Consider the following 57,671-nt stretch of genomic DNA (forward strand, 5'->3'; position numbering starts at 1 on the left):
AAGGACATTTTATCAAATGCAGGGACACCATTATATGGGCCAGAAAAAGGCGCAAGCAGAGCATTGTTATCACTAGGAGCTGCAACCGACTGGGTTACTTGTTTGCTTGAATTACTTGTTGAAGAGTCGGTACAAGCAGTGAGCGCTAGGCATACCGCTGCACTGAGTAAAGAGGTCATCATTTTATTCATAATTTGGTCACTTCCGCTTATTATTCGTGATCGATGGGATAGAACGACACAGTCGAGTTTCATCATAAGAAGTACGCGCTAAACTACAATAAAATTGCGCCAGACGGTGGTTTTTAACCGATAACTCTCCGTAACAAGAAGCAAATAGTCTGTCTTGTTATTTACCTGATCTTTTTCTTTATACATAGAGTGCTTTGCAAGTCACTCCTTTCGCTCAGTCTCTGAGGTTTAAACCCAGTCATGCTTACTTGGTCTACACTAAAACCTGACAACCAAAAGGAATACCATGCTGCAAATCATTGCCAACATTCGCTCTCAGTATCGCATTGCACTTTTACTCATCGCGATTCTTTCTAGTTGTTCAGCGTTTTTAATTCAATCAATGTTATCGGTGCAACAAGAAGACGCTAAAATAGTCAATATCGCTGGGATGCAGCGCATGCTGTCGCAAAGAATGGCATGGCATAGCGCACACTTAATCTGGTTCAATACGACCTCTCACAAAAAAGCTGCTGTGAATATTGAAACGGTAAAATCAGCATTACAACAAGACTTAACTCAATTTAGTAATAATCATCGGCAACTCATTTCACGCCAGTCAAACGGGGATTATCTTTATCTAACACCCACACTGCAAACCTTGTACTTTGAACACCCTGTCCAGTTAAATAAACAAGTCGACGACTTTATCTCTTTAACCAATGAGTTACTCATCCATAACACGCTCAGCCAAAAACAAGTCGATGCTCTGCAAATTGAATCCATGACAGCCTTTCTCAATAATCTCAATCTGGCTGTCAGTCAATTTGAATATAATGCCGTCACTAAGGTTGAAAGGTTATCTAATCTTGAGTTATTTCTTTGGCTATTAACTTTGCTCATTTTAGTGTTTGAACTTAAGTTTATTTTCATTCCACTTGAGAAAAAAGTACTCGATGCGGTCTCCCGTTACCAACAACAAAAAGACAAAGCCGAATTTGCCGTTACCGTACGAGAGCGATTCATTGCACGGACAAATCATGAACTCAGAACGCCATTACAAGGCCTGTTATTTATTCTTGAAGAACTCGCTAACCAACATCACCAAGACGATAACATCAAAAAAGCCCACAATTACGCTCATCGGCTGCGCTTATTGTTAGATGAATTTAATGACTTTGAACAATTTGAATCTGGGCTATGGCAACTTAATAACACCTCACAATCTCTTAAAACCACCTTAGATACGATTATTATGCCATTTGAGCAATTGAGCCTGAATCAGGGGCTAAACTGGCAGTACGCCTGTCTTAGTGATATGACCTTAAACGTTCATACTGATCATGAACGCTTGGCAAAGGTCATTAAAGAGCTACTTGATAATGCCATTAAATTTACTGAGCAAGGCCATGTCAGCATCTCTTGTGAACTGCATCGTCGCAGCGAACAATATATAGATCTTAGCATTACCATCGAAGACAGCGGCTGCGGCTTTAATACTCATTTATTTGATCACACTTTGAATCAAGAAGACCAAAGTAATCATTTTCAAGGCTTACACCTTGGGCTTATTCGCGTAAAGCATATTCTCAACGCAATGAACGCCACGATGCAACTCGCAGGCTGCCAACCACATGGAACCAAAATATCTTTACTTGTGCCTATCACTCAGTCCACAGTGAAAAACATGCGCATCCCAGAAAACCTGCATTGTCTTATTGTTGAAGATAACGCTCTTAACGCAATCATTTTAGGGAAAACACTCGATCAAATAGGCTATAGCCATGAACTGGCTATTAATGGCCAAAAAGCGATTGAGTTTGAGAACCTTGGTCAATTCGATGTCATTTTCATGGATTTAAATATGCCTGTCATGGATGGTTTTCAAGCCTTAGAGATACTTCGTAAAGACAAAGAGCTCACCCTTCCCATCATTGTGATTACAGCCAATACTTCACAGCATGATATTAAACGCGCCTACGCTGCTGGAGCAAACGCACATATTCATAAACCGTTTAATCTTGATGATCTGAAATCTGTTCTGGCGCAGCATTTTAATCAAGACAATGACTCCATAAAGTAACCCCACATGTTCATTTCGGAATAAATTATTCTTAATTGTTCTGAATTTTAAGTACCTAAAAAGTGTAATTTATCTGTCATACCAGTATGTTACTAATATGTTAACTACATAGTTTGGACGACAGCGTTATCAAAGCATTACATTATAAATTTGCAATTACGCATATTTTGGCCATGTTGGCACTGTTTATTAGCCTTTTTACAGGTTTGCGTATTAGCCTAGTCAGCCACCAAGATTTTGCATGGCTATCGGCTGTATTGCCCCAAGGTCAAGTTCATAGCTGGCATTTTTATGCGGGCATAATGTTAACTTGCGTAGCTATTTATTTTGCCAGCTATTACAAACAGCTGAAAAGACCGACTCACAATCTTAAATTAAAAACCCGCTATCATCGGCTCGTTAATCAATTTGGTTACCTTGTGTTAATCCTCGCGTTAGTGACTGGCTGGCTGCGTTGGTTATCCAATGACGCAGTGGCGATAAATGCAAATTGGCATTACTACAGTGTATTTGGCATTGTGTTATACCTGTTTTTACACAGTTATATTTATTGGCTAGAACAAGGGGCAAAGCTAATCCCTCGTCTAATGCCTAGCAAACTTTGGCAAACAAAACACACATGGTTTTCGGTGATCATCTGCTTAACCAGCAGTGTATTTTTATATACAACTGTGATTGATTCTGCGAGTCGCGACCAACTGACTGTTTCGCACCTATCTTTGGATACATTTATCGACATTGATGGCCAAGCGCTTGAGCCGAACTGGCAACAAGCCCAAAGCATCACCGTTCATACTTATGGCGGCGCTAACTTTGTTGATGGCCAAACTCAGGTTGAGATTAAAGCCATGGCAAATGAAGATGAGGTCTACTTTTTATTCCGCTGGGCAGATCCCACCGCAAGCTTACAACATTTACCACTGGAAAAAACGGCACAGGGTTGGCAGGTAAAAGAGCAAGGGTTTTACCAGTTTAACGAAACCCACTATTACGAAGACAAATTTGCCGTAATGCTCTCACAAACCTGTGGTCACGGTGGCGATGGGACAGCTCATCTTGGGTCACAGCCACTCAAAAACAAACCTCGCAATGCACACGGTAAAGGCTACCATGCCAGTTTAGATGGCCAGACCCGTGACTTATGGCATTGGAAAGCGGTACGCACTAACGACATGTTTTTAGCCGATGATAATTTTATTGGCGCACCATTAAAACCACAAACAGGCTCCAGGCGCTATACCGCAGGATACGTGGCCGATAGTCACGAATCAGGTGTGTATGTCATGAATTGGCAATGGTACTCACCAATTGGGGTTACTCCCAAGCGCCTTCCCATTCATCCTGCGACCAATAAACCAGCTTCCCCTGAGGTTGTTGGCGCATGGTTTGATTATCAACCGTACCAAACCAAGCATGATACGTACCCTATTGGTACTCAATTACCCTCTGTGCTCTATCGCTCAAACCGCATAGAAGGCGATCGTGCAGATGTGCGAGCCCGTGGTCATTGGCAAGCAGGATTTTGGACTTTAGAAATGGTGCGTAAACGCGATACGGGTTCAGCTAAAGATATTAGGTTACAGAACAATATCTGTTTGTGGGTCAGTGCATTTGATGCCTCGCAAATTGCCCATACTCGACATGAAAGACCCCTACAACTGGCGTTTTTAACACCATGAAAACACGTTTCTTAATCAGTTTATTTTTTATTAGTGGCCTGCTTTATATTGGCGCAATGGTAACCCTTCCCACACCACCAGCTGATCCTCATTGGCAAAAAATATCAGCGCAAGGTCAGCCATTAACGCCGTGGCAAGGCCCATGGGCCTGTGTATTTGATCGCCGACAACAACTGTTTTGGGAAACAAAAACCGACGACGAATCAATTCATGATGGCAACTGGACATATTCTTGGTTCCAAGACGCTTTTGGTACAGAAAATCACGGCGATTGTTATTTTGAAGACAAACGCTGTGATACTGACGATCTAATTCGGCGCACCAACCAACAACAACTATGTGGCCAAACACAGTGGCGTCTGCCAACCCAAGCGGAATTACTTGCACTAAAACAAACCCAAGATAGACCCGGACAAATCGCTCTCGCGACGGATTATTTCATCCATATAAAACATGGCGATTATTGGACAAGTTCTCATCAACAGCCGTTGAGTGGTATTTTCCGCCATTTAAAACACGGCGCTGTAGCGGTCAATATGACCCATGTCACCCCGCTCACCTTGCCCTATCGTAATGCGGCGTTTGTTATTTTAGTGAGTGAGGCCAACAGTGCCCCATGACCTGTTTAGTTTTTCAACCTATGGCTTGGCACCGTGCTAAGCCAACACATTACAAGGAAAGCACTATGAAACTGCGTCATGTATCCCTGATTGGGATAGGACTGCTGACACTGGCCACCGATACATTGGCCGCAAGTAAGCAGCATCGTCTTATATGGGATCATAACCCCAGTAATCAAGCGACCATTGGCTTTAGCCCTGCAGGCAGCCAAAATCACTATATTAAATATGGTTTATCGACCGATGAACAAACGTGGACCAATCAGTCAATCACGGCAACACGCACTTTTGCAGGCAGCCTGACAAGCCACTTCGTTACCTTGAAAAATTTACCCAGCAACCAGAGCGTGCATTATCGAGTGTGTGATGATGGTGGCTGTGGCGACAGGCTCTGGTTTAAAACAGCCCCGAATGATCAGTCTGGTTTTGTGATGGTTGCAGGTGGCGATACCCGCACAGGTTGGACAACACGTCGTCAGGGTAATCGTTTAGTTGCCAAAATTCGTCCCTTAGTGATTCTGCACGGCGGCGATTACACCAACGCTAATTCTGCTTCTGAAATGAACACCTATTTGGATGATTGGCAGTTAACTATGTCTGACGATACCATTGATGGCCTGAGTTATAAGCGTATTTACCCGTTTATCCCCACTCACGGGAACCATGAAGACAACAACTACAGCACTTTATGCCAAGTGTTTGGGGTCGATTACGACCAAAATGGCCAATGTGATGCAAAAGACACCTATGGCTCAGTCACCTTATCACCATTATTAAAAGTCTATACGCTCAATAGTCAATTCAAAAATAGTGGCTGGTCAAGCTATGCCAACGCCATGAACACTTGGCTGCAACAAGACTTAGCCAGTAACAACGCAAAATGGCAAGTAGCGCAATACCATAAACCTATGTACCCCCACTACAGTGGCAAATCAGATAACACCACGTTATTTAATTGGTGGGCCAATCACTTTTACACTTACGGCATGAATGTTGTTGTCGAATCCGACACTCACATCAACAAACTCACTCAAGCGATTAAACCTTCAGGGAGTGGTTTTACTGAAACCACTACCGGAGGCACGGTTTATGTGGGTGAAGGATCATGGGGAGCGCCTGCACGCTCAGCCAACGACCCTAAATCATGGACGATTGATTTAGCCAGCATTCAACAGTTTAAAGTGATGAGCGTCACGGCACAGCAATTGGACGTGCGCACCGCGCAATTTGATGCCAGTGCAAACAGTCTCAGTCGCGAAGCACGGCAAGCCGATCCTTTGGCATTACCTAGTAATGTAAACTGGTGGTACGCCAATACTGTTGGCGAAGTGATGAACTTAGTGCAATCAAGTAGCGGGAAAACAGTGATTGATCTTGGAACGGTCGATCCCATTGATCCACCAACAGAATTACAAAACAAGCAAACTGTGGCCAACTTAAACGCAACAAAAGGTCAGCAACAGGCTTTTACCTTCAATGTGCCGCAAAACGCCACCAATTTAACCATTAACACCAGTGGTGGAACGGGGGATGTTGATTTATATGTAAAATTAAATAGCCCCGCCAGCACCAATAATTATGACTGTCGGCCATTTAAAAATGGTAATAACGAAAGCTGTAATATATCTGCAAGCCAAACTGGGACTTACCATGTGATGCTCAATGCCTATAGTACCTATGCCAATGTAAACTTACTGGCATCTTACGATGAAGATACTGGCAATCCCGGTCAACAAGGATCATTTACTGATTTAAGTGCGACTACGGATAATTGGATTTACAAACACATTACCTTGCCCGCAGGTGTCACGTCTTTAAACGTTGTACTTTCTGGCGGTACAGGTGATGCGGATCTGTACGTTCGTCACAATCAGCAACCGAACAAAAACGACTATCAATGCCGCCCCTACAAAAATGGTAATAATGAAAGCTGTACCATCAGCAATCCCGCACAAGGTCAGTGGTTTTTGGCACTCAATGCCTATAAAAGCTTTAGTAATGTCACTATTAGTTACACTTATCAGTAACCTGAGTTCAAGTTAAGCCACCTAAACTCGCCCCGCAGAGATCCTTCGGGGCGTTTACTTGCCAGCCCGCCACGTACTTTTAACTCGTAAAAAATCAAAAACAGAATGATTAACTTTATTTTCATGATCTTAACTAAAAAACACGGTGTGACTCTAACCATTCATTACTTTGACGAATACATCACTGTGGCGGCGTATTTGCTTAGTCAGAGCTAAGGAAAACTTGGCGATAATCTTGTTTAAAATGTATTTTGTCAGCCTCACTTAAATAACGCACATGAGCTTGATACAAACGCTTATCACGATAAAGCTGTTTTAAAACATGATTAACCTTAACAATAAAAGTGGCTGCTATCTCTGATTGATTACACGCGATGTGGCCCAAAATATAAGCCGGGTTACCCGCTATAGCCACTGAACGAATATGCTCAATGTTAACTTGTTGTCGAGTTTGCTCATAAAAAGTAGCTGGGAACATCAGTGCGTATTCGGACCGATGCTTTTCAAGCATCGCAAGCAAAGCAGAATAATAATCACCTCCTGCACGATACAAAGTGTTGTTTTTATCTAGCAATGCTAATTGGGTATCTAGAAATCGTCCATAGGATTTATCTTTTACTAATAAAAGTTTGTGTTCGAGTTGCTCAGTAAATAGTCCCTGTAATGACAGCAATTGCCCTTGTTCATTCAGATGTTTGGCATTAATCGTCACCCATGAAGCGTCATAATAAAGGCGGTGAGTGGGAAACATATGGATTGGCAAACTAAATAGATATAGAGATTGACGCTCTGGGGTTTTTACTCGGTTTACCACACAAGCATTGGGATGCTGATTAAGTAAGGGATCAATGCGTGAAATAGGTGCGCTTTGCACATTAAAATGAAAATCTTCTGTTAATTGATTAAGCACTAAATTAAGTGTATCTGTTGCTAACGAAACTGGATGAACACTAAATAACTGTTCAGGATCTTTGTCGTCATCACTAAGCAATAAAATGCTCTGTTTTGCACAGATGCTAGGATGGAAAAAAATCAAACTACAAACTAATAAAAGGTATTTCAAAAGGACGCTCTAAACTGCATTTTTAATGAGTATATAAAATAATCTCAAATCCGTCTTGTCACGTTTGAGAGACAATGATGAACCAGTCACCAAAGTGAAACAGCATCGACTCTCAAGCCATGTGATATGAGTTGATTCAAGCTGTGATAAGCTTTATTGTGGATTGAAGTACTGAAATTGGATAATCAATGCACATCACCCCTGACGAACTGCCAAATGAGCTACCTCGTACTAATAACCGCCTCGGAAGGTGGATCGGGCAAACCTTCCTCAAGCTCAGTGGCTGGCAAGTGGTGGGACAGCTCCCCGCTCAAGGGAAATTTGTTGCGGCAATTGCCCCGCACACTTCAAATTGGGACTTTATTGTCGCGATGGCCGTCAAACTCAGCCTCGATATCAATATCCAATTTCTTGGTAAACATACACTGTTTATTGGTCCATTGGGATGGCTCTTAAAGAAAATGGGTGGAATGGCTGTCGACAGATCGGCGGCTCAAGGTATCGTGGCACAGGTCAGTGACGCCTTTAAAAATCACGATCAGCTTATACTTGGGCTAGCCCCTGAAGGCACTCGAAAAAAATCGCCCCAATGGAAAAGCGGCTTTTTATATATTGCCCATACAAGCCAAGTACCTATTGTTCCGATGGCGCTTGATTACCCACGTAAGATGTTTGTTATTTTACCAAGTGAAACCATTTCTGAAGACATCCCCAGCGAACTTCAAAGAATGAAAAAACTGTTCCCTAAAAGCTTGGCTAAATACCCCCAAAACGTATCCGGCTAAACTTCAGGCTGGTTAGCTGGACGTGCATTAATGGGCAAACTAATCATAAATTCACTTCCTTGTCCAAGGTCACTTTGACATTGAATCGTCCCTTTAAGTACCTGATGAACCAGATTAAAAGTAATACTCAAGCCTAGCCCTGTCCCACCTTGCACCCGATTTGTAGTGAAAAACGGGTCAAAGATTTTATCAATCACCTGAGGATCAATACCTTTACCGTTGTCTCTGATATTAATAAAACACTGCGCTTGTACCACTGTCGCTTCGATAATCACTTTTGCTGCCGATTGATGGTTAAATGCATGCATTATCGTATTATTTAATAACGAAAATAGCACTTGCGCCAATGCACCAGGGTACGAACGGATCTCAAGCGTTTCAGGCACGCGTCGCTCAACTTCAATGGCATTCAAGTCAAACAATGATTGTTGGCCAGCGACGACCCCACTTATAAACTCGTCGAGCTTGATCAGTGTTACATTATCGTTTGAGCTCTCAACCGCTACCTGTTTGAAGCGGTGTACAAGAGATGCTGCACGCTCCGTATTATCTTTAATTAATTGAATACTTTGTTCTGCATTAACGAAAAAGTCAGTTAAGCGTGTTCGCGATAATGTCTCATTAGTAAAATGACGCTGCAAATTTTGCGTATGCTCATCCAACACACTCGCCGCTGTGACGGTAATCCCAAGCGGCGTATTCACCTCATGCGCAACACCAGCAACCAACTGACCTAGGTAGGCCATTTTTTCATGCATGATAAGTTGTTCTTGAGTATGTTTTAATTCTTCCATGCTGTTTTGTAAATTCTGATGGACTTGCATTAAACTTAAATGTGAACGTGCATTCGAGACCGCAATGGTTGCATAAGCGGCCAAACTCTCAAGTAATGTTAAGTCATGTTGGCTATAACTATTGTTTACCACACTTTGAATACTGATCACCCCGAGCATTTCGCCATTGTGCTGCATTGGCACATACATCATAGATACGGCTTTAATTTCTTTGCTACCACTACTCAGTGGGTGCACAACTAAATCTTGCTGCGGGTAATACAATTTATACTCTTTCTCGTAATCATTAATTAAAATTGACGTGTTGTGTTTTACCGCATAAACCGCTAGCTGCCCGGGCTCATCAAGAGCGCGCGTATACGACAAATAGCGCACTCCTCGCTCAACGGCATAATCGAACTCAAGTTGATTTTTCTCGGAGTTTAATATCCCAATCCCAAACCTATCAGCCTGAAATATTTGATTAATTTGCCCATAGATATCATTCAATAGTTCATCAAGTAACAATTGAAGAGTGAATTGACGACCTATTTGGTTTATCACTTGAATTTCACGCGTACGCTGACTAACGAGCTCTTCAAGCTTTTTAGCTTGCGCCCTAACCAAACCAATCCGCCACCGAAACACAATTACAATAATCGCGGCAACCAATAACACACTGACAAGTTTAAACCAGCCTGTCTGCCAAAATGCAGGCAAAACACTAAACGCAAGAATGATAGGCTCAGGTACTTGTTGATAGTTATGATAATTCGCTCGAACGTGTAACACATATTGACCTGGGGTTAAATTATTGAACTGCACAAAATGAATATCACTATCAATTGACTGCCACTCTTGTTTGCTTACACCTTCTAGCCAATACTCATAGCTGACTGTTTTTTCATATAACAAATCACTTAAAACAAAATGAAATCTCACATTATTTTCTTCAGGTGAAAGCTGTAACCCATCCAAGCGCGCCAATGGAGTATCTTGACCGTTGATCTGCAATCGAGTCACATTTAATTGGCTAGGAGAATGAGACATTTCAAAGTCATCCGGATCGATAATCAATAAACCTTGCGTGCCACCAAATAACATCTGGCCACTTCGCATTTTTGTGTACGCCCCGAGCCAAGCAACCCCAAAGTCCACCCCTTCGTTTTTGCCTAGCGACATATATTTTCTGTTATCGATGTCTAACACGCTAGTTGCACTCCAAATACGGCCTCGAGTATCTAAAAGCATATTGGCGCCAGGTGTTCGTTTTGAGATCGGTAAACGGTGCTTAAAGCGCGTAAAAACAGGCTCTGCCTGCTCAAGATGAGTAATTCGATCAAACCCGATACTCGTAGTCAGCCAAATCGCCCCGGCAAAATCTGTCACCATGCCTAACACATAATTATGACTCAGACTCTGTTCAGCAGGGGTGGTTTTAAAATGATCGAGTTCCTTGTCTGTTTTAGCTAATCGGTACACACCATTGTGCGTGCTAATCCACAAAGCCCCAAATTGATCTTCAATCAACGCAGTGACCGTATCATTCATCAGCTGGCCATCGCTTTTTTTGTGTAAATACACACACTCATCATCTGTAACTAAACACACACCTCTGGCAGTCCCAACGACCAAAGTTTGGTTGTGTAACACCAATAAACGTAGCACGGCTCCTTTGTTAAGCCCGTCGAGACCCGACGGCAAAAACTGCTGCGAGTCGAGATCGACTTTTACCAAACCTGAAGACGTAGTTCCGGCCCAGAGAGTACCTGATTGCTGCTGAGCTAAAGAAACTATATTAGTTAATGCTTGGCCGTCGTTGGTACGATTAATCGAGCTGATCCGGCCTTGTCTCGGACTGATAATATCGACGCCTTGACCCGTTGTCCCTACCGCGATGAGGCCATTATTAAGTTCTAATACTGTGCGCACATTAGCATAACTTAGCCCTTTTTCATGTTGTAAGCTATGACGCAAAACCATAAACTGACTTGCCGTATTTGCGTTCATTACCTGTAAGCCCGCCCCCCAAGTACCTATCACTAACGCGCCATTTTGATTTAAAAATGCAGTCCCTATTTCATCAAAAACTAGGCTACCTTTGACTGAAGGATCGTGCTTCAAATGGCGTTTAAATTGGTAATTTTTAGCATCCAGCACCCATAAACCATTCCCATAAGTCGCCACCCAAACTTGGCCATTTTCAAGTGGAATAATTGAGCGTAAATAAGCGTTTTGGTTAATTCCGGTGACGCCAGGTGTAAATTTTTCAAGCCGATTTGCGCCATCCCAAAACCATAATCCACTACGTGAACCTAACCAATAAGTGCCTTGTTTATCTTGATAAACAGCCCGTATATCAAGATCAGAAAGTGCCGATATAGCGATAAATTCATCACTGTTTATAGACTTTTTAAACACCCCCTTTGTTGTACAAGCCCAGATATCACCATGGGTGTCCTCATAGATTCGATATGTAATACTGCCCGTTAATGGCATCGGAAAAAATGAAACTTGATTAGTTTCTAAATCAAGACGCTCGACTCCCAACTCATGGCCTACCCACAACTCGTCACGACTATCAATCATTAAGGTTCTGAGGGTATCGCTTTGCAATGGCCATGACTGAGTGTGTGTATTTATATGTTGGAAAGTTTTATGCTCAGGGCTATAACGCGACAGACCCGAAGTCCGGGTGGCCATCCAAACCCCTTGTTTATTATCTTGTGCCAAAGCAACAATATAATTTGCGGCTGGTGATTGAGGGTTATCAGGTTGATGAGGTAAAGACTCAAACTGCACCCCATCAAAGTAAACCAAGCCATTTTGTGTACCAAACCAAATATGCCCATTCGTCAGCTCAACAGCGCTGGTGATGACTCCATTACTAATTTTACCTTCATCATCGATGCTACGCAGCACTGGCGCAGCCTGAGGAAACAGAGCAGAAGTAGAGCTAACCACCGAAGATTGAGCAACAACAAAAAAGCTAAAAAACAGCAACGTAAAGCCAATAATTAATCCAATCCAACGGCGAGTAAATAATAAAAAAATAGGTTCAGTTAACGGCACAAGACTAAACTTAATGTTAGGGGATAACAGTAGATAAATTATTGTTTAATGATGAATAAAAGCAAGGCCAATGCGCCACGATGCATAGATTTAAGCTAAATAAACGCTCTACAAAATATTGTTATAAAACCCCTTTAAAAAGAAGTGGGTACAGCCGCAAACGCTGCCCGATGTAGTCATCAGCTAACATTTGCCGAGCAATGCGCTCAATATCATTGTCGACTTCGAAGACCCAATCAAAACGCGCTATGGCGAGTAAGAAGCCCTTTTTTAAGTGAAGCTGATCACGATATTCATCACAATTTTGTTTAATCATTTCCAATTTATCCGGCTCTCGACGTAACTCCTCAACAACTTGCTCAATGAAAAGGTTCTGACGAGCAGTCTCTGATCGTGACCTCTGACGCCTTGGGCGAAAAGCGGTGCTCATAATTATGTACCGTTTATATCCGCTATATGGACTATTTTAGCTAAAAAGTCTGACTTGTTTTTTTCAGTCTGGTAATCAAGATGATAAGTATTATGAAAACCAAAACGCATCAACACTCCACTGCCCTGTAAATAAAGCGTGTAACCATCAAAGTCAGTAAACGCAGTAATGCCCTGATAAAAGTAACCTTGTCCATTCTTTTCACCATGACGTTGAATGTGATCAAATACAGATAAAATAGTTTTACTCGATAAATCGTTTTTCATAGCTCACCTCTGATTTTTATACGCACCCCCCCAAAATACCGATGACTTTTAAGACAAATAAACACACTTTTTTTTGATTACAAGAACGGGGACTCCTCACACCTGTAACATTAGCAGTTTCAATCAAACAGCGTCGCTACATAATTTAAGCCCTTTCGCAAACAACAAAACCTGCTCCCAATGAGTTGGGAGCAGGTTTTTAGTGTGCTATTTATCTTAATCGCGTTTGACCACCACAGTGCCTGCCAGCATGTCATGCCAGCCACGGTTTTGCTCATCGAACAAAATCCAAATAAAACCAAGGCCTAATGGGATAGCCGAAATAAAGTAGCCGACATAACGAATCAGCGCCTGACCTGGTGTTACATTTAAACCTGTTTTAGCATCCAATACCTGCGTCGACATGACCATTTTTCCGGGGGTCGCCGCTTTTTTGACCCAAAATACGATGGCTAACACCAGTGGCAATACCTTGTCATAAAATACATGATTGACACTCCATTCATTTTGCAGTTCCAGCCACTGCGTATCACCATAAAAAATGCCAAAACTCATGGCCAGTACAAGGCTCAGTAATATCGCATCAATAAAATAAGCCGCAAGGCGACGTATAAACCCGGCATTATGGGTTTCTTTTACACTCTGGTAATAACCGCTATCTACTGATGATGTGTGCATTTTTAAGCTCTCTTAACTGAATCTGATAACGGCAGTATTGACCAGAGCCAGAGCCCGAGCAGCGGCTAAATGATAAAAGGCTGATTAAAAGGATAAACTATCATTATTCGGGAAAGTCGGTATGTAGGGGGGCCAATAAAAAGCCACATAACCGTGGCTTTTTATTGATTTTAGCGCGAATAAAACTTCACTATTTGAATTAACTTCTCACATTGTTGGCGTTTATGCGATTCATTAAGTTCCTGACCCAATTTGCATATTGGCGGTGAATGCTCTTGCCATCATATTTTAAGTTTGTTGAATCAACATAATCAATCTCATAACTGTTTTCGTTATACGTAATCATAACCACTAGTTGATGAGTGCGAATATTGAGGGTTGCTTCTACTTTACCAGCTTCAACCACATGAGCTTGCCACCCAAGTGATACAGCGGCCTTCACTATCGATTGTTCGACTTGCTGAATATCGGGCTGAGTTTGGCCGTAATTGGCAATTGTTTGTTGACCATAATCAGGCATAGGAATGGTTGTCCGACAACCACTAAGCACAATGCATAGCCCTAATAAAGTCCATACTAAAATACGATTCATTGAATACTCCTTTTTAAAATCTGCCCTGCATGCTAAGCGCTCCTTCAACCATTGTAAAGCTTATATAAATCAGTCATTCAGCTTTATAATCAACAAACCCTAAACACACAATTAAATAGCTTCAAGTAAAGTTTTTTCTCCCACGCCCATTTAGCCGCTCAATCACCCTTGCCGAAAAGCGGGCCCATTATGGGCAAAACACGCGCTCGGCACTTAACATTAGAGTGTGTACTCAAAATGTAACGTCATTGAAATAAAACAGTCATTCTTTGTCCCTAAACTCTCCCGCCATCACAGATTGCTACCCAAGCAATATCGTTAACCCTAAGAGACAACAACAATGAACAAAAACTTAGTCGCCCTTACACTCTCCGGTATTTTTTTAACTGCCTGTAATAACACTGACACCAAAGAAATCGAAGTCATTAAAGAAGTTGAAATCATCAAAGAAGTGGCTCCTACACCAGTTACTGAGGTAAAGAATGTGATTTTAATGATTGGCGACGGTATGGGGGCGCAACAAGTCGGCTTGCTCGAAGAATACGCCCGCCGTGCACCTAATTCAACTTACAACAATAAAGGCAACATCACCGCGCTATCAAAATTCGCCAACGCAGGTCAAATGGGGCTCTCACTCAACGCACCTCATGGTGCCAACGGGATGCTAGTCACTGACTCGGCGTGCTCTGCCACTCAATTAGCGACAGGTAAAGCTGCAGGTTCAGAAATGATTGGCCTTGATGAACAAGGGTATATTGTTGAAACAATTTTAGAAAAAGCCAAAAAAGCAGGCAAAGCGACGGGTTTAGTTTCTGATACTCGGATCACCCACGCGACCCCTGCTGCATTTGCAGCTCATCAGCCTCATCGTTCACTTGAGCCTGAAATCGCTGCAGAAATGATCAGCTCAGGCATGGTCGATGTCATGTTATCAGGCGGTGCACGCGTATTTGTTCCTGCTGATATCAAAACCGATGAGGCTGAGAGACAAATCATGGCTGATTTAGGCGCACCAATTAGCGTGTATAAAAAATCAAAACGTAACGATAACCGCAATTTAATCGTAGAAGCCAAGGAACAACATGGTTACACCCTAGCGTTTGATAAAAATCAAATGCAAAACACCGATGCCACTAAGTTGCTCGGTTTATTTGCCAATTCAGGTATGGCCGATGGTATCGCTTATAAAGCGTGCCGCGCCGCAGATACGTGTAGCCAACCGTCATTAAAAGAAATGACTGTCAAGGCCCTTGAAATCTTAGCTAAAGATCAAGATGGTTTCTTTTTGATGATCGAGGGCGGCCAAATCGATTGGGCCGGCCATGCCAACGATGCCGGCTGGATGCTTAACGAATTACTAAAATTCGATGAGGCGGTAGAAGCTGTTTACGAATGGGTAAAAGATCGCAACGATACCCTCGTCGTGATCACTGCCGATCATGAAACCGGCAGCTTTGGTTTTAGTTATTCTCGTAAGGAGCTGCCACAAGCCCGCTCGCTCGATGGCGATGGCATGCAAGGCGCACAATACAAACCAAACTTTAACTTTGGCTCTTTATCTCATCTCGATAAACTCTACGGTCAAACGGGCACTTTCTTCGATATGATGAACGCTGCAAACAGTGATTGGGATTTTGCCGCAGCAACGGCACAAAACTGGATGGATGCAGTCAATCAATACAGTTTGTATAAAGTCGATATTGACCAAGCCAGCAAAATTGGTGAACGAGAAATAAACGAATACTATGTCGCTGATCACAGCTATCAAAGTGCCGAAATGGTGCCACGCTTTGCAGACTTTAAAGAGTTTTATGTCTATGCCGACGAAGACCACACAGCAAAAATAGGCCGTGCACTTGCAGCAGATCAAAATGTAGTTTGGGGAACAGGCACCCACACCGCCGCCCCAGTGCCTGTTTATGCTTTTGGCCCTGATGGAGTCACTAAAGCCTTTTCAACTATGCAGCATCATGTAGAAATATCACAAAAAATGATGGCTGCATTAGGCTTCGCACCTACTCATTAGGTGAACCTGCGATGAAGTCTGCCAAGCCATTTAACTACTGTAGCGTTTAATGGCTTGGTTCATTCAAAATGTGACTGTTCACTTGTGCACTCATATTCGTCAATCCCCCACTAAATCACACCACCCATCAATTAATAAAATTTAAGTATCTTGGTGCTCTGAGCCCGTTATTTCTCATTAACTTGAGGTAATCTAGGGTACAATCGTATTTTTTCATCCGAATTGGAATTCTTATGACCATTGCTCGCCAACATACCAATCAACGAATGAGCCGTATCGTAACTCATAACAACACTATTTACTTATGTGGCCAAGTCTGCAGCGATGCGACGCAAGGCATTACTGAGCAAACCCAGACCATGCTGGCAAAAGTAGATGACCTACTGGCACAAGCAAACAGCGATAAATATCATCTTTTAAGTGCAACCGTTTACGTCAGCGATATGAAATATTTTGCACAAATGAATGATGTGTGGGATGCATGGGTACCAGAAGGGCATGCACCTGCACGCGCATGTGTGCAAGCCCCGATGGCACGCCCAGAGCTACTGGTTGAGGTCTCTATTATTGCTGCGGTAAAAAACACTTAAGTTAAAATACTGTTGAAAAACGCCACACTTAGACCAGTTCGATCACGCTCTGGATGTGGCGAATATTTTTACGATTTTTTGCTCGATTGTTGAAAATAATGAAACAACTTGACTCAACTGTATAATCTTCGACACTGATCACTTTAACCAAACACTCTTGAATAACATGAAACAAGAAATAACCTATGAATTTGGCAATGCACAAATTGCCAATCGTTTTATAAACGAACTCAAGCACTGGCCTAAAGCCAGCGTAAAAGCAGCGCTTGTTAAAAGCGATAGCCGTGTAAAAGTTACTTATCAATTTGAAGACAATGGGTTTGACAGCACCTGCGCTGAACTCGACTTATTAGCAGCCTCTTACAATGGCTCTGAGTGCTAACAGCTCGGTTGTTAATAAAAGAAAAATCAATTTTTAGCCGCAAGTTTTGTGGCGATAAAATCACTGTGACTCACATACAAAAGCCCTGCGATACGTCGAACAATATGCTCTTCATGGCTATCAAGTTCGTCATCAGCAAACGCAACAAGCCATAAAAGCTCAACAATTTCGGTACGTTCAATATCGGTTGTATGGTTATTAATTTGTTTTACAAACGCAAATAAATCGATAGCCTCTTCAACTAACGACTCCGCTTTACTGATTAATGTATGAGCTTCTTGCTTGGACAGCTCGCAGCGTGTTACTAAAATATCCGCTACTTTGCTCAACTCATCCTTACTTGAACGGCCATCTGCACGCATAACCTCAACCAGTAACGCTGCTAATGCAGTATTAAAATCAAGCTCTTTTTTCGTCTCAGCTTGGGGACTCAAGTCTTGCAATAACTTTTTGATATGACTTAACATTACTCACTCCTTAACTATCTGATTTTAAAAGCCCATTCTCTCATAATTCTGCATAAAAATAGGCAATTGAACAACTTGACTCTCGGTCAGATAAAAATTAAAAACACATCAATCACACTGAGTTTTAGCACTGTACAGCTTTGCGACTCCGTTGCAAGGCTAACTCATTCTCTACGGGAGTGCCTGAATCACGCCTTAATCGTTAAGATAACAATTAGCACGTTTCACAGCTCAACGATAATCCAGCTAGCGGTGGCTAACACATAAAAAAGCCCACATCAATAAAATGTGGGCGAACGCTTTCAATAATAACAAAAGACTTAAGGGAGGAACTCTACAACAACGATATCGGGGGCGATAAATCGGTTTTGTTTTCAAGTTGTCGTTATCATACCTATCTGAAACTTAACTGAATCTTAATAAGCCCAGCCTATTTATTAATTATTTAAACCGTGCTCCGCACAAGCCGCAATACTGAGTTGATCTTTTTTACTCATTTTACCTACCACTAACTTAAATGAGTTGTCGATTAACCTCAGTATTTCACCGTTTGGGACACTTTGATCAAAGTAAATTGAAATCCAATGTTTTTTATCCATGTGATAACCGGCAGTAATCGCAGGGTAAATATCTCTCAAAGCCACAGCTTCGTCAGGGTCACATTTTAAATTTAACATCATCAAGTCATGCCGCCAGCCCACTAGCGCGAACATTTTATTTTTCACCTTAAATACATGCACATCATCACCAAATGGATACTGACAATCTGTGTAGGGCTTATTTAATAAATAAGTGTTCAGTGTTTCAAAGTTCATAGTTCATAGTTAACCTAACGCATGGTATTTCGCTAAAATTGCTTTTAACTCAGCCTGATTAAACGGCTTATTAATAAAGTCATCGATGCCAAGCTCTTTCGCTTTATCACGCTCTAACTTCCCGACACTCGCACTTAAAATGACAATGGGCACAGTGTGTAACCGTTCGTTTTCCTTGATTAGTTTTGAGGCCGTGAAACCATCCATGTTCGGCATTTGCAAGTCCATTAAAATTAGATCTGGTGTATGGGTTTGCAAATAAACCAAAGCATCTTGACCGTCATTGGCCAAATCGCATTTAACTGATAAATTCTCCAAATGCTTTTCAACGATGATTTGATTAATTTTATTATCTTCGACAACCAAGATGTGCATGTGTGACAAATCGACCTCGTTGATCAACTGCTCAGTATGAAGGAGCTCGGCAATAGGTTCAGAGGCTTTATCTAATTGCAACGTCACAATAAATTGAGAGCCTTTTCCTACCTGGCTTTTTAAAATGACATCCCCCCCCATGAGATTACTTAATTGTTTGACTATCGACAAACCCAATCCAGTGCCACCGTATTTTCGGGTTGTTGTACTCTCGGCCTGCGAAAATGACTGAAAAAGTTTACTCTGATGCTCAGTTGCAATACCAATCCCCGTATCACTAATACAAAGAGTTAAAAAACAAGTATCGCCTTTAATTTTGGCTGTTCCCTTTAGTGACACACTTCCTTCATCGGTGAATTTAATTGCGTTACTGAGCAAGTTAATCAGAATTTGTTTATATCTAAGGTCATCGCCTTCCATTAGAGTTGAGAAATTTTCATCATAAGTAGCATTAAATACAATTCCTTTGGTTCGCGCTTTTTCATCCAACATTTCGATGACAGCATCACTAACCTTAGCGGGATTAAACACACATTTATCCAATGCCAATTGGCCTGCCTGCATTTTCGAAAAGTCGAGTACATCGTTGACAATACTTAATAACAGCGTCGAAGCATCATGGATTTTTTCGAGGTAATTACGCGTATGTTGTTCTTTCGATTCTCCCTTAGCGATTTCACTAAAACCCATTATGGCATTTAAAGGCGTGCGGTATTCATGACTTATATTGGCTAAAAATAAGTTTTTCGCTTCATTCGCTTTGACTAATTCATTGTTCTTTATTTGTAGCTCTTGGGTACTTTCATTGATTTTTTTACTTAATCGAGAGTTATAAGACACAATAAAAAATACAAACATCACACACACCACGCCAAGCACAATCCCAACGAAAACAATCAGGAAACTACTCCAATTTAATAGGCCTAATTCGAAAATATCAGTGCTAAAAAAGTTAATTTTCCCTTTTTTATCAAATAACCAAAATTCAACAGGGTGAGTAAGTAGGTACGCATTGTCCTTATTGACCAAGGGATAAATATTACTCTCGTCATAAGATAATTGATAACTAAAAGCCCGGTTTTCAATGTGGCTATAAGGAGGGTCGAGTAATATTTCTAACTCCAGCACTACCTCAGCAACACCAATTAACGATTGCATAGAAGGCGCTTGATTTTTGAAATAAACCGGATAATAAACTACAACACCTGTGGTTTTATTCTGTTGTTGAGCCAAAGATAATAATGGCGTGACCACAAATGTGCGCTGCGCTATGGCAGCCTTAACGGCAGGCCCCGCAATTGGGTGACTGACCACATCTAAACCAATCGCTGATTGATTGCCGGTTAATGGCGCAAGGTAGTGAATAGGTAAATAAAAAGGTTGATGTTCGGCATCTTGAAACCCTGCCGAGGTGAGTTGCTTAATTTTTTGATTTTTGAATTGTTCATCCACTAACATCTGTTCAAATTTCGGCTTATCCTTCGCCAAAACAAGGGGTAACCAACCAATCGCCCTTATTTGTACTTTTTCATCTTGAACTCTGGCAGTAAAATCATTGAACTCTTGCCAAGAGATGTGAGGATTCGCCTGAAAAAATGCTTCTAAAGCTTTTAAGTACAACTTAATCGTCGACTGTGCACTATTAACCCGCTCAACAAAAGGAGTGGTTGAGTTAATAAACTGTTGTTGTTTTTCATGTTCAAAATTAGCTTGAGATACGCTGAACATAAAACAGATCATCGTATAAGCCAGTGCACTGGTAATTGTTGCAGCTAAAGGCTTGCGGGCTTTTCGCACAATATTATTTTCATAAGCAAATAACATTACAGGCGTTATAAATATAATGGAAAATAAATCGCCAACCCAGCGAGTAACGCTGATATAAAAAACAATACTGGTTTCAAGATCGCAGTTCATTAACACTAAGCCCATAATTAGCGCAAAGAACAGCGCAGAAACTGGCCCAGTTAAAATTAGAAATCGAATAATTTCAAACGGATTGCCCGTTTTGAGAGGTAAAGTAAAATATCGAAAAACCAACCATTTAACAAAAATCAGGTGACTCATCGAAACGACAGCTAGCAGTAGAGCATACTCAATTGGCAAGGTATCAAAAAATTCATTTTGGCTATAGCTGATAAACAAAGCTATCGACGAAGCTAAGGCGACAGGCCAACCAAATATCAAATATAGGCCTAGCATCGTTCCCGTTACTGGCCAAATAACGCTAGTTAATCCAAAAGGATTGTCAAACCACAGGCCTAGCTCAGTGAGGAACCAACACGCAAGAAAAGACCCCAAAAAGACCCATAACTGATGATGAGATATTGGCTTGTTTCCTAGTTTCTGTCCATTTTGATGCTGCATTTATTTCCTAAATGTATAATGCGATCTAGCCAGATTGATTTGATAGTTCCAGTATAGTGAAAAATAATAAAAGTCCCATAAACATCGATAATATTTAGTAAATTTAATAAGTTGAATTAATTCGTACTCGGTCTATTTCAATGATAGATCAAGCTGCAGATTGGTCGGGTGCAACTGATGCCAAGTTCGCTGATCTGGATCCAATTCGCCGACGACTTCAACTTTAAATGAATCAAGCCACAACATGCCTGTGCCACGAAGCTGCGGACCAAAAGTTATGCTTGTCGCCTCATGTGGAATATTAAGCTCGAGGCTGACTCTTTGCCAATTAGTACTGCCAACAGCGGCTCGGTTGGCCATGTTATCAGCACTGATTATCGCATTGTGCTGATCCACCACTCTCGCCCAAATCAAGGCCGTTAACGCAACGTCTTGCGCTCTAAAAATAGCTGATATTTGGATTCGTTTACCCCGAAATTGATGCGCATTAATTTTTTGATAGACAACCAAATCAGTGGGCTGATCACCAAAAGGCTGTTCATCTTGCCGAGATAATTTAAGTGGCGCTTTTGCGCCATACAAGCGGTTATCATCGAGTGCGATGCTATCGCCATCATGCCATAACTCGCCGCAACGCCAACTCAGCGAAGTTTCACAATCAAAATCAACAAAGTTTAACTGACTTGGCTGCTCAATCAGTCGGGTGTCAAAAAAGCCCAAATTAGTTAAGCGCTGATGCTGTTGTTGCTGCTTTTTCGCAATCAACTCTGCGGTCATTTTATGATGAAATGGGCCTGTTAATAGCGTTGATTGATCGACCACAGAAATAGACACATCATCAAACCAGGCTTTACCTGTCCCAACAAGATAAAACCCAAACGAAAAGTTACTAGCTTGCTCGGGTACATCAATGACCACTGAATACGGCTGCCAATCGGTACTCCCTGAAATTGGCCGATCTGACATGTTGTCAAAACTCGCCGATGGGAGCAACAGCGTATCCACCCGCCCCCACAAAGCGGCTAGCGTACTGACATTCTGTGTTTTAATAAACGCATTAATTTTGACTCGTTGGCCCCGATATTCAACCGGATCGAAACTTTGCATCAACAAACCAAAGCTATTTTCATCTTTTACATGTGCTTTACTGGCGATAAATGCACTGGCATTGCCTTGATATTTAATTTCATTATCAAAACCAGATTCATACTCTTTGGCATAGACATTTTTGAAAAACCAAGTATTCGTTGCTTCATCTGCAAAAGAATAGTTCACCTCAGCCCAACTCAACAAATTTAGCTGAGTGGTTGAAGAATATAGATTTTTATAAAAATAAAGTACTGCAATACAGCACACAGATAGACTCACCAGACGGAAATATTTCAAAACTAAAAACCGTTTTCATAAACTCAAGATCAGGCGCAATTGTACCTAAGTTCATTATTGCCAAAAAGCTAAGAATCACTTTTAATCGAGACACTTTCGAGGCAGCTGTAAAGAAGAGTACACGCAATTGTTGGCAATTCAGTCAATCAAACTGTGCGTTCAAAATCATTTAGGTTGTTATCACTGCCTGACTGATTTGTTACTATAGCCATCGTTTTAACCAAGAGTGATGTTATGAATCAAGCAATACCTCGTGTCGGCCCTGCTGAGCGCGATGCACTTCTCAATACAGTAAAAAATGATTTTGACCAGTATCAGCAGAGCCTCGTTAAAGGAGACAAACAGGGTAACGGGCAAAAATTAAAGCTCTTTGTAATGGCGAATCTAACCACCTTTCATTTGATTCACAACAGTAGTACAGCTGAAGAATTTGAGGTTTTTTGCAAACAGTATCGCTGGTTCTTTCCATTATTTTCGACCATAAAAGAAATTCTTGATGACCCTGCACACGACTAACTTATGAGATCGCCACCTCTTTTAGGCTAAATTGTATCGATACCTCCTAACAATTTAGCCCATCAAAAAACGACGCCTACTCTTTAATCGGCGGTTGTAAAAAAAGCCGCTCAATCAGTGCGTGATGTGACGGATCAGCGGCCAATTTTAGGTAACGTACAAAATCCATCGAGTTGGCGGGGCGTTGCGGGTAACCATGGCGCTGCCATAACGTTTGCAACGCTTCAATAATCACATCGTCTCCAATGGTTTCTCTCAGCTCTGCAAAGACAAGCGTCGCCCTTGAATACAGATCATGGCTTTGCGTGGCATCCACTAGTGCAACCCCTTTTCGCAAATCCATTGCACTGAGTTGTTGATACCGCTTGGTTTCGTATGCAACCAGTGCCGCGACGGCTGAGGGCCCATAATGTTGGTCAAGCATGACTAATTCGACATATTTTGCCATTGATTCCACCAAAAATGCAGAGTCCTCAGAGACGCCATTACCAATATCATGGCCAAACCATTGATGAGCGGTCTCATGTACAGCTCGGCGGTAACGTTGGTCGAAACCGGCGTCGTCACTCGGAGTTGCGCGAAACCCGACATCCTCATTAATCAAGATCAGTTGAGGTAATGCATAGCCTGTCATTCCGATACGCGGCACGCTGATCAGGCTCAGTTGCTCGCCTTTATACGCACTAATGTGCTCATTAAACCAGTCTAAGGTATCTGCCATCGCCGTTAGATTTAGTTGCACCGCCTGATTTTTATGCGCTGAAAAAACTTGCAATGTGACCCCGTGTTGCTGTTTTGTCTTGGCAGCCACAGGCATCGTCAACCAACTTGCAATAGCCCGGATGGGTCTAGACGTTTCAAATTGATAGATGTCACGGCCATTGTTTGTGCGCATAGCCACACGCCTTCCTTGTGCCAATGCGACATAGCCCTGCGCTGTACTAATGGTGCTTGAGATTGTCATCCAATCATAACGATCCGACCGAGGAGCCGACGTCTCTTGATCTGCAAAAATTTCTGAAGGTGCACGTTGTGACAAAGGGGCTAACTGGTATTTAGCACGTAGCTGAGCATCAGTCAGTTGATAATTCTCTTGATAACCCACTGTCGGAATAAACGGCACGCTGCGAATATAACTCAGCTCAGGGGTGACAAATTGATGACTTGGGCTCGGCCAAACTACCGGCTGTTGATAATTCAGATCACTCGTTAAAGTACGAGTTTCGCCTGGCTGCATCGGTTGTTCAAATTCAAACACCGCTTGGTTTAATGTTGGATCAAACGTCACCATGCTTGCGCCATTTAGGCTGACATCGGCCCAATGATAAAAACCAGCTCGCCCCACTAAGACTTGCTTAATGGCAACCGTATGGTGGTTGACTAAAGTATAAGTGAGCTTAAACTCAGCCCGTTGTTTTATCGGGTAAAAGTCGACCTTTGCATCTAAGTGGCGAATACTCGGCTGAGCGCGATGCCGCCAATCTGAAAATTGCATTTCATAGCGTGCTTTAAATGCTTCGCGTTTGTGAGAGTTAGTTAACGGCTTTTCGGCTACTAGTTGCAAATGAAGGTTAATAAACGCCGCGACCGTGATAAACCAAGGCACAATTAATAGCCCGTGCACAGGTTTCATTTTCGCCCGGTTTAACCCTGTACCACGATGACTCAGGGTCATTGCTGTGGCAATTACACTGATGCATGCACACAACCACACCTGTAAATAGGGCCAATAACTACTCATACTCGCTCGGTAGCCCCAAAAAGCATCCGGCGCTTGTAACGGCGTCCAAGCAATGCTCCAAAAAGTATGTGTTAAGCCCAAATACGTCATCACCGGGGTGAACTTGACCACCACTATCATACTCATTATTAACCCAGCCGTGACTTGCGAGCGGCAAAAATGACAAATACCCATACAGATCCCCGCAAAAATCAGCAACGGCAAGCCAACTAAACTCAGTGTTTTTGCATAAGCCAGCCCATCATACACACTACCACTAAACCACTGAGCGACACTCGACCCCAGTGCTGCGCTGCCTAAAAAAAGCAGCACTAACACGCAAATCGTCATTAGATGAGCAAGCACTAATTGATCGGTTTTAAGGGAGGTTGCAGCCAATAGCTGCGCAATCTGGCTATTTTGCGCTAGAAAGACCACTTGCCAACTGCAAAGCACCACGAAACATGTCCCCAGTAATGGCAGCATATCAAACGCAAATTGATTCAAAGCATCTTGGCTGGTGTACCGCAGTGTGGACATAGGCTCAATGTAGCCAGTTGATGATGCGACTGTGTGCCACACCATCCCGCCCCAAAGTAGCACGATCCCCAAAATCAGTTTATTAGCTAAGACTGCATGAATTGAGGTGCGCAGCAAGGTCAAAAATGCCGCTAAAGACGAGCCATGCAGCGCGACACTTTGGTATTGACACTGCAACTGAATGACGACGCCTGCAGTTTGTGCCTCATCACGGCGGTGCTTTATCCTAGTTTTTTGTCCATTAAACTGCAACGCGAGATACGCAATTAACCCACTCACCAAGACCACCACTACGCGGTTGATCATCAACGCCACGTTCAGTTGCTCTGCACTGGCTGAAAAATGCTTAATTACTGCGGTATAGGCAAACGGGTCGAGCCAAATAAACAGCTGATAAAACGAATCATTTAAAATATTGCTGCCCGCCAATACCGGGTTGCCAGTCACGCTGGCCAGCATAAGATAACCCATTAGCACTATTCCCAAGACCACATAGTTGAGCAGCGAATTGACTGAGCGTACACAAACAACATAACCCAGCACACTCAGCAATAAGATATTAGGCACACTAAGCAAACCAATAAACGACGCTGTCGTTGCTGTAAAACGCGGATCAAATCCAAGTTGTTCATTATACAGCCCCAGCACCGCAAACGAACAGACACTCATCACAGATAGAATTAATCCACACATTGCAAGTATGCGCACTAAACCGCGCTTAAATTGAGACACCGGCGTCACGGCAATCAATTCATGCATGGCCGCTTGTTGGTCTCTAAGATAAAAAACCGGAGACAAAACCGCGACTAAAACCGGCAATACCATCATGTGCAAGACAATCAAGTTCAATGTGAGCTGCTTACTCTGATCCACTTGAGTGGCTCCTAAGCCACTTGATAAAAGTAGCGAAAACAACACCGGAATAAGCATACATAACCAAACTAACGGCTGTCGCAGTGCATAACGCAGTTCATTCATTAACAACATCATAGCGCTCCTTGCTGGTTCAACTCATAAAAGTATTTATCTTGTAAGGTCGTCGCGACTAAGGCTGCATCTAGGCTGGGTTGTTCATCACAATAAAGTCGGTAAGCACTTTGCCCATAGCGATAACTTTTACTTAAAACAACCGCATTGCTGTGGTCTTTTGGGGCGCCTTCTGTTTGCCATACTTTATTTTGCAAAGGCGCGAGTAAGGTTTGGACATCTCCACTTTCAATAACTCGGCCTTGATTGATTATCGCGACGTGATGACATAAGTTTTCGATATCTTCCACAATGTGGGTCGAAAGTAACACTAAGCGGTTTTTACTGATTTCCACCAGCAGATTATTTAAGCTTTCTCGCTCCATCGGATCAAGCCCAGCGGTTGGTTCATCCATAATAATCAATTTAGGATCGCCCAGTAATGCCTGTGCAATCCCAAAACGCTGACGCATACCCCCAGAAAAATTCACCACTTTTTTATCCGCCACATGGCTTAAATGGGTCAAAGCCAATAAGGTCGTTATTTGTGATTGATAGTCAGCTTTGTTCACGCCTTTTAAAATCGCAATATGCTCTAAAAGCGCACGGCAACTCATATTAGGGTAAACACCAAAATACTGAGGCAAATACCCCAACTGACGTCGCAGTATTTCGGGATGATTGAGAATGTCGCAGCCATCAAAGGTAATTGACCCGCTGTCTGGCGACTGCAAACACGCCAACGTACGCATTAAACTCGATTTTCCCGCCCCATTTGGGCCCAGTAATCCAACCATCCCGGTCGGTAGCGCCAGCGAAATATCATTAAGTGCGCAAGTCCCATCAGGGTACGTTTTATGGATATTGGTCATTGTTAACATGAGGATACTCCTAAAAGCTTGATGACCCTATGCTAAAAAAAGCCCCAACAAATCCCCAGTAATACATGTCTAACGCAATGAACTATATGATGAAAGATAATATTTTACTTTCATCATATAAATCGGTACTTTCATCATTTAATGCCTTACAACGCGTAAGAAACCAGTCACACTTAACAAAAAAAATGAGATCCATCATGGCCTTGGCTCACCACAAAAATGGGTTTGCACTGTTACAATCGTGGCTGTTTATCTGTATGCCTGTTTTAGCAGCCATCATGCTCGAAGCGCACATCCGATTTTTATCACTGCGGCTTGGATCTCCCGCACTTTATGTGTCGATTAATTTGCAACTGCTGATTGAGTGTCTGCCATTGTTATTCGCACATCTGGCAGCGTATCGAGCCACACATTTTAAAGCGTTATCGATGTGGCTTGCAGGCTTTATTGGCTACCCCGTGTTACTTCTTATTGCCAGCAATCTATTTACGTCATTTACTGATAACCTTTATTTAGGGTGGCAAGGTTGGCTATTTTGCTGTGTTTCCAGTGCGGTTTGGCTTGTATCACAACACCGTATGGCCCAGACATTGCGCCCTAACACTTCTTGGTTACACGCTGTTTTTTCACTTGATGCTGTCGTCGTATTGATGGTCTTTGGTTGGGCTACCATGATGGCTGGGGTTTTAAACTCACACATTGAGCCAATGCTCAATCAGCCCTTTGCACTGCGCTTAGAGGTCGGGAAAATCGCCTCACAATTTGGGCAATTTATGGGTTATTTTTGGCAATTGAGTCTCTACGCCTTGTTTGCGCTCAGCCTATACTTTTTCACGCGTTATTTTTTGATTCGGCGCATACTGACTCAACATGGCGTGTTAACCTTTTTGTTTTATTGTCTCATTACCTTATTACTCGCCACACCCACTACGATTTGGCTGCTGCTCCAATTGCCGATTAATGACTTGCCCCCTACCATTGCGAACCTCACGCCAGGTGCCGACCGTAATGTGTTTAACCGCGATAATTATCAATTTATGTGCTTATTTTTAGGGATCAGCACCCCAATTATTTTAGCGTTTGAGCGTCAACAACAGCACGCCCAGCTCAATGAAATCGCCAATCAGCAAACCCAAACTGAACTCAAATTGTTGCAACAACAGATTAACCCGCATTTTTTGTTCAACACCTTAAACAATTTGTATGCGCTAACCTTAACCCAATCAGATGAAGCACCAGAACTGGTGTTGCAACTGGCTAATTTACTGCGATACAGTGTCTATGAAGGACAAAAATCACAAGTCAGTCTTGAAAAAGATCTCGAATACTTACAAAGTTTCATTGCTCTGCAAACCATTCGCAGTGGTGATAAATGTCAATTTTTCACTCAATGGCCAGCACACTCACACCATTTCACTATTGCACCATTATTACTGATTATTTTATTAGAGAATGCCATCAAACACGGTGTGGAACCCACCACTTTACCAGTGACCGTTGAGTTTCGTGTTTCGCTGAGCGCCAACCAGCTTATTGTTGAGTGCAAAAACCCCATCCACTCCACGACTTCACCGCAGGTTGGCGGTATGGGTTTATTGAATTTAAGGCGTCGTTTGGCACTGATATACCCAAATAAACATACACTTACCCAACTAAACAGTGATCACTGCTGGCACACAATTCTGACCTTGGAGCTCACCCCATGTTCAATGCCCTAATTGTTGATGATGAACCACTCGCCCACCAAGTTGTGCTGCATCACCTCAAAGCCCATCCAGATATCCATGTCTGCGGCCAATGTTTCAACGCAACCGATGCGCTGTGCTTTTTAGCCAATCAGGCTATCGATTTACTGTTTTTAGATATCAATATGCCCGCATTGAGTGGAATTGAATTATTAAAAGTGCTCGCTAATCGCCCGCAGGTGATCATTATCAGTGCCCATCAAGAATACGCATTACAGGGTTTTGAACTCGATGTGACCGACTATTTACTCAAGCCCGTTGATGCAAAACGACTCAGTGTCGCACTTGATAAAGTACGCGTACGTGCGCAGCTCGCACAGCCATCGTCACCTGAAGTACCTCTGAATTTATCGGGCCACATCGTGCTAAAGGTTGAACGAGAAAAACACAAAGTCGCCCTCAAAGATATCAGTTACCTCGAAGCCTATGGCAATTACGTCAAAGTATGGCAAGGTGACGTGATGACTTTGGCTAACACCACGCTTAAGCAGCTGTTAACCGAGCTACCGGATGCGTTTTTTGTCCAAGTGCATAAATCGTTTGTGGTCAATAAACAATGCATCACCGCCCTCACGACTCAATCACTGCAATTAGTCGGTGGCCATGAAATAAAAATTGGAAAATCGTACAAGGCCATCAGTCAAACCTGGCTTTAATCATCAAAGGGGTTGAGCCACTAAAACTCAACTACTGAGCATTTTCCCCTTTTTAAAGTATATGAGCAGCGAGTAAACGCTTAGCCCCAAAAAAGTAGGGCTACTTTTCAAATAGGCTCTCGATTAGCGGCCAATAAATCGGGCCGGTTAGTTTGTAAACAAAACATTAAATAATTACTTTAACTCCTGTATAGTCAGTTTCTTACCCACAGATAAAAACAATAACAAGGGACACGCAATGTTTAAAAAAACCTTAAAGTGGCTAGGATTACTGCTCCTCTTAGCATTACTCAGTGGTGCAAGTTTTATTGCCCACGAATGGAATGCCGATAAACCGCTACGCTTTAAATCGTATGTTGACCGCACTATGGTCCAAATGGCCTTTGATAGCCCCGAAACCTTAACCTCACTCGGCTTTTTAGAAGGGATCGGTATCAAAGGTCACAATGCAGATTTAGATGATGCCAGCCTCGCAAAAGCCAACGAGTTATATGAAATGCTGCCAGCAATTCGCCAAGGGGTCGCGCAATATGGCGATGACGAGCTTGATAAATCGGACCAAATGTCTAAAGAAATAGCTTTGTACTTGCTTGATTTTGCTAATGAAGCCACTCAATTTCGTTACCATGGTTACCCTGTCAATCAGCTGTTTGGCATTCAAAATGGTTTTCCAAGCTTTATGGATGCACAGCATCAAGTTTCGACCATCGAAGATGCCGACAATTACATTAGCCGCTTGTCACAAGTAAAGCGCAAATTTAGCCAAAGTCTTGAAGGGCTCAAACTGCGCGAAGAAAAAGGCATTATTCCACCGCGCTTTGTGATTGAACGTGTGTTAGACGAAATGCAGCAATTTGTTGATAAACCCATTACTGACAATATTTTATATGTCTCATTACAAGAAAAAATGAACAAAGCAGAGCAAGCCGCACAAGCAAACCAAGAGTCTGTGTTTAATGATGGCGTACAAAGCCGCATTTTAGCGGATGTCACCAGCCAAATGCAGACCTCGGTTCACCCCGCTTACCAGTTATTTATTGATTACTTCACCGAGCTAAAAGACAAAGCCACCACTGATGATGGCTTCTGGAAGTTGCCAAATGGCGATAAAGCCTATGCCAGTTCACTGAAGTTTTACACCACCACGAATTATACAGCCGATTATATTCACGACACCGGCCTGCGTGAAGTGGACCGCATTCAAGCTGAAATCCTCACTATTTTGGCCAGCGAAGGGTTTGATACCAGCGCAGGGTTTACCCCAGCGATTGAAGCGCTCAAAGCACAACCGCAATTTTACTACCCAGATACCGATGAAGGTCGCCAGCAAATACTCGACGATTATCAAACCATTTTAGATGAAATCAGTGCCGGTCTTGATGGAACGTTTAACATTCGCCCACAAGCAGGCATGAAAGTACGCCGCATTCCGGAGTTTAAAGAAAAAACCGCACCGGGGGCTTATTATCAACAACCCGCCATTGACGGCTCTCGTCCAGGGATGTTTTTCGCCAATTTATACGATATAAAAGCCACCCCCAAATATTCAATGCGCACTCTGGCGTACCATGAAGGCGTGCCCGGGCATCACTTTCAAATTGCGATAGGTATGGAAGCAGAAGGCTTGCCGCTATTTAGAAAAGCGTCTCCTTTTACGGCTTACACTGAAGGCTGGGCATTGTATGCTGAACAGGTGGCTTGGGAGCTTGGTTTTCAAGCTGATCCTTACGACAACATTGGGCGCTTACAAGCAGAGCTGTTTCGCGCGGTGAGACTTGTGGTCGATACAGGTATTCATCACAAACGATGGACACGTGAGCAAGCCATCACTTACATGCTCGCCAATACTGGGATGGCAGAATCTGACGTGACGTCTGAAATTGAGCGTTACATCGTCATGCCAGGCCAAGCGACCGCTTACAAAGTCGGGATGATGAAAATTCTAGAAATCCGCCAAGCTGCAAAAGCGCGCCTAGGAGAGCAATTCGATTTAGCTGAGTTCCACGATGTGGTACTCAAAAATGGCGCTGTGCCGCTGGATATATTAACGAAAATTGTTGATGACTACGTCGCACAAAAACTAAATTAGCCCCAAGTAACCGTACCTTGCATTCAGTGTCTCTCTGAGTGCAAGGTACGCCAGCTTTTATCTTTATCAGCAGCTCAGCAACTCTTTAAAAGCGATAACTGACGTGCGCACCAACCCCTTGCTTATTTGAGCTATCGTAAGTAAAACCATTTTCAACTGGATCAAAATTCGAATGTGTTGCAAACACAGCTAAATCAAGTTGTTTGGTCAATGCGTAATTTAAGCTCAAGTTCGCTTCGTGAGCATCCGACTGGGTCATATCATTCAAGTCGCGGTAAGTATAACCGGCGCTGAAGACTAAGTGTTCATACAAACGTTGCTGAACCCCAACAGAAAAACGCCATTCATCTGCATTCGCTATCTTGCTTGGCTGATTCCAAAACACATATTGTGAGCTAAATAACACCGCAGTCTCTTGTGTAAACACATATTTACCGAGTAAATCTGCACCATAGCCCAGTACATCTTGCTTATCAGCCGTTTCATACGCCCCTTTGATGCCCGCACCAAAGGTTAACTCTAAGCCAAGATCATTGCTGGCGCGTTCTAAAAAACGATAACGGGTATGACCTAAATTGATACTCCAATTGTCTGTGATACCATAACCTGCATCGAAACCAATCATAGTTTCATTATCTCTGTCGTTTTTGGCGTAGCTAAGATTACCCGACAGCTTCACTTCACTGTCTTTAAGAGTCAGCGAGCGAGTCACTAAATTTTGATCGCTCAGCTCATTCGCTTGAGTCGTTGCAGCTACACATAAACACACCAAAGCCATTGCTTGTTTTAACATGATTTTTTCCTTTCATTGACGATATGGCAATCATGTTAAAACGAAGCTTTGTAAGTTTCTGGCGCTAAACTGTTGGAAAATGTTGAGAAATGTAGATAATCTCCAATTGGATCATCCCTTTAACCGAAGGCTAGCTAATTTCTAAACAGCCGACTAGCCCTCTTTCGTCTGGCGTCTCTTACATCATTGCCAAGCACAGATCCCGATAATCCCGAACCACGCTAAGTAACTTTGTACGATTATTTGTGAGACCAAAAAAATACGAATAAACCAATACAGCACACCCTTTTTCGTCGAAATACGTACAAAAAATATTTGCCAACACGCATACAGGCAGATGATTACTTGCAGTAATGAACTGACCAACAGGCCAATTGAAATAACCCCGATCTCTCCCAAACGATGAATTGGCGATAACAGTCCCACCACTAAAAAACAGATGAACATAAGCGTAGAGAACATACTGGCCGACAAGAAAATACGATTTTTAAGCGCTAACGTGTCATTAATTTTGTTACGAAGCCAATTGATAGGCCAAATAAGGCTGTATATAAATGCAATAAACAAACATAACAGCCAAGCGAATAAAGTGACTTTATCTGCCCATGCGTTCACCAACGAGACTTTGGTCAACACCCGATCGCCATAATGAATGACTTCACCTGCAACAGGATCGGTTGCAAGAGTCATCACAGGCTCACCTCTTTCATTCACCCACCCATTCGACTCATCCCAGCTTAACTTACGCTTCCAACCTGGCGGTAAAAGTTGCGAAAACACGGCTGTTTTTTTATCCACCGTCAACGTATAGGTTGCGGATAATCGCTCGAGAAAAAATAGCGTCGAAATACGCGGATTGATATAACGATAATAACCCGATTTTTGCTGCCAAACCTCAGGAACAGTGGTTGTGGAAAAAGCAGGGGGTGAAAATTGTGTCGCTAAATATGCTGAAATTAATTTGATAACTTGACGGTACGCAGTTGATTGATCGCTATTTTGTAACACGACAAACCCGGCCCCTTGAGTTGGCGAGTAATTAAGCTCAGACAACCAACCCGGCAAAGCCCCATCGTGACCCCGATATTGCCAACCATCATAGTAACGAGCGTAATTACTCAACCCATACCCCGCCTTAAAATGACCTGCATTTGTTGTTTGGGAGCGCTCCATCAATGACACGGTTTGCTCGTTTAATAAACCATTCCCTCGATTGATAAAAAAATGCAGCAGTTTACTCATATCTATAATACTTGCAGAGACCGCACCTGATGGCCGCATCAAAATATTTTTATAATCAACCACTTGACCTTGATGAAACCCAGTTATTTGAGTCTGCGGATCATAAGTTGCGGTATTCATCTCGAGTGGTTCGAAAATATGCTGTTGTACATATTCATAAAAATTCATGCCGGTAAGCGTTTCTACTAAATGAGCAGCGACGGTCGCCCCTGAATTCGTATACGCATGGCGCGTTCCAGGAGGCCAACGCGACTCACGATGAGCTTCATTTATAGCCAGTGATGCAGCCATACTTAATGGTTTATTGTTATCAAAAGCAAACTCCGCTAGCGATATTTCATCCCAGCCAGTAGTGTGTTCGAGTAAATGAGCAACTTTCACTGGGTGACTATCTTGCCACGCATTAACAAATTTAAATTGCGGTAACACATCCGATAAATTATCCGATAGTGACACGCGACCACTTTCAACCAGTTGCATCACGGCAATACCCACAAACATTTTACTAATTGATGCTATCCGATAAGGCCGAGCATTTGCATTACTTGGTGCAATACTGCCATCGGAATGAAACACCCGTATCTGCGGGTTCTCTCCTTTACGCACAATCGCATACGCTAATGAAGGCACCCCTTCTTTTTTAATGATGGCAGCGATAGCCTGATCTAAATCTTCGAGTTTTTCCGCTTTAGAATACGCTACCGCACACACCTGACTCGAAATAAACAACGTACATAAAACAAATAGCCCACCCAATTTTTTAAAAAACATTCCCACTCGTTAATCCTTTTAGTAATGACTTCACAATAAGCTTTAAAAGCTCTCAAAGCCCTAATTTGAACGAATGTGCAAACAGAGCCTAAGAAAGTTTTGTAAATACTCGTGAATCTATGCCAAGATGGGGTGTTCACAAAAATTCACATGACTCTAGGTGATTGTTTTATGGTAAATATGTCAAAGAAAGTGCTGAGTTATCAGTTCTTCGACTTTGAGCTATTGATTGACTCTGAACAGCTTCACCATCAACACAACCGTCTCAAAATAGAGCCGCAATTATTTAGTTTATTGGTGTTATTTCTCTCACATGGTTCCAATATTGTTGATAGAAATACCATTGAAAAAGAAGTCTGGGCCAATCGGCCTGTGACCGATGAAGCGATCCGGGCCGCCATAAAAAAGCTGCGGCTCATCCTTAATGACGATGCCCGTTCGCCTCGGTTTATCAAAACGATTCCGAAGCAAGGTTACAAATGGTTAGCCCCTACGCAAGCCATGTTTAACGAAAATACGCCACCTCAAATCAGCAATAAACAACCCACCCTGCAATCCTTGTGGTTAATGGTTTTTGTCGCTGTCATTCTGCTCTGGTGGATCGGTTATGAGGTCAGCCTTCATGCGGCTAAAACACCCAGCTCACACTCAGTTAAAGTGACTAAACTAACCACGCTCCCTGGCTCAGAGGTCTTCGCACATTATCATAAGCCGACAAACAAGCTGTTATTTCTTCATCGTCAGGAAAAACATAGCCCGCAACAACTTTATACGAAAGATCTCACAACCAATAATGTGCACCGACTCAGTTGGGATAACGGCAGCTATGCCGATAGTTATTGGTCAAACAGTGGGACAAAGATTGCATTCAACCGCCTCTTAGAAGGCCTGTCGACATTGCATATTGTGCAACTCAACACAGACAATGAAGTCCTCAGCAATGCACAACTCACCCACCCAGAATTAAAAAACAAGTTTGTTATTGGTTGGCTTAAGAACGATGAAGGTTTGTTATTGGCGCAAGAGGGTCAGAGTCAAAAGCCACTTAGTCTCTATCAGTTTAATTTTGAACATCACAGTATAGCCCCGATCTCATTTCCCAATGTATCAGGACGAGGCGACTATTTAGGGGCGTTATCACATGATGGAACCAGACTGGCGATTTTAAGAGAGGTCAGCCCACAGCAAACGTCACTAATCGTAATGGACCAAGCTAGCGGTAAAATGCTGACTCAAACACTACTACCTTTTAGCCCGAGTCGTCTAACATGGCAATACGATGATCGCGCAATTATAGCCAGTAGTTTTTTTGGTCAAAGTATTCGATATCAAATCAATAGCAATCAGTTTGAAATTGAACCAACACTCCCGCTTAACAGCAACGATATTTATGCCAGCTGTGGGGAGAATTGTTATATTTTACGTCAACATAATGGCAACTTCTTAGATCTTGAAGAAAGGCCGATCAAGTCATTAGCCAGCCAAAATAATCTTAAACAGCCAGCATCAATAATGCAAAGTGCACGACTCATGAATTTACCAGGTGCGCAAGACTTACCTCGTTACTCGTTCGCAGATGACTCTGTCATTTTTGTTAGTTTAATTGGCCAAACTAGTACGATAACAAAACTCGACAAAAACAATCAAAGCCAACCATTAGCAAGCTTCAATAATAAACAAATCAGTAACTTATCAATTTCTAGTAGTGGTAAGAATATTTCAGGAATAGAAAATGGCCGCTTATTTTACCTCAGCACAGACGATAAAACCTTGGCACAAAGTACTGCACACTATCTCACCAACGCGCTAGAAAAAGTCGATAACCCCGTATGGTTTGATGAGAAAAAACTGTATTTAACCCACTTTGTCGGCAACAAACCTTCTATAATCTTGTTCGACATTCAAACGCAGCAGCGACAGCACCTTATCAGCAACATGATAAGTTTTCGACCGAATTTACATGATCCGCAAAATGGAGTCGGTGTCGATAGCAGCTTACTCGCCTGGAAACTAACTCTCAAAGAAGGCAAATGGACAAAACAACAGCCTATCGTCCAACTACCATCAGCCAATTTACACCGCTGGCAATTACACACAAATAGACTGTATTACACCTATCGTCAGGGGCGCGCGTCATTCTTATGTTACACAATGACAGACCAAACTCCTGCAATGACTCCAACATGTTATTCAACTGGTAACAACCGCTTTCGCCTCAATTTTGATATCCAGCCAGAAAAACAGCAGCTCCTTCAAGTTGAATCCTTAAGTGCACAAAGTGATATCATTAAAATGAATTGGTGATCCAGAATACTCAAGTCGACTCGTGTGTTCTGCAGCTCTTTACTTCCCTGATAGAACATGCGAGCTTTACGCCACCTAACAGATTTTGCATTGACTCACAGCGTTATGATTATTGATTTTTCGGCTCTTTCAGCCAATAACATTTACCATACTCTTACCCAAACCATTATTCCAAGACCCATTGCATGGGTGCTGTCTAAAAACTCCCACGGCGTGCTGAATCTGGCGCCTTTTTCGTACTTTACTGCGGTCAGCTCCAACCCACCGATATTAATGTATGCGGTTGGACAAAAACCGTGCGGGGAATACAAAGATTCAGCAACCAATGTCGAAGTAACAAAAGAGCTGGTGATTCATATTGCCAGTTGCGACCTCGCTGATGACGTCACGCAATCGGCGGCAACCTTACCCAACGATCAATCAGAGTTAGACTTACTTGAGCTCGATCTGGTGGATTTTACGGGCTCAAACCTTGGACGTATTCAACAATGTAAAGTGGCCTATGCCTGCAAGTTGCATAAAGTGGTTGAAATGGGAGAGCTGCCTATGAAACTGATGTTTGTTGAAGTAACCCAAGCCTATATTGACGACAGCATTATTGAACTTGATGAAAAAGGACGCAGTAAAATTGATGCCCTCGGCTTAGATCCCCTCGCCCGCTTAGGCGCGGCCGAATATGCCGATTTAAACGAAATATTCAAAGTCAGCCGCCCAAAATAACCTCCCTATTTGACTAACGCAAAGTCTGAGTAAATTGAGTTAGCTGAGCTAAATAAGTGGGATAGCGGAACAAACGGAATAAGTGTGAGTAAATAAGCCTTAGCTTTACTTGTCAGGTTTGATTAATAGGATTTAATCAAATCTGACTGTGCTACCAATACCACGAGCTAGCATAAAAATTTATGACTCCCACCACTTTATTCCCATTTTAACCACAAAAACAGGAAGTGATTAATTAAAATTAAACTCACTATTGTAGTTTTTCAACGAGATATTGATGAGTGTCATGTATTTTATCATGTATTTTTAGCCCTAGGATTCTGACCAAAGTTCAGAGTCATCTTCTGATAGCTGTTGAAGTTCTCTTTCTATAACTACATCTTCAGGCCATTTGATATCCAAGGAGTTCTTGAATTCTTGAATATCTACATAAGCAATTATGTCACCCTCTATTTGTAACTCCCACGCCGAGCCATTCCACTGAGCAAAATCATAGACGCCTGCAGCTGCCCCTAGTTTTACCGCAACAAAATACATACCAACAAATGAGGGCAGTCCTTTTTCCCAATTCAACTCAATACTCATACTACCTCCTAAAACTTTTCACGAAAGCGTTCAGCTACGTCGGCCAATTCCATTAAGTAAAGTGGTTTTAATTTACATAATTGATGAGCATTTTCAATAAAACCTAAGAGTAAAAAGTAATTTTTATTCAAAAAGCCCTCGCAGTAGATCAACGCGGTGTTACTGGTCTTATGATATGAAAGCTTCTTCAAATGCCAACGTTTGGATGAAGAATCTCTAATATGGATGTGAGATTGGACTTCCCATAGTTTGCTAGACACCCAATAAGTTACATTGTAACTTCTAATAAGAGGTGTTTTATGAGCAAAGGCAAACGGTATACCCAAGAGTTTAAAGAAGCGACTGTTAAACAAATTACTGAGCGTGGATATTCAGTTGCAGAAGTCGCTGAGCGATTAGATATTTGTACCAAAACGTTATATCACTGGCGGAGCCAGTTATCTGATAAACCTAAATCCGCTCAATCATCTGATGAAAAACTGAAGATCGCTAAATTAGAGGCTGAGTTAAAACGTGTCACGGAGGAGCGAGACATTTTAAAAAAGGCCGCAAGGTACTTTGCCAGCAACCCCGAGTAAAGTACGGCTTCATTCGTGATCACCAAGATGAATTTTCTATCACGACAATGTGCCGCCTTTTTAAGCTGCACCGCAGCGGTTTTTATGCGTGGTTAAAAAAGCCTTTAAGCGATAGAGCGCTTGAAGATAATCGCTTATTGAAACTCATTAAAGAATTTTATGTAGCCAGTGGCGGCACGTATGGTAGCCCTTGGATACATACAGACTTGCGTGAAGCCGGTGAGCAATGCAGCGTAAATCGTGTCGCTAAGATCATGCGACAACATAAACTTAAAGCGCAAATTGGGTATAAGCGTCGCCATATTAAAGGCGGTAAGACATCGCGGATTGCAGATAACTTATTAGCGCGTCAATTTAACCCTCCTGCGCCGAATCAATCATGGGTGAGCGACATAACTTACATAAGAACTTATGAAGGCTTTTTATATGTGGCAACAGTAATGGATTTATTCTCTAGGCGTATTGTGGGTTGGTCGATGGATAAAAATATGGATAAGCACCTTGTTATAAACGCACTATTGATGGCTGTATATCAACGTCAACCGAAGGCTGAGGTAATGGTGCATAGTGATCAAGGTAGTCAATACGGTAGCGCTGACTATCTCGCATTTATGAAAGAACATAATCTTGTGCCTTCGATGAGCCGCGCTGGGAACTGTCATGATAATGCGGTTGCTGAAAGCTTTTTTGCGACAATTAAAAAGCGAATAGTTAAGCGTAAGATATATTCGACACGGGAAGATGCGAAAGGTGAGATATTCAATTTTATAGAAATGTTTTACAATCCAAAAAAGCGCCACTCACACAGGCGGTGTTTCACCTGCTAAGTTTGAAGAAGCGTATTATTCTGAATTAAAAACTGTCTAGTGAAAGCTGGGAAGTCCAGTGGGCTAAAATTGAGCGAAGCGAATAGCCCGCAAGTTTTTTATCCCTGTTGAATTGCTTGTTAGCAGCCTTTTGATTTGGTTAAGATTTTTAATAAACCAACAAACCGCTGTTTCACTTTTTGGCAGGTGCATACACTGAAATTACGGGAATGCCTGCCACCTATTTTTATTATTTATACGCTTTTGCCAATTAAGGCATATGCGCTGAATTTAAATGCACCTGATCACAAATGTTAAGTGTGCTTGTAAGCACAATTTTGGTTACGGTGCTTGTTACAATAATGCCAGCAAAGCCGAACTAATTTAAGCACCGGAACACTGAACTAAAAACTTTATTCAGACGCTATACTTGCAGCGACACTTGGCTGCTAACGCCCCATTAATGGGCAATTTGTAGTTGGCTAAAATAATGAGCGAAGCGAACAAAGCCAACTGTAAATTGTCCGATTGAATGGCTTGTTAGCTTGAAATTACAAACAAACCTGAAAACAACAATGCTGACCAACAGATAGTAAAACATGCTGAAATAAACATTGATTTAGTAAATTTAGCCTTACCAAAAATACATAAAACCAAATCGATGATACTTAAAAAACCGATAATGGGAAATGTTATAAAAGTTAAAATTACTCTCGGCTGCGCATCAGCAAAGTAGAGTTGCCAAAATGCGGACGAGTTACCTACTTTAGTAGACGTAAAAGAAATATAAGCAGGTGAACTAAACACAATTAAAATAAGTGCCGTAATTAAAATCAAACTTTCCATTTCTAATATCCTCCATGAAAGCTAACGCCGCAATATACGGCTAATTTTATTGGATTGATTTTTGCCTGCGAAGCAGAACAGCAAAAAGCGAAACAGTAAAATTTGTCCGCTTATAATTGCCTTGTTAGCCATCATTTTCCGAAAGCCACTTATCAAAACCTTCTTTAGAAACATTGGTCAAGAATGAAGAATATTTTTCTTTATTATTGAGGTACAAGCAATGTCTGATAACAGTAAAAGGATTTAAACTTTCTTTAGAATCACCTTGGTTCTCAAAATATGTTTGATACTGCTTAACTTTCGCTATTGTAGCTTTCATATACTCATTGAAATCTGTTCGAGTGATCTCAGGTTCTATAGACACAATCTCCTCAGTAAAACCATCGACCTTAAAATCTTCGAATTCATAATCATTAAAGAAATGTTTTGCAATTTTCAAGAAACCAAAAGCATTTAAATGGCCGTTCTTTGGTCGTTTAGTTGGCCCAACTTGGCCTTCGGGAAGCGTATGAGAATCCTCAGATTCTTCTCTTTCTGCTTTTTCAATTTCAGCCACGGTAGCAAGTCTTATCTCTTTAAACTCTCTGTCAGCTAGTTCGAACAATGCAGCAAGCGTGTTTATTCTTCTTTTTAGAAAATTTGGAATGCTCTTTTTGTATTTAATTTTGTGATCCAGGACACTCCATGAATCTTGAATAATAGTTCTAATTTGAATTTCAAAATTAAAGCCTACGAAAGCTTTATATTCAGGCATTTCACTCCGAGTTTCACCAAGCTTTAAATCTAAGTGTAAACCTTTATAACCAAATGAATCTTCGGTGCTTTCGACTTGTGAAATTTTGTCAGTTTCATCAATTACTGAAAAGTGCTGAGAAAGGACGTCTTTAATTTTATCAATATCATCTTCATACAAGCAGACAACTCTTAGGCCTATTAGATCTGTAATATGATCTTTTATCTCATATTCCGTCTCTGACTCTTCTAATTTTTTGCGGTATTTGATATTGAATTTTTTAACACATTCTTCTTTATCTTTAACTCGACCTTCAACCTTTGAAATATAAATATTTTCAGAATGCGTTAGCAAAGCATCTATTAGTGTCCTAAATGAGTCAGTAGCACCTTCGAGAAGCTTTATGTTGTTTGAGTAATACTCTCTAAATTGATTCTTTTCTTTTTCAAAATCCAAAGATGCCATTTAAACTCCTTGAAAAAAATATGACAGCCATAAATATCTCATTGATTTTAAATAACTTGCTTCAAATAGCAACTTGAAAATTGCCATCAAATGTAGTGAGGTGCTAAATGGCTGCAATGTGGAAGTAATTGATATACGGACTTTTCACCATCAAAACTGATGATTCGCATAAATTGGGTTGAGCTATTAGAATTGTCCGATTTTCCGGCATGGTAAAACTAGGCTGATGCCTAGTTTGTTTGAATTTAGGTTAACAGGTGCGAGTTAACCAACTCCGCGATACCAACTTTGCTGATGTTGATGAGCACATTGCCTAAGGGCATTGGGTTGACCTGCGAAGTTACTATATTGTCGTCTAAAGTTTTGTACTGCTTCGAGCCAAACAGCAGTTTCTATTCCCAATTCGACCAGAATTTTAGGTTGAGTTTTACTTATAGCCCCGCGCTTTTTTGGGTCTATGTGCCGTCCACTCCAATCAGCAAGTTCTAAATAATCTAATAACCTAAAGGGAATGGTTTGATTGTTTTGGTTACTGCCAAACGCCATGAGTTGCTTTGGTTGCTGGGTAGTGTGTTCGATGTTTTCTGACGTGGACTGTTTTTTATAATGAACTATGCGTTCTTGAATAGACGTAAAGTCGCTATCTTGCAGATTATTGGCCATTTTTGCTCTGATTGGGTTTAAATCGACGTACATCATGCAACTGAGTACGGCTTGTTCATCCAGTAAAGCTTGCGACTTAAAGCGTCCCTCCCAAAATCGGCCTGTGCAGTTATCTTCTTTATTGGCTTCTCTGGCAATAAACTCGTTAAGGTTACGCATGTACCAACTGATGTCGTAAAGCCTAGCTCGCCAAACTTCGACCGTTTTATCAACGCTGTACATATAGGCTTTATCGAGCTTTTCACCTTTACGATAGCGGTCAACCAAAATTGTGCCGTGATACAACTGATACCACCGCTCTATCACTTCCTCCTTTGACCAGTTTAATGCCCTACTTCTATCGACCCTAAGCACCAAATGGTAATGATTCGACATCACCGCATAGGCCGCAATATCAATGGCAAACACTTGCGATAGCCGTTTAAATCGCTCAACTAACCACACACGTCGATGTTCAAAATTTTGACCTGAGTATTTATCAAAACCCGCTAGAAATGCCCTGCGAACACAGCGACTGATGCAGTGATAGTAAGGTGTGGAATCTAAATCAATTAACGAACGTCTTGCTTGTGCCATGAGAACCACCAAAACTCGAAGTGATTAATTAAAATTAGACCCTCTATTGTGGTTTTTCAACGAGATATTTATGGGTGTCATGTATTTTTATAAGATTGATTCTTATAAAATTGCCAAACTCATTCGTGGCGGTAACTTCCCTCTCGCTTATGTCTATGACAAAGAAATGCGTGCTACTCGCGACTTGTTACGACGTAGAACCAAAATTGTTCGCCATGGTGCTGACTTAAAAGCCCATGTCGCCAATACTGCTAGTCAGTACAATTTACCTGCCCACAATGTAAATTTAAAAAATGTCTGTGACAGGGAAAAAATGCGTTATTACTTTCCTGATCCAGTCGTTCAGCGCTCTATTAATTTAGACATGGCTATACTCGACTGCTATCACAAAGAGCTCAAACCTTTAGAGCATTACATCGAGCAAATGGCTAAACAGCACAACCCTGTACACCTGAATATTTTACAAACGATTAATGGAATTAGACGTATCCTAGCACTCACCATTATCTATGAGATTGGTGATATTAATCGATTCTCAAGTGTACAAAAGTTCGCTTCGTATAGCCGATTAGTCAAATGTAAAGCTGAATCTGCTGGCAAAATATATGGCTCACAAGGTAACAAGATTGGTAATGCCCATCTCAAATGGGCTTTCTCTGAAGCCGCCGTTTTACTGCTACGCCATAGTGATAATGCAAATATGTATATTGAAAAATTACAAAAACGAATGAGTAAAGCCAAAGCGTTATCTGCACTCGCTCATAAGCTTGGCCGCTGTGTTTATTACATGCTTAAAAAAGAGACTGTATTCGATGAAGCCCGATTCTTAAAGAGTTAGTCACGGTACTGAGTGAGCTGAACGTCTAACTGGATATAAGGTTGAGTATCAATCAATTGGGTGAGTTAATAGCCAATATTGCTTTAACCTCATTATATGCCTAAACGCCTAAGCCTATTTGCTTTGATTAGACACTCAGTACGCGTGCATTAATGCAATAAACAAAGTCGCTTACACCTGACTTGAGCCTTAAACTAACTGGATGCATTACTAAACCAGTCACCTTGAATAGCGCCATGATTAGGTTAACCGAAGCATGTCTAGTGCCCCTGTTAAACCACAAGGATATGGAAAAGAAACAGGCTGCGATGAGATCGTGATAAGAGAGCCTCTATATGTGTTTGCCGTAAGCAACTTGCTTAACAGCCACATCGACAGACGAAGTAAACGAGTTTGTTTATTGATTTAGAATTTGACCGTCAATGAAAAAACGGTCAAAAAGACGACTAATGCCTATTGACAGAGTTAAGGCTCATATGTGTTAGAGGCACTTTACACCTCTTTAAAATCCACTAAACTGTATCCACATTCATCATCAATTACTTCTTTACTCCAATCTACTTTTATATAGCTTGGTACGCCATACTTAGGGTGATACTTAATCTCTACTTCAGACGCAGAGACTAAAGCCTTTTTAGCCACTCTAAATAAATAATCAATTTCTAATTTTTCACCATTTTCAATAAAAGAAGTAACACCATTTTTTACAGTGCCTGTAGATATGAAAGTCATCATGCAACCCGCGCGAATAGTATATTGATAAGATGATGGTGAATTATTAAACCAAATATCTTGTTGCTGCTGTAACTTTTCAGAACGCTGATGCTGTAAGTTATTGTTAGCTAAACCAAGACCTAAACTACCATATCCCAATAGCAAAACGATCACGGTTCCCATAACGAATGTTATTGCAATAGTGTTACGAGAATCGAAAATATCCATGTGCCTCTAACGCCCAAATTAAGGGGCTTTTTAATAGTTTGCTAAAATTGTGTAGCGAAGCGGAACCGAGCAAACTGTAAAAAAGTCCCGCTTTAATTGCTTGTTAGCTACGTTTAGATTTATTTAACACGGCTATTTCTTTTTCTACAGCCTCTTTTGCTTCTTTTATATCATCAAAAAAGTCCAATTGATATTGAACCAATTTTTGATATGTTTCTCCTGAAATAAGAGAAAAAGCAGTGAGGGTTAAAATAATATTTAGAAGAACAAATATATTAAAGCCATCAATTAATAATGAAGGAAGGCTAATACAAGCTAAAGAAAGTGCATAATATTTAAGAATATTTGCACAAAAGAATGAGCCTCGGGTTACTCTAAAATTGATTGTAAAAAAAAGCATCGCAACAAAAAACAAAACCCCAACTCCCCATTCAGCGCTAACTTGAATATAAAAATTAACGATAATGCCGAATGAAAAACCAGTAGCCAACATTAGTACCATTGTAACTAATAGGAACCTCCCCATTAATTTCCAAGGGGGAAATAGCAAATTAACTTTCTCTTCTTCGCCCTTCATTATTGAGCTAGCTCCTCATATATTCCAACAGCAAGAGAATTAACGCCTCCAGAGAGTGCGCTACCAGAAAAACTCATTGATGCACCTATAGCATCTTTTAGTTGTAGTGTAAGTGATTGCGTTATTTTAATTCCTGCATAGCGCTTAGGGTAACTACCAGCCTTAACTAAAGCTTTCAATAATTTATTTGATATTCCTGGGTGATTTAAGCGGATTATTTCTTGGGTTAGTCGTTTTCTCTCTGCACGAGGTAGGCCTTTTAAAATAGACAAAAAACTTTTACCACTACTAATGTTTAAAAGTTTTATCGTTTTTAATGTAATGGCTCCCGCAGCTGCGGCACCAGCAACAGAAATGATATCGAGTGCTAATGTAGTATTTTGATACCACTCTTGAGAATCTAGAAAATCATTCATTTCAGGCATATGATTTTCATTAAAAGTGCGATAACCACCATTAATACATTGCGCAGTGCTAGCAGCACTTGCTGCTATAGCAAGGTAAGTAACAGCCGAACTCGCCCCTCCTGTCAAGGGAATAGCAGCACTACTACCAAAAACAACAACCCAGCCTAAAAATGCAGCTCCACAACTTAGTACTGTACCAGCTACTTCACCAACAAGCTTAGATTCTCGGATATTGCCTTGGCTGCCCTTTAAGTGTCCCGCGAACTCCTTTTGGCTCATTAAGTTGGGTGGTTCCCGTAAAACAACTTTAATGGGGTTTAAACTACAGGAAGGATCGAAAGGTCTAAGTTCTGTTATTGTGTAGTTACTATCAATATAAATTATAGCCGCGCCGTACAGCTCAGGTATTTTATCAATATCCTGAAACAGTTTTTTTTGGTTAATATTATACGAAAGTTTAGACTTAAGTTGGTTTTCTTTAAAGCGATAGATGTCATGTGCACCCATAGTAAACTCCTTTTTGGTTAAAAATCCATTGTTGTTAATATCAGAGGTAAATATAACCCTGATTTTCTATTGTAATTTCTTTTTCAATAACTTGGAATAGAACACCTAAAACATTAGTGATTATATGAAGTAGCTAACGCCGCCGTCACGCGGCAATTTTGGAGTTGAATTTTTGTGGCAGCGTAGCGACCGCCACAAAAAGGCGACGGAAAAATTGCTCGCTGTGCACGGCTTTGTTATGACTATTTTTGATATCCATGGATAATCAAATGATCATCTATCTCCGTTAGCGGTAATTTCCCCAATGCACTAATATCCGATAAAAATGCTTGATAGGCAGTGTCATCTAGATACTTGGCTCCGCTATCTGGATTTCGCTTAGTTTCATACCTAGCGCACTTTATCGCAAATATCTCTTTCAAATAGAACGGCCCATGAACACAGCAGTCTTTGGTGTGATCACCTTGAACGCCACCCTCTGGGAAGAAAACATCACTCAAGAACTCTTCATTGCCTATAAACGAAAATTTAATAGCGATTCCGTGCTTGCCCACCAAATCTAATACTTCTCTCCATTTGGTATTATTCATCAGCGAAGACGAGTAGGTAGCAACGAGCTTGTTTATTCTACGTTCGTAGTCATTCATCTGGGTGGTCATAACGCCTTGCTAAGCGGAAAATAATGGTTGGCTATAATCGCAAAGCGATGACCAACTGTTATTTTTCCGTTTAAGCAACTTGTATGGATAATAAACCCATCTAATTATTCTTTTAAACCGGGTTAGGGTAATGTGAGACCCAGGCTTTAGCTGCAACTAAAGCTCTCTTTTGTGGTAGTTCGATTGAGCGATGGCTCCTCTGTTGAGAGACCGATAACAAGAATGAACGCCACAAAAGACTCCAAGCATCACACTCGAATAGTCTACTGGGTCTCGAACCCGCATTATGCAAGCAAGAGTTAGCTTATTATGAAAACAAATACTAATCAAAACATTAATGTCGGTGTCGATACCGGCAAATTTCAACTCGATATTTATATTCGCCCTCTTGATATCTATTTCACCGTTAAGAACGATGAAAAAGGGATTGCTGAGGCAATTAAAAAAATCAAAATTCACTCTCCAAAACGTATCATTATTGAAGCCACTGGCCGCCTTGAAATGCCCTTTATTATTGCATGTGCAAAGGCCAATTTACCTTTTGTCATTGCCAACCCAATACACATAAAACGCTTTGCTGGTGCCATTGGTCAACGCGCTAAAACCGACAAGCTAGATGCACAGTTAATTGCACATTATGGCGAGGCAATTAAACCCACACTCTCCACCCTAAAGCCTGACATCATGCAGACTATGAGTGATTTGGTTGCCAGAAGAAATCAGCTGTTAGTCATGCAAACGATGGAAAAAAACCGCCTGCAAATTTTACCAAAAGAGCTGATTTCAACCATCAAACCTATTTTAACGGCCTTTAAAAATCAGATTGAAAAAATTGAAAATAAAATTCTAAAACTCATTGAATCATGCCCTGAATATTCAGCCAAAAACACGATTCTACAAAGCATGAAAGGCATTGGTAAAATTGCCGCTGCCTCCATCATCAGTAACTTACCTGAGCTTGGCTATATGTCGAATAAAGAAGCCGGTGCATTGGTTGGCGTTGCGCCTATGAATCGCGAAAGTGGCCGCTATAAAGGGCTTCGAAAAATTCAAGGTGGGCGACATCAAGTACGCACCGTTTTATACATGGCGATGATGTCAGCCATCCAATCAAACCCTGTTTTTAAATCAACTTATCAGCGATTAGTTGCTGCTGGGAAACCGAAAAAAGTAGCGCTTATTGCGTGTGTCAGGAAGATGATTGTGATCTTAAATTCGATGCTCAGAGACGGAGTAATGTGGGAAGCGCCAAAAGTTTAAAATTAGCTATTGACGCCATAGTCTCTTGTTATGCATTTTTTACGACGACTGAAGTAATGGCAGCAATCCATAAACTAACAAACTACAGGTGATGAGTGATAGTATTGACCCAGAACGCACCAAAATTTTAACCGCAAATTCAGTCGTGGCGGTTGCTGAAAATCCAGCTCCAGCAATTGGAAGCGCCTTACTTGCACCTGTTACAGACGCTAAAGTTATTCCCAGCCAAATAAATATGAAACCCAAAGCAGTGCCATAAGCCACAAACATTTCTAAAAATAAAGAAAGATCAACCAGCGACCAGATAACACCAATGATCGCAAGAGCCATTCCGCACTGAACAGCAGTCATGTGTCCAGAAAGAGCCATTCGTGGATTTTTTACAGATGGTATCAATGCACCTTGTATTAAACCGGCAAAGAAAAAAACAATTCCAATAAAGATAAGTTGTGCACCTATCCGTGTAAGTTCTATCATGATGTTCCTCATGTATGCATAACGCCTTAATAAACGGCGGAAAATAGCAGGCTAAACTAAGCGAAGAATGAGCGCAAGCCTGCTGTTTTGCGTCCATTGTTTAATTAACTTGTTATACGGATCATTTCTCGGTGGTAGGTAAAAGGGTCTTTAGCCCATGATACCAAGCCATAAAAGCAACTGTTCCATGAACTTCATTCTCGAAGTATCGTTGCTCAGATATGCCAATTGAATTGTTAATTACAGATGACGCAAATGTAGTGCCCCATTTATAGTTGGTTAATCCTATTTCACCTAAGTGTGAGTTATTTGCAAAAGCAAAAAATGCGTTTGAACTAAACTTTGATTTACCGTTTTTATTAATAAGAGCGCGATTCAAATAGTCATTATCCCAAAGTGCTGTAGGGTCAATAATTAGATAATCGGTAAACGCTGATGATGATTGAAGAAGTGCATTTGCAGCGAATAAGCCGCCAAATGATTCGCCAACTAGTACTCGTTGATTAGAAGCTCTGTATTTGGATTCAATAATGGGCATTAGTTCTTTTTCTAGAAATTTTGCAAATTGATTAGCGTTACCTGTATCTTCAAAAGTGTCTAGAAGTCGGCCATTAAATTTCCACTCTTTTAGAGATGAAGGTGTTAAGTCTCTTGACCTATTCGTATTAGGTATAGATATAACTATAGACTCTTGGACCTGCCGTTCTAGCGTGTCTGTACTCAATGATTCGAGTACGCCGACAAAACCCTTAAATCGGTGTATATCTCCATCTAGTAAATAGATAACAGGATAGCTATCTTTAGTTGTTGCATAGCTGGGTGGCAAATAGATCATATAAGACCTGTTTTCGCCCATGACTTTTGATTCTAATGAAGCAGAAATACCAAGAGTAATTGATTCTTCAGCATGAGCAAAAGTACCTAAGATTAGAGTGAAAATTACAGTGATTAAATTTTTCATACTGACTTACCTGGTGGGTATAACGCCTCATTAAGTGGAAATTAATGGTTGGCTATAATCGCGAAGCGATGGCCAACTGTTAATTTTCCATTTAAATGACTTGTTAAATTTTTAATTACGGATAACTAACATTATTGTTGTTAACCGCTATATGATTTCGTTTTTGTAGCTCTCCAATTATGTCTTCAACATCAGAATCAGGGATGCCACCTTGAAATTGAAACATTGATTTTATTGAGTTTGTTAAAGATTTAACCTTTACTGGCTTCAATTTAAATAACCGTTCAGTTACATATTTGATAGTATCAATTTCAGTTTCTTCGATAATTTTAGGCGGAGATTTCTTAACAGGTGCTTCCGTTCTCTTTTGAGGATTTTGGATTTCCTCCTCTTTACGCGCTGTTTGCACAAGCAACTGTGCAAGTCTCAATTTATCTCTATAACTTAACTGCTCACATGCTAGAGCAATAACATCGTAATTCATTAATACTTCCTTATATATGCAACTCTACGAGAAAAATATAACAGCTTATTCGATCCCATAATGGGGTGATACAATCCCCCAAAACGGCGTATAAAACATATCCACAATATTCACACCTTTTTTATCTTTAGTAAACAAGCAATTATGATATTTATCGTGACTACGCTGTTATTATCCGACAAAACGGCGACTAATAATGTTATTGGACAACTCACCAACCACTGTCTATAAATACAGTATTTATTTAAATAAAAGGTTGGTCATATGAAGTCCGCTTTTCTTATTATGATAAAAGAGCACATGTATAGCCGCCGCTACGCGAAGCGCACTATTGAGAGTTATCTGTTTTGGATTGCCAGCTTTATCCGCTTCAGCGGGATGCGCCACCCTAACAACATGTCAGATCTTGAAGTAGAACAATTCTTAAGCCATTTGGTGCTCCAACAGAATGTGGCTGCAGCCACTCAAGCACAGGCCCTGAATGCATTAAGTTTTTTATACAAAGAAATTATCCAGCGCCCACTTTCCCTAAAGCTTAACTTTGTCAAAAGCAAGCGCCCAGCGAAATTGCCCGTTGTACTGACCGTTGAAGAAGTGAAACAATTTTTCCAGGCATGCTGCGCCAAGCATCATTTATCTTGCAGTCTGTTGTATGGGAGTGGTCTGCGTATTACCGAGGCGCTTCGTTTACGGGTCAAAGACATTGACTTTAATTATAAATGTATCCGCGTTTGGGACGCTAAAGGCGGGAAAAATCGCATTGTGACATTGGCTCAGGAGCTGACGCCAGCTCTGCTATCACAAATTAATATCGTTGAGCGCTACTTGGCTTTAGATCTCAACAATCCAGAATTTTCAGGTGTGTGGATGCCCCATCGTTTGCGCATAAAGTACCAAAGCCAAACGAAGGAATTAGGTTGGCAATACTTATTCCCTTCTCAGCAACTCAGCCAAGACCCTGAAAGTAAATTGATCCGTCGCCATCATATTGATGAAAAACAGATCCAACGCGCCGTTACAAAAGCCGCTTTTAATGCTCATATTAATAAACATGTTACACCGCATACTTTACGCCACTCCTTTGCCACCCACTTGCTACAAAACGGGGCGGATATTCGCACTGTGCAAGCCCAATTAGGCCACACCGATGTGAGAACAACACAAATTTATACCCATGTTTTACAGCAAGGCGCGAATGGTGTGGTTAGCCCGCTATCGAAGCTGCTTTAAAGAGATATACAGTGAAAACACTAGACACTCACCCATATCTCATTGATTTTTATTAGTTTACATTGAAAAAAGACAAGGTGTAACGCAATCAAAGCGGAATTTTTGCTTTATAAACAGCCAATTGAAAATAGGGAAGCTCAGGGGGAAAAATGAAAACTCACATTTCGTTTTTAACCCCTTTGCTGATTGAATCTTCCATTTTTTTCCTTTGCACTGCTATATTGCGCCACATAGCTTCGACTAGCGCTGGGTGCGACTCATAAAAGCCTTTATTGAAAGGAAGATACCAATTTGATTGCAACATTAAATGTTGGCTCACTTCGACATCTTTAGTGTGGTTAATCACCTCCAATAAGTGAATGCCAATCTGACGTTCAACGACATAACCATCGAGCTTATTCTTAGCAACCATTTTTAAACCATCTTTTGGCTCATATTGGTAGGAGCTTAACCAGTTTTTATCTTTGAGCATGTCCAACACAACATAACCAAATGGCGCACCAATCCCTGTTTGTGGTTGGTACTGCGCCGCGACAAATGGCTTTCCTTTGGCTCTAAATACAGGATATTGCGCTAACCATAAGTACCAATGCGATAATTTATTTTCTGATGGGAACGCAAATATTTTTTTTCTTTGATCTGTTTCGATCATCGCAAATAAAGCGTGGGCTTTACCTGATATAACGTCTTGTTGACAGCGCATCCAAGGTTTTGAATATAACACAAGCGAAACACGCGTCTCTTGAGCGGCAGCTGTGATGATATCAACTAATATCCCCTTTTCTACATTTTCGTCCCTGTAAATATAGGGCGGATAATTATTGTCTTCGTAACAAATTTTAAGTGACTGTTGTTCAGCGAAGCTCGACGTGGCCATCACTATGAGTGCCATCAACATAATTGTGTGTACGCTAGACAAATAAGGTCGTTTCATAACCTTCCCTTGATGGCAAAATTTAACTAAGGGGACTCATCAGTCTCACTTTATCTGAGTGCTCTCATTAATATTATAGGCATTAATACCCATTTAAAGTAACCGGCGAATGATGGCCACTCGCCCCTATTTTTAGGCTTTTTTCACAAAGTGTGCGGTCACCATCATTTCACCCACGCCATCGACCTTGCAGTCTAATTGATGATCTTTACTGTCTTTAATCCAGCGGATCACCGCTTTGGTGCCTATTTTAATCACTTGCGAGCTGCCTTTAATTTTGAGGTCTTTCACTACGGTGACTTTATCGCCCTCGGCGAGCACCGTGCCATTGGCATCTTTTACATTCACTGTCTCATCTTCAAAAGTCGCCGCTGATGGATCCCATTCATGTGCACACATCGGGCACACGAGTTGACTTTGATCTTGATAAACAAATTCAGATTGGCATTTAAGGCAAGGGGGCAATGACATAACATGTTTCTCTAACGACTGCGTAAATGCGTATGGTAAGGGCTCGCTATTGATTTGTCTAATGGACTCAACACGCAGCTAAAATGAATGACTGAGCCGCGAGTTTAATTAACTCACCCTGTGCAGTAGCTGAGCAGATTTACAAATTCACACCAATTGTTACTTGGAAAATCACCTTCAGTCCCCTAGTATCGTGTTGTCTTTGTTCTAAATTTGTAGATAAATGAAATCATTCCCCTCTCTGTATTTTGCCAACCTATTTTTAATCAGCGGCACGGGTTTACTTACCACCTATCTCGCGCTGTATCTTGGCCAACATGGTACCTCGACCTTTTGGATAGGTTTAATGACCTCGTTTTATTATTTAGGCTTATTATTAGGCTCTAAACTGGGTTATCACCTAATCAAATCGGTGGGTCATATTCGAACTTTTGCAGCCAGTACTGCCGCTGTGACAGCCTGCGTGGCCGCCCATGGCGTCAGTGACAACATATATCTCTGGCTCGGATTACGCTTATTTGTTGGCCTGGGGATGATGTGTAATTACATGGTGCTCGAAAGCTGGCTCAATGAACAAGCTGCGCCAGAGTCGCGGGGCCGCGTTTTTTCGTTTTATATGATTACGTCTTACTTAGGTATGATTTTAGGCCAATATGCGCTGTCACAATTTCCAGAGCTCGGTTATGCCCCGCTATTTTTAGTGTGTATGGCACTGGCTCTGGGGATTATTCCGATTTCAATCACCCGGCGGATCCACCCCAAACCCCTCAAGCCAATCCAAGTTAGCTTGTGGAATTATTTTAAAAAAGCCCCCCAATCATTAACCGCTATTTTATTTGCCGGCATCATTAACGGTAGCTTTTATGGTTTAGGGCCCACTTTTGCTAAATCATCAGGTTTTGATGCATCACAAATCGCCATTTATATGTCGATTACTATTTTAGCTGGGTTGCTCGCTCAGTGGCCGATGGGCTTTTTGTCAGATCGGATCCGTCGAAGTATTTTAATCCGCTCTAATGCTCTGTTAATCGGCACCACTAGTTTATTATTATTTATCCTGCCCGTTTCGCAGTACTACGCCTATGCCTTGACGTTTATTTTTGGCCTGTTTGCCTTCACCTTGTATCCGCTTTGTTCAGCGTTAGCGAATTCTCGGGTCGAAGATGAAGATCGGGTTGGGGTGTCGTCTGCATTGTTGGTTCTTTTTGGGGCTGGTGCGGCTTTGGGCTCGGCAGGAAATGCACAAGTCATGGCGTATTTTGGCCATCAAGCGCTTTATGGCTCTATCGCTGGGCTAACTGTGATTATGTTTTTACTACTGACCTATATCAATTCACGTCAAAAAGTAGAGCAACCCGATACCAGCGATTATGTGGTCGGTACCTCAGATGTCACCAACTCGCCGCTAGCTGCAACGATGGATCCGCGCATTGAAGAAACCACCGCTCACGATCAAATGCTGGTCGTGAGTGAAGACACCGAACATGACGCTGCTGAGACTGAAACGGTAGAACAACCCATCCCTGCGCCACCCCTTGCACATAACGACAGTGACGCAGAAAAGCAAGTCGAACAAAAAAGGTGAGCCTGATGATCACCTCTTTGTCTCACCCTGTCGCCTTATTTACTCTAACTGTTTAAGTTTATGGGCGACCAACGGATCATCCGGCGCTAATTGCTGGGCAACTTCCAGTAATTGAATCGCATCTTCTGGGTGGGTTTGTTGATGTTTCAGTGCAACGTCAATCAAAGGCTGGATATCGATTTGCGCTTGATGCTCTTGCACATGCGCTTCTTTTTCATCAATCAAGATATTATGTGCGGTGCTTAATAAGCCAAGTCGGTGGGCTGAATTTTTATTGGCACGGTTTAAGCGCTTATAATAGTCTTCTTTAAAGCGTAACGTTTTGGTTTGTAACCTAAATTGTGCAATATCAATTTGTTGATTCAGCATAAAATCAACCGCTACTTGCTTATAAAAGCCAAATTTATTTAAATAAGTCGCGTGCGTACCATGACCCATACCAAATACGCGTAAATGAGTCAGTTGCTCATACCGTTTAGCGTGGCTGCGATCGATTCGATTCGTCGGATCGTAAATGATATACCCTTTCGCATCCCCTAGGTCGAGATCGTGGTAATCCCCTTCCCAATCAAACTGCTGTGCGATATCTGTACTTGAACGGTCATCCCAAGGGGCGATCTGTTTATTTTTGGTACTGACTGGGTGGAATAACAATACCTGATCCAGTTTGAGTAATCGGGCAAATGCACCAATGGCGAACCCGCCTCGGCTCAAGCCATAACCCAAGCGCTGTTCAAATGGGTCTAACATGGTTGCAATTTGCTCGAGGAAAAAAATCACATTGCGATTTCTAAACCAGTTACTTTTTCCAAGGTGCTGAAAAGCAATCACATTGACACCCTGTTTTTTCGCTAGTCGATAGCCCCAAGGTGCAAAGTCATCATGGAGATCATGTTCTTGAACATCGGTTCCAGCGGGTGAAAACAAAAACAATAAAGGTCGGTTCAGATCAACAAAATCATACTTAACGTACACATCGCCAAGTAAATCCCCCCCCATCATAGGTAATCGAGCTTGCTGCTCTTCACGGGGTTGTGTTAACCATTCATCTAACCAATACAGTAATTTCATTTTTCCTCCAACTGATGAAATTCAACGGCGATCATAACAAAATAGCCCTGCTATTAGAAATTTGATTTCTGTTCCGAGCAATTTATTGGCCTTTATATCGCGTAGTGTTGAGCGCACATAAAAAAACGAGGCATGGCCTCGTTTTAAGTCTGTTTTGAAAACAACCAGTTATTAAAGTGACAAATGCTCAAACACTCCGTCATCAACACGGTTAGCTAAGGTCACTTTTAGTTTTGGGGTTCTGGCCATTTCGCGTTTGATTGCAAAATCGGCTTCTTCATTACGTGCCCAGCTTCGACGAGCGATACCGTTGTTCACATCGAACAGTAACATCGATTTTAAGCGTCGCTCAGCATCGGCGGTACCATCAAGCAGCATGCCAAAGCCGCCATTAATGACCTCACCCCAACCGACACCGCCGCCATTATGAATAGATACCCAAGTCGCGCCACGGAAACTATCTCCAATCACATTATGAATCGCCATGTCAGCGGTAAAACGGCTGCCGTCATAAATGTTGGAGGTTTCACGAAATGGTGAATCAGTACCGCTCACATCGTGGTGATCTCGGCCCAACACCACAGGACCTATTTCACCACGGTTGATGGCATCATTGAACGCTTTGGCTATTTCCATGCGCCCTTCTGCATCGGCATACAAAATACGCGCTTGCGAACCCACAACCAGCTTATTTTGTTTCGCGTCTTTAATCCAAGTGATGTTGTCTTGCATTTGCTGCTGAATTTCAGCCGGTGACTCTGCCATAATGCGTGTTAATACTTCTGCAGCAATGGCATCCGTTTTGTCTAAATCGTCAGCTTTACCTGATGCACACACCCAACGGAACGGGCCAAAGCCATAGTCAAAACACATTGGTCCTAAAATATCTTGCACATACGATGGGTATTTAAAGTCTATGCCGTTATCAGCCATCACATCGCCACCAGCACGTGAGGCTTCAAGTAAAAAGGCATTACCATAATCAAAAAAGTACGTCCCTTTTGCGGTGTGTTTATTCACAGCAGCTGCATGGCGCTTAAGGGTCGCTTGTACTTTTTGCTTAAACACCTCGGGCTCTTCGCGGATTAAACGGTTTGATTCTTCATAGCTCACATCAACTGGGTAATAGCCGCCTGACCAAGGGTTGTGCAGCGACGTTTGGTCTGAGCCTAAATGAACAAAAATATCTTGTGCATCAAATACTTCCCACACATCAACTATGTTGCCAATAAACGCAATCGAGACCACTTCTTGATTTTTTTGTGCCAATTTAACTCGTGTGACGAGATCAGCCATATTATCAATCAGCTCATCTACCCAACCTTGTTGATGGCGCTTAATCGCTGCTTTAGGATTCACTTCGGCACAGACCGTAATACAGTTTGCAATATTGCCCGCTTTAGGCTGCGCGCCACTCATGCCACCTAAGCCCGCAGTTAAGAAAATTTTGCCTTTTGGGCTGTCGCCTTGCGCAAGCACTTTACGAAATGCGTTCATCACGGTGATAGTGGTACCATGGACAATACCTTGCGGACCAATATACATAAATGATCCTGCTGTCATTTGGCCGTACTGTGTCACCCCTAAAGCATTAAATTTTTCCCAGTCATCTGGCTGTGAATAATTGGGGATCATCATGCCATTGGTGACCACCACACGAGGGGCTTCTTTTGAAGAAGGAAACAACCCCATCGGATGCCCTGAATACATGTGCAACGTTTGGTCTTCTTCCATTTCGCTTAAGTATTTCATGGCTAACAAGTACTGCGCCCAGTTTTGAAACACCGCACCATTGCCGCCGTATGTAATTAATTCTTCAGGGTGCTGAGCCACGGCAGGATCTAGATTGTTATCTATCATCAACATGATGGCTGCGGCTTGCTCGCACTTTGCAGGGTAGTCGCTAATTGAACGGGCACTTAAGTCGTAATTTGGCTTAAAACGATACATATAAATGCGGCCAAAGTCTTTTAGCTCGTCGGCAAATTCAACAGCCAGTTCGTGATGCCATTCTTTTGGAAAATAACGCAGCGCATTGCGCAGCGCGAGCTGCTTTTCATCGGCCGATAAAATATCTTTGCGTTTGGGCGCGCGGTTCGCATCCTGCGGATACGGCTTAGCAGCAGGCAGCTCACTTGGGATCCCTTGCTGAATTTGTTGTTGAAAGCTCATCGTTACAGTCATTATTATTGGCTCCTTAATTTACTTTCAGTGATTGTGATTTAACCAGTGCAATCATGGCATCAATATCCGGCTTAAGTAAGCGGTCTTCTTCAAGTTTGGCGACTTGTTCACGAATAATGGCAAAGTTTTCTTCGATGATGTCTGAACAGGTATTTGGGCGTCTAAAGTCAATGGCTTGCGCCGCATACATTAATTCTATGGCGATAATTTTTTCTAAGTTACCTAAAATTTGGTTCAGTTTAC

Annotated in this window: 49 protein-coding genes and 2 pseudogenes (2 of these 51 cut by a window edge); 19 read left to right on the top strand and 32 right to left on the bottom strand. The window is 41.8% G+C overall.

Annotated features, from left to right (window positions below; translation table 11 throughout):
• On the bottom strand, positions 1–191 hold the start of the coding sequence (locus tag AC3KVK_RS11705) for a M3 family metallopeptidase (RefSeq protein ID WP_490312937.1). 1,978 nt of this gene lie to the left of the window's left edge; only the first 191 of its 2,169 coding nucleotides appear in the window; its start codon is at positions 189–191; the stop codon falls past the left edge of the window.
• Between the two features lie 286 nt (positions 192–477).
• On the opposite strand from AC3KVK_RS11705, the gene AC3KVK_RS11710 reads away from it, so the two are divergent.
• The 4 genes from AC3KVK_RS11710 to AC3KVK_RS11725 all read left to right on the top strand — a co-directional run bounded on the left by AC3KVK_RS11710 (position 478) and on the right by AC3KVK_RS11725 (position 6,579).
• Positions 478–2,253, top strand: a complete 1,776-nt coding sequence (locus AC3KVK_RS11710) for a response regulator (RefSeq protein WP_490312938.1) — start codon at positions 478–480, stop codon at positions 2,251–2,253.
• Positions 2,254–2,366: 113 nt separating this feature from the next.
• The gene (locus tag AC3KVK_RS11715; RefSeq protein WP_490312939.1) at positions 2,367–3,932 is read left to right on the top strand and encodes an ethylbenzene dehydrogenase-related protein; all 1,566 of its coding nucleotides are present in this window, start codon (positions 2,367–2,369) and stop codon (positions 3,930–3,932) included.
• Positions 3,929–4,552, top strand: a complete 624-nt coding sequence (locus AC3KVK_RS11720; RefSeq protein ID WP_490312940.1) for an Lcl domain-containing protein — start codon at positions 3,929–3,931, stop codon at positions 4,550–4,552. Before AC3KVK_RS11715 ends, AC3KVK_RS11720 begins: the two co-directional genes overlap by 4 nt.
• Positions 4,553–4,617: 65 nt before the next feature.
• Positions 4,618–6,579 carry a pre-peptidase C-terminal domain-containing protein gene (locus AC3KVK_RS11725; protein WP_490312941.1) on the top strand — a complete coding sequence of 654 codons (1,962 nt, stop codon included), beginning with the start codon at positions 4,618–4,620 and terminating at the stop codon, positions 6,577–6,579.
• A gap of 202 nt (positions 6,580–6,781) precedes the next feature.
• On the opposite strand, the gene AC3KVK_RS11730 is transcribed toward AC3KVK_RS11725, so the two are convergent.
• A complete protein-coding gene (locus tag AC3KVK_RS11730; RefSeq protein WP_490312942.1) occupies positions 6,782–7,642 on the bottom strand; it encodes a hypothetical protein in 861 nt (286 codons plus the stop codon).
• A gap of 188 nt (positions 7,643–7,830) precedes the next feature.
• Here AC3KVK_RS11730 and AC3KVK_RS11735 point away from each other — a divergent pair, with 188 nt between their 5' ends.
• Entirely contained in the window at positions 7,831–8,427 is a 597-nt protein-coding gene (locus AC3KVK_RS11735) for a lysophospholipid acyltransferase family protein (protein WP_490312943.1), read from the top strand.
• Here the strand turns inward: AC3KVK_RS11735 and AC3KVK_RS11740 are convergent.
• From AC3KVK_RS11740 to apeA, 5 genes are all read right to left on the bottom strand, one after another.
• Positions 8,424–12,272, bottom strand: a complete 3,849-nt coding sequence (locus tag AC3KVK_RS11740) for a two-component regulator propeller domain-containing protein (protein WP_490312944.1) — start codon at positions 12,270–12,272, stop codon at positions 8,424–8,426. The genes AC3KVK_RS11735 and AC3KVK_RS11740 overlap by 4 nt on opposite strands.
• A 121-nt stretch (positions 12,273–12,393) precedes the next feature.
• Entirely contained in the window at positions 12,394–12,702 is a 309-nt protein-coding gene (locus tag AC3KVK_RS11745; protein ID WP_490312945.1) for a hypothetical protein, read from the bottom strand.
• A gap of 2 nt (positions 12,703–12,704) precedes the next feature.
• Positions 12,705–12,968 (bottom strand): DUF3081 family protein, encoded by a 264-nt coding sequence (locus AC3KVK_RS11750; protein ID WP_490312946.1) that lies wholly within the window; start codon positions 12,966–12,968, stop codon positions 12,705–12,707.
• A 216-nt stretch (positions 12,969–13,184) separates the two neighbouring features.
• Positions 13,185–13,646, bottom strand: coding sequence for an RDD family protein (locus AC3KVK_RS11755; protein ID WP_490312947.1), 462 nt, complete (start codon positions 13,644–13,646; stop codon positions 13,185–13,187).
• A gap of 199 nt (positions 13,647–13,845) precedes the next feature.
• Positions 13,846–14,238, bottom strand: a complete 393-nt coding sequence (apeA, locus tag AC3KVK_RS11760; RefSeq protein WP_490312948.1) for an ApeA family protein — start codon at positions 14,236–14,238, stop codon at positions 13,846–13,848.
• A 340-nt stretch (positions 14,239–14,578) separates the two neighbouring features.
• Here apeA and AC3KVK_RS11765 point away from each other — a divergent pair, with 340 nt between their 5' ends.
• The 3 genes from AC3KVK_RS11765 (at position 14,579) to AC3KVK_RS11775 (ending at position 17,236) form a co-directional block, all read left to right on the top strand.
• Complete coding sequence (locus tag AC3KVK_RS11765) at positions 14,579–16,264, top strand: alkaline phosphatase (protein ID WP_490312949.1); 1,686 nt, start codon at positions 14,579–14,581, stop codon at positions 16,262–16,264.
• A gap of 233 nt (positions 16,265–16,497) precedes the next feature.
• Positions 16,498–16,854, top strand: coding sequence for a RidA family protein (locus AC3KVK_RS11770; protein WP_490312950.1), 357 nt, complete (start codon positions 16,498–16,500; stop codon positions 16,852–16,854).
• Between the two features lie 166 nt (positions 16,855–17,020).
• Positions 17,021–17,236, top strand: coding sequence for a hypothetical protein (locus AC3KVK_RS11775; RefSeq protein WP_490312951.1), 216 nt, complete (start codon positions 17,021–17,023; stop codon positions 17,234–17,236).
• A gap of 26 nt (positions 17,237–17,262) precedes the next feature.
• Here AC3KVK_RS11775 and AC3KVK_RS11780 read toward each other — a convergent pair whose 3' ends face one another.
• The 4 genes from AC3KVK_RS11780 to AC3KVK_RS11795 all read right to left on the bottom strand — a co-directional run bounded on the left by AC3KVK_RS11780 (position 17,263) and on the right by AC3KVK_RS11795 (position 22,646).
• The gene (locus AC3KVK_RS11780) at positions 17,263–17,703 is read right to left on the bottom strand and encodes a tellurite resistance TerB family protein (protein WP_490312952.1); all 441 of its coding nucleotides are present in this window, start codon (positions 17,701–17,703) and stop codon (positions 17,263–17,265) included.
• Between the two features lie 437 nt (positions 17,704–18,140).
• Positions 18,141–18,518 (bottom strand): MmcQ/YjbR family DNA-binding protein, encoded by a 378-nt coding sequence (locus tag AC3KVK_RS11785; protein WP_490312953.1) that lies wholly within the window; start codon positions 18,516–18,518, stop codon positions 18,141–18,143.
• A 9-nt stretch (positions 18,519–18,527) separates the two neighbouring features.
• Positions 18,528–21,260, bottom strand: a complete 2,733-nt coding sequence (locus tag AC3KVK_RS11790) for a CHASE domain-containing hybrid sensor histidine kinase/response regulator family protein (RefSeq protein WP_490312954.1) — start codon at positions 21,258–21,260, stop codon at positions 18,528–18,530.
• 132 nt (positions 21,261–21,392) lie between these two features.
• Positions 21,393–22,646 (bottom strand): hypothetical protein, encoded by a 1,254-nt coding sequence (locus AC3KVK_RS11795; RefSeq protein ID WP_490312955.1) that lies wholly within the window; start codon positions 22,644–22,646, stop codon positions 21,393–21,395.
• Between the two features lie 234 nt (positions 22,647–22,880).
• On the opposite strand from AC3KVK_RS11795, the gene AC3KVK_RS11800 reads away from it, so the two are divergent.
• Complete coding sequence (locus tag AC3KVK_RS11800; protein WP_490312956.1) at positions 22,881–23,162, top strand: hypothetical protein; 282 nt, start codon at positions 22,881–22,883, stop codon at positions 23,160–23,162.
• Positions 23,163–23,238: 76 nt separating this feature from the next.
• Here the strand turns inward: AC3KVK_RS11800 and AC3KVK_RS11805 are convergent, their stop codons facing one another.
• Together AC3KVK_RS11805 and AC3KVK_RS11810 are read right to left on the bottom strand one after the other, a co-directional pair.
• Positions 23,239–26,412, bottom strand: coding sequence for a M1 family aminopeptidase (locus AC3KVK_RS11805; protein ID WP_490312957.1), 3,174 nt, complete (start codon positions 26,410–26,412; stop codon positions 23,239–23,241).
• The gene (locus AC3KVK_RS11810; RefSeq protein ID WP_490312958.1) at positions 26,409–27,269 is read right to left on the bottom strand and encodes an ABC transporter ATP-binding protein; all 861 of its coding nucleotides are present in this window, start codon (positions 27,267–27,269) and stop codon (positions 26,409–26,411) included. Before AC3KVK_RS11810 ends, AC3KVK_RS11805 begins: the two co-directional genes overlap by 4 nt.
• An 86-nt stretch (positions 27,270–27,355) precedes the next feature.
• Here AC3KVK_RS11810 and AC3KVK_RS11815 point away from each other — a divergent pair, with 86 nt between their 5' ends.
• The 3 genes from AC3KVK_RS11815 (at position 27,356) to AC3KVK_RS11825 (ending at position 31,759) form a co-directional block, all read left to right on the top strand.
• Positions 27,356–28,987, top strand: a complete 1,632-nt coding sequence (locus AC3KVK_RS11815; protein WP_518526910.1) for a histidine kinase — start codon at positions 27,356–27,358, stop codon at positions 28,985–28,987.
• Complete coding sequence (locus AC3KVK_RS11820; protein WP_490312960.1) at positions 28,972–29,670, top strand: LytR/AlgR family response regulator transcription factor; 699 nt, start codon at positions 28,972–28,974, stop codon at positions 29,668–29,670. The genes AC3KVK_RS11815 and AC3KVK_RS11820 overlap by 16 nt, the downstream gene beginning before the upstream one ends.
• Before the next feature lie 238 nt (positions 29,671–29,908).
• Entirely contained in the window at positions 29,909–31,759 is a 1,851-nt protein-coding gene (locus tag AC3KVK_RS11825; protein WP_490312961.1) for a DUF885 domain-containing protein, read from the top strand.
• 85 nt (positions 31,760–31,844) lie between these two features.
• Here the strand turns inward: AC3KVK_RS11825 and AC3KVK_RS11830 are convergent, their stop codons facing one another.
• Together AC3KVK_RS11830 and AC3KVK_RS11835 are read right to left on the bottom strand one after the other, a co-directional pair.
• On the bottom strand, positions 31,845–32,552 hold the full coding sequence (locus tag AC3KVK_RS11830) for an outer membrane beta-barrel protein (RefSeq protein ID WP_490312962.1): 708 nt from the start codon (positions 32,550–32,552) through the stop codon (positions 31,845–31,847).
• Positions 32,553–32,735: 183 nt separating this feature from the next.
• A complete protein-coding gene (locus tag AC3KVK_RS11835) occupies positions 32,736–34,565 on the bottom strand; it encodes a serine hydrolase domain-containing protein (RefSeq protein WP_490312963.1) in 1,830 nt (609 codons plus the stop codon).
• A 171-nt stretch (positions 34,566–34,736) separates the two neighbouring features.
• Here AC3KVK_RS11835 and AC3KVK_RS11840 point away from each other — a divergent pair, with 171 nt between their 5' ends.
• Complete coding sequence (locus tag AC3KVK_RS11840) at positions 34,737–36,869, top strand: winged helix-turn-helix domain-containing protein (RefSeq protein ID WP_490312964.1); 2,133 nt, start codon at positions 34,737–34,739, stop codon at positions 36,867–36,869.
• Positions 36,870–36,926: 57 nt separating this feature from the next.
• Positions 36,927–37,589, top strand: coding sequence for a flavin reductase family protein (locus tag AC3KVK_RS11845; protein WP_490312965.1), 663 nt, complete (start codon positions 36,927–36,929; stop codon positions 37,587–37,589).
• A 312-nt stretch (positions 37,590–37,901) separates the two neighbouring features.
• Here AC3KVK_RS11845 and AC3KVK_RS11850 read toward each other — a convergent pair whose 3' ends face one another.
• Positions 37,902–38,174 carry a hypothetical protein gene (locus tag AC3KVK_RS11850; RefSeq protein WP_490312966.1) on the bottom strand — a complete coding sequence of 91 codons (273 nt, stop codon included), beginning with the start codon at positions 38,172–38,174 and terminating at the stop codon, positions 37,902–37,904.
• An 8-nt stretch (positions 38,175–38,182) separates the two neighbouring features.
• Positions 38,183–38,434: a type II toxin-antitoxin system YafO family toxin gene (locus AC3KVK_RS11855; protein ID WP_490312967.1), complete on the bottom strand. Its 252-nt coding sequence runs from the start codon at positions 38,432–38,434 to the stop codon at positions 38,183–38,185.
• 39 nt (positions 38,435–38,473) lie between these two features.
• On the opposite strand from AC3KVK_RS11855, the pseudogene AC3KVK_RS11860 reads away from it, so the two are divergent.
• Positions 38,474–39,619: pseudogene (locus AC3KVK_RS11860) on the top strand (IS3 family transposase).
• A 479-nt stretch (positions 39,620–40,098) separates the two neighbouring features.
• Here the strand turns inward: AC3KVK_RS11860 and AC3KVK_RS11865 are convergent.
• The 3 genes from AC3KVK_RS11865 to AC3KVK_RS11875 all read right to left on the bottom strand — a co-directional run bounded on the left by AC3KVK_RS11865 (position 40,099) and on the right by AC3KVK_RS11875 (position 42,841).
• Positions 40,099–40,404: a hypothetical protein gene (locus tag AC3KVK_RS11865; RefSeq protein ID WP_490312968.1), complete on the bottom strand. Its 306-nt coding sequence runs from the start codon at positions 40,402–40,404 to the stop codon at positions 40,099–40,101.
• Between the two features lie 124 nt (positions 40,405–40,528).
• Entirely contained in the window at positions 40,529–41,602 is a 1,074-nt protein-coding gene (locus tag AC3KVK_RS11870) for a GTP pyrophosphokinase (protein ID WP_490312969.1), read from the bottom strand.
• 264 nt (positions 41,603–41,866) lie between these two features.
• Complete coding sequence (locus AC3KVK_RS11875) at positions 41,867–42,841, bottom strand: transposase (protein WP_490312970.1); 975 nt, start codon at positions 42,839–42,841, stop codon at positions 41,867–41,869.
• A 91-nt stretch (positions 42,842–42,932) separates the two neighbouring features.
• Here AC3KVK_RS11875 and AC3KVK_RS11880 point away from each other — a divergent pair.
• Positions 42,933–43,679 (top strand): annotated as a pseudogene (locus tag AC3KVK_RS11880) (IS110 family RNA-guided transposase); the annotation flags it as partial.
• A gap of 492 nt (positions 43,680–44,171) precedes the next feature.
• Here the strand turns inward: AC3KVK_RS11880 and AC3KVK_RS11885 are convergent.
• From AC3KVK_RS11885 to AC3KVK_RS11900, 4 genes are all read right to left on the bottom strand, one after another.
• The gene (locus AC3KVK_RS11885; RefSeq protein ID WP_490312971.1) at positions 44,172–44,621 is read right to left on the bottom strand and encodes a DUF6174 domain-containing protein; all 450 of its coding nucleotides are present in this window, start codon (positions 44,619–44,621) and stop codon (positions 44,172–44,174) included.
• A gap of 103 nt (positions 44,622–44,724) precedes the next feature.
• A complete protein-coding gene (locus AC3KVK_RS11890; RefSeq protein ID WP_490312972.1) occupies positions 44,725–45,198 on the bottom strand; it encodes a hypothetical protein in 474 nt (157 codons plus the stop codon).
• The gene (ssp4, locus tag AC3KVK_RS11895; RefSeq protein ID WP_490312973.1) at positions 45,198–46,112 is read right to left on the bottom strand and encodes an Ssp4 family T6SS effector; all 915 of its coding nucleotides are present in this window, start codon (positions 46,110–46,112) and stop codon (positions 45,198–45,200) included. Before ssp4 ends, AC3KVK_RS11890 begins: the two co-directional genes overlap by 1 nt.
• 242 nt (positions 46,113–46,354) lie before the next feature.
• Complete coding sequence (locus tag AC3KVK_RS11900) at positions 46,355–46,771, bottom strand: hypothetical protein (RefSeq protein ID WP_490312974.1); 417 nt, start codon at positions 46,769–46,771, stop codon at positions 46,355–46,357.
• Positions 46,772–47,080: 309 nt separating this feature from the next.
• Between AC3KVK_RS11900 and AC3KVK_RS11905 the strand changes: the two genes are divergently transcribed.
• Complete coding sequence (locus AC3KVK_RS11905; protein WP_518526906.1) at positions 47,081–48,031, top strand: IS110-like element ISPtu2 family transposase; 951 nt, start codon at positions 47,081–47,083, stop codon at positions 48,029–48,031.
• A gap of 39 nt (positions 48,032–48,070) precedes the next feature.
• Here AC3KVK_RS11905 and AC3KVK_RS11910 read toward each other — a convergent pair whose 3' ends face one another.
• The 3 genes from AC3KVK_RS11910 to AC3KVK_RS11920 form a co-directional block, all read right to left on the bottom strand.
• The gene (locus AC3KVK_RS11910) at positions 48,071–48,508 is read right to left on the bottom strand and encodes a styrene oxide isomerase (RefSeq protein WP_490313175.1); all 438 of its coding nucleotides are present in this window, start codon (positions 48,506–48,508) and stop codon (positions 48,071–48,073) included.
• Between the two features lie 121 nt (positions 48,509–48,629).
• On the bottom strand, positions 48,630–49,469 hold the full coding sequence (locus tag AC3KVK_RS11915; protein ID WP_490313174.1) for an alpha/beta hydrolase: 840 nt from the start codon (positions 49,467–49,469) through the stop codon (positions 48,630–48,632).
• Positions 49,470–49,584: 115 nt separating this feature from the next.
• Positions 49,585–49,953 (bottom strand): hypothetical protein, encoded by a 369-nt coding sequence (locus tag AC3KVK_RS11920; protein WP_490313173.1) that lies wholly within the window; start codon positions 49,951–49,953, stop codon positions 49,585–49,587.
• 264 nt (positions 49,954–50,217) lie between these two features.
• On the opposite strand from AC3KVK_RS11920, the gene AC3KVK_RS11925 reads away from it, so the two are divergent.
• Positions 50,218–51,183, top strand: coding sequence for an integron integrase (locus tag AC3KVK_RS11925; protein ID WP_490313172.1), 966 nt, complete (start codon positions 50,218–50,220; stop codon positions 51,181–51,183).
• A gap of 157 nt (positions 51,184–51,340) precedes the next feature.
• Here the strand turns inward: AC3KVK_RS11925 and AC3KVK_RS11930 are convergent, their stop codons facing one another.
• On the bottom strand, positions 51,341–52,117 hold the full coding sequence (locus AC3KVK_RS11930) for a substrate-binding periplasmic protein (protein ID WP_490313171.1): 777 nt from the start codon (positions 52,115–52,117) through the stop codon (positions 51,341–51,343).
• Between the two features lie 132 nt (positions 52,118–52,249).
• Positions 52,250–52,588: a zinc ribbon domain-containing protein YjdM gene (locus AC3KVK_RS11935; protein WP_490313170.1), complete on the bottom strand. Its 339-nt coding sequence runs from the start codon at positions 52,586–52,588 to the stop codon at positions 52,250–52,252.
• Between the two features lie 223 nt (positions 52,589–52,811).
• On the opposite strand from AC3KVK_RS11935, the gene AC3KVK_RS11940 reads away from it, so the two are divergent.
• Positions 52,812–54,173 (top strand): MFS transporter, encoded by a 1,362-nt coding sequence (locus tag AC3KVK_RS11940; protein WP_490313169.1) that lies wholly within the window; start codon positions 52,812–52,814, stop codon positions 54,171–54,173.
• 39 nt (positions 54,174–54,212) lie between these two features.
• On the opposite strand, the gene AC3KVK_RS11945 is transcribed toward AC3KVK_RS11940, so the two are convergent.
• The 3 genes from AC3KVK_RS11945 to hutH form a co-directional block, all read right to left on the bottom strand.
• A complete protein-coding gene (locus AC3KVK_RS11945) occupies positions 54,213–55,244 on the bottom strand; it encodes a cytosolic protein (RefSeq protein ID WP_490313168.1) in 1,032 nt (343 codons plus the stop codon).
• Between the two features lie 171 nt (positions 55,245–55,415).
• On the bottom strand, positions 55,416–57,428 hold the full coding sequence (hutU, locus tag AC3KVK_RS11950) for a urocanate hydratase (RefSeq protein ID WP_490313167.1): 2,013 nt from the start codon (positions 57,426–57,428) through the stop codon (positions 55,416–55,418).
• A 13-nt stretch (positions 57,429–57,441) separates the two neighbouring features.
• A protein-coding gene (hutH, locus tag AC3KVK_RS11955) for a histidine ammonia-lyase (RefSeq protein WP_490313166.1) crosses the window boundary here: on the bottom strand, positions 57,442–57,671 show its 3' end. It continues 1,264 nt past the right edge of the window; 230 of the gene's 1,494 nt are visible here — the last part of the coding sequence; its start codon lies beyond the right edge, outside the window; it ends in the stop codon at positions 57,442–57,444.

It is taken from the genome of Pseudoalteromonas sp. J2K-J979 (assembly GCF_058169715.2).

Bases quoted from the DNA above. Each gene is read 5' to 3' on its own strand.
- AC3KVK_RS11710 (WP_490312938.1), top strand. From the start codon at position 478: ATGCTGCAAATCATTGCCAACATTCGCTCTCAGTATCGCATTGCACTT.
- AC3KVK_RS11720 (WP_490312940.1), top strand. From the start codon at position 3,929: ATGAAAACACGTTTCTTAATCAGTTTATTTTTTATTAGTGGCCTGCTT.
- AC3KVK_RS11725 (WP_490312941.1), top strand. From the start codon at position 4,618: ATGAAACTGCGTCATGTATCCCTGATTGGGATAGGACTGCTGACACTG.
- AC3KVK_RS11735 (WP_490312943.1), top strand. From the start codon at position 7,831: ATGCACATCACCCCTGACGAACTGCCAAATGAGCTACCTCGTACTAAT.
- AC3KVK_RS11745 (WP_490312945.1), bottom strand. From the start codon at position 12,702: ATGAGCACCGCTTTTCGCCCAAGGCGTCAGAGGTCACGATCAGAGACT.
- AC3KVK_RS11750 (WP_490312946.1), bottom strand. From the start codon at position 12,968: ATGAAAAACGATTTATCGAGTAAAACTATTTTATCTGTATTTGATCAC.
- AC3KVK_RS11755 (WP_490312947.1), bottom strand. From the start codon at position 13,646: ATGCACACATCATCAGTAGATAGCGGTTATTACCAGAGTGTAAAAGAA.
- apeA (WP_490312948.1), bottom strand. From the start codon at position 14,238: ATGAATCGTATTTTAGTATGGACTTTATTAGGGCTATGCATTGTGCTT.
- AC3KVK_RS11765 (WP_490312949.1), top strand. From the start codon at position 14,579: ATGAACAAAAACTTAGTCGCCCTTACACTCTCCGGTATTTTTTTAACT.
- AC3KVK_RS11770 (WP_490312950.1), top strand. From the start codon at position 16,498: ATGACCATTGCTCGCCAACATACCAATCAACGAATGAGCCGTATCGTA.
- AC3KVK_RS11775 (WP_490312951.1), top strand. From the start codon at position 17,021: ATGAAACAAGAAATAACCTATGAATTTGGCAATGCACAAATTGCCAAT.
- AC3KVK_RS11780 (WP_490312952.1), bottom strand. From the start codon at position 17,703: ATGTTAAGTCATATCAAAAAGTTATTGCAAGACTTGAGTCCCCAAGCT.
- AC3KVK_RS11785 (WP_490312953.1), bottom strand. From the start codon at position 18,518: ATGAACTTTGAAACACTGAACACTTATTTATTAAATAAGCCCTACACA.
- AC3KVK_RS11790 (WP_490312954.1), bottom strand. From the start codon at position 21,260: ATGCAGCATCAAAATGGACAGAAACTAGGAAACAAGCCAATATCTCAT.
- AC3KVK_RS11800 (WP_490312956.1), top strand. From the start codon at position 22,881: ATGAATCAAGCAATACCTCGTGTCGGCCCTGCTGAGCGCGATGCACTT.
- AC3KVK_RS11805 (WP_490312957.1), bottom strand. From the start codon at position 26,412: ATGATGTTGTTAATGAATGAACTGCGTTATGCACTGCGACAGCCGTTA.
- AC3KVK_RS11810 (WP_490312958.1), bottom strand. From the start codon at position 27,269: ATGTTAACAATGACCAATATCCATAAAACGTACCCTGATGGGACTTGC.
- AC3KVK_RS11815 (WP_518526910.1), top strand. From the start codon at position 27,356: ATGATGAAAGATAATATTTTACTTTCATCATATAAATCGGTACTTTCA.
- AC3KVK_RS11820 (WP_490312960.1), top strand. From the start codon at position 28,972: ATGTTCAATGCCCTAATTGTTGATGATGAACCACTCGCCCACCAAGTT.
- AC3KVK_RS11825 (WP_490312961.1), top strand. From the start codon at position 29,909: ATGTTTAAAAAAACCTTAAAGTGGCTAGGATTACTGCTCCTCTTAGCA.
- AC3KVK_RS11830 (WP_490312962.1), bottom strand. From the start codon at position 32,552: ATGTTAAAACAAGCAATGGCTTTGGTGTGTTTATGTGTAGCTGCAACG.
- AC3KVK_RS11835 (WP_490312963.1), bottom strand. From the start codon at position 34,565: ATGTTTTTTAAAAAATTGGGTGGGCTATTTGTTTTATGTACGTTGTTT.
- AC3KVK_RS11840 (WP_490312964.1), top strand. From the start codon at position 34,737: ATGGTAAATATGTCAAAGAAAGTGCTGAGTTATCAGTTCTTCGACTTT.
- AC3KVK_RS11845 (WP_490312965.1), top strand. From the start codon at position 36,927: ATGCGAGCTTTACGCCACCTAACAGATTTTGCATTGACTCACAGCGTT.
- AC3KVK_RS11850 (WP_490312966.1), bottom strand. From the start codon at position 38,174: ATGAGTATTGAGTTGAATTGGGAAAAAGGACTGCCCTCATTTGTTGGT.
- AC3KVK_RS11865 (WP_490312968.1), bottom strand. From the start codon at position 40,404: ATGGAAAGTTTGATTTTAATTACGGCACTTATTTTAATTGTGTTTAGT.
- AC3KVK_RS11870 (WP_490312969.1), bottom strand. From the start codon at position 41,602: ATGGCATCTTTGGATTTTGAAAAAGAAAAGAATCAATTTAGAGAGTAT.
- AC3KVK_RS11875 (WP_490312970.1), bottom strand. From the start codon at position 42,841: ATGGCACAAGCAAGACGTTCGTTAATTGATTTAGATTCCACACCTTAC.
- AC3KVK_RS11885 (WP_490312971.1), bottom strand. From the start codon at position 44,621: ATGGATATTTTCGATTCTCGTAACACTATTGCAATAACATTCGTTATG.
- AC3KVK_RS11890 (WP_490312972.1), bottom strand. From the start codon at position 45,198: ATGAAGGGCGAAGAAGAGAAAGTTAATTTGCTATTTCCCCCTTGGAAA.
- ssp4 (WP_490312973.1), bottom strand. From the start codon at position 46,112: ATGGGTGCACATGACATCTATCGCTTTAAAGAAAACCAACTTAAGTCT.
- AC3KVK_RS11900 (WP_490312974.1), bottom strand. From the start codon at position 46,771: ATGACCACCCAGATGAATGACTACGAACGTAGAATAAACAAGCTCGTT.
- AC3KVK_RS11905 (WP_518526906.1), top strand. From the start codon at position 47,081: ATGAAAACAAATACTAATCAAAACATTAATGTCGGTGTCGATACCGGC.
- AC3KVK_RS11910 (WP_490313175.1), bottom strand. From the start codon at position 48,508: ATGATAGAACTTACACGGATAGGTGCACAACTTATCTTTATTGGAATT.
- AC3KVK_RS11915 (WP_490313174.1), bottom strand. From the start codon at position 49,469: ATGAAAAATTTAATCACTGTAATTTTCACTCTAATCTTAGGTACTTTT.
- AC3KVK_RS11920 (WP_490313173.1), bottom strand. From the start codon at position 49,953: ATGAATTACGATGTTATTGCTCTAGCATGTGAGCAGTTAAGTTATAGA.
- AC3KVK_RS11925 (WP_490313172.1), top strand. From the start codon at position 50,218: ATGAAGTCCGCTTTTCTTATTATGATAAAAGAGCACATGTATAGCCGC.
- AC3KVK_RS11930 (WP_490313171.1), bottom strand. From the start codon at position 52,117: ATGAAACGACCTTATTTGTCTAGCGTACACACAATTATGTTGATGGCA.
- AC3KVK_RS11935 (WP_490313170.1), bottom strand. From the start codon at position 52,588: ATGTCATTGCCCCCTTGCCTTAAATGCCAATCTGAATTTGTTTATCAA.
- AC3KVK_RS11940 (WP_490313169.1), top strand. From the start codon at position 52,812: ATGAAATCATTCCCCTCTCTGTATTTTGCCAACCTATTTTTAATCAGC.
- AC3KVK_RS11945 (WP_490313168.1), bottom strand. From the start codon at position 55,244: ATGAAATTACTGTATTGGTTAGATGAATGGTTAACACAACCCCGTGAA.
- hutU (WP_490313167.1), bottom strand. From the start codon at position 57,428: ATGACTGTAACGATGAGCTTTCAACAACAAATTCAGCAAGGGATCCCA.